General features: G+C 62.8%; 61 protein-coding genes (2 of these 61 running past the window's edge). 28 read left to right on the forward strand and 33 right to left on the reverse strand.

Translation table 11 applies throughout. The features are described from left to right. The 3 genes from LB555_RS17880 to hutH form a co-directional block, all read left to right on the forward strand. Positions 1-693, forward strand: partial view of an aspartate aminotransferase family protein gene (locus LB555_RS17880; RefSeq protein WP_015319084.1) — the 3' portion only. It extends 687 nt beyond the left edge of the window; 693 of the gene's 1,380 nt are visible here — the last part of the coding sequence; its start codon lies off the left edge, out of view; the stop codon is at positions 691-693. A 9-nt stretch (positions 694-702) separates the two neighbouring features. Continuing rightward, positions 703-1,797, forward strand: coding sequence for an alcohol dehydrogenase family protein (locus LB555_RS17885; protein WP_015319085.1), 1,095 nt, complete (start codon positions 703-705; stop codon positions 1,795-1,797). 148 nt (positions 1,798-1,945) lie between these two features. Continuing rightward, the gene (hutH, locus tag LB555_RS17890) at positions 1,946-3,442 is read left to right on the forward strand and encodes a histidine ammonia-lyase (RefSeq protein WP_224683388.1); all 1,497 of its coding nucleotides are present in this window, start codon (positions 1,946-1,948) and stop codon (positions 3,440-3,442) included. An 8-nt stretch (positions 3,443-3,450) separates the two neighbouring features. Here hutH and LB555_RS17895 read toward each other — a convergent pair whose 3' ends face one another. After that, entirely contained in the window at positions 3,451-4,893 is a 1,443-nt protein-coding gene (locus tag LB555_RS17895; protein WP_224683389.1) for an NAD(P)-dependent oxidoreductase, read from the reverse strand. 263 nt (positions 4,894-5,156) lie between these two features. On the opposite strand from LB555_RS17895, the gene LB555_RS17900 reads away from it, so the two are divergent. Further along, entirely contained in the window at positions 5,157-7,010 is a 1,854-nt protein-coding gene (locus LB555_RS17900) for an ABC transporter ATP-binding protein (RefSeq protein WP_015319088.1), read from the forward strand. Beyond that, positions 7,010-8,899, forward strand: coding sequence for an ABC transporter ATP-binding protein (locus LB555_RS17905; RefSeq protein ID WP_224683390.1), 1,890 nt, complete (start codon positions 7,010-7,012; stop codon positions 8,897-8,899). Before LB555_RS17900 ends, LB555_RS17905 begins: the two co-directional genes overlap by 1 nt. A gap of 53 nt (positions 8,900-8,952) precedes the next feature. Here the strand turns inward: LB555_RS17905 and LB555_RS17910 are convergent, their stop codons facing one another. Continuing rightward, on the reverse strand, positions 8,953-9,123 hold the full coding sequence (locus tag LB555_RS17910; protein ID WP_224683391.1) for a hypothetical protein: 171 nt from the start codon (positions 9,121-9,123) through the stop codon (positions 8,953-8,955). After that, positions 9,108-10,397: a DHA2 family efflux MFS transporter permease subunit gene (locus LB555_RS17915; protein ID WP_224683392.1), complete on the reverse strand. Its 1,290-nt coding sequence runs from the start codon at positions 10,395-10,397 to the stop codon at positions 9,108-9,110. The genes LB555_RS17910 and LB555_RS17915 overlap by 16 nt, the downstream gene beginning before the upstream one ends. Positions 10,398-10,677: 280 nt before the next feature. On the opposite strand from LB555_RS17915, the gene LB555_RS17920 reads away from it, so the two are divergent. After that, the gene (locus tag LB555_RS17920) at positions 10,678-11,007 is read left to right on the forward strand and encodes a hypothetical protein (RefSeq protein WP_140617504.1); all 330 of its coding nucleotides are present in this window, start codon (positions 10,678-10,680) and stop codon (positions 11,005-11,007) included. 37 nt (positions 11,008-11,044) lie between these two features. Here the strand turns inward: LB555_RS17920 and LB555_RS17925 are convergent, their stop codons facing one another. The 7 genes from LB555_RS17925 to LB555_RS17955 form a co-directional block, all read right to left on the reverse strand. Further along, positions 11,045-11,827, reverse strand: a complete 783-nt coding sequence (locus LB555_RS17925) for an ABC transporter ATP-binding protein (protein WP_224683393.1) — start codon at positions 11,825-11,827, stop codon at positions 11,045-11,047. Between the two features lie 10 nt (positions 11,828-11,837). Continuing rightward, the gene (locus LB555_RS17930) at positions 11,838-12,701 is read right to left on the reverse strand and encodes an ABC transporter permease (RefSeq protein WP_041163526.1); all 864 of its coding nucleotides are present in this window, start codon (positions 12,699-12,701) and stop codon (positions 11,838-11,840) included. Between the two features lie 28 nt (positions 12,702-12,729). Continuing rightward, on the reverse strand, positions 12,730-13,740 hold the full coding sequence (locus tag LB555_RS17935; RefSeq protein ID WP_140617507.1) for an ABC transporter substrate-binding protein: 1,011 nt from the start codon (positions 13,738-13,740) through the stop codon (positions 12,730-12,732). A gap of 265 nt (positions 13,741-14,005) precedes the next feature. Then, the gene (gene hutC, locus LB555_RS17940; RefSeq protein WP_015319095.1) at positions 14,006-14,737 is read right to left on the reverse strand and encodes a histidine utilization repressor; all 732 of its coding nucleotides are present in this window, start codon (positions 14,735-14,737) and stop codon (positions 14,006-14,008) included. A 1-nt stretch (position 14,738) separates the two neighbouring features. After that, positions 14,739-15,767, reverse strand: a complete 1,029-nt coding sequence (locus LB555_RS17945; protein WP_140791507.1) for a zinc-dependent alcohol dehydrogenase — start codon at positions 15,765-15,767, stop codon at positions 14,739-14,741. Positions 15,768-15,782: 15 nt separating this feature from the next. Then, positions 15,783-17,105 (reverse strand): histidinol dehydrogenase, encoded by a 1,323-nt coding sequence (hisD, locus tag LB555_RS17950; protein ID WP_140617510.1) that lies wholly within the window; start codon positions 17,103-17,105, stop codon positions 15,783-15,785. 79 nt (positions 17,106-17,184) lie between these two features. Further along, the gene (locus LB555_RS17955) at positions 17,185-17,958 is read right to left on the reverse strand and encodes an SDR family NAD(P)-dependent oxidoreductase (RefSeq protein ID WP_224683394.1); all 774 of its coding nucleotides are present in this window, start codon (positions 17,956-17,958) and stop codon (positions 17,185-17,187) included. Positions 17,959-18,261: 303 nt separating this feature from the next. Here LB555_RS17955 and LB555_RS17960 point away from each other — a divergent pair, with 303 nt between their 5' ends. Further along, positions 18,262-19,545 carry an NAD(P)/FAD-dependent oxidoreductase gene (locus LB555_RS17960; protein ID WP_224683395.1) on the forward strand — a complete coding sequence of 428 codons (1,284 nt, stop codon included), beginning with the start codon at positions 18,262-18,264 and terminating at the stop codon, positions 19,543-19,545. A 202-nt stretch (positions 19,546-19,747) separates the two neighbouring features. Here the strand turns inward: LB555_RS17960 and msuE are convergent, their stop codons facing one another. After that, positions 19,748-20,308, reverse strand: a complete 561-nt coding sequence (gene msuE / locus LB555_RS17965) for an FMN reductase (protein ID WP_015319100.1) — start codon at positions 20,306-20,308, stop codon at positions 19,748-19,750. A 707-nt stretch (positions 20,309-21,015) separates the two neighbouring features. On the opposite strand from msuE, the gene LB555_RS17970 reads away from it, so the two are divergent. The 8 genes from LB555_RS17970 (at position 21,016) to LB555_RS18005 (ending at position 26,902) form a co-directional block, all read left to right on the forward strand. Beyond that, complete coding sequence (locus LB555_RS17970) at positions 21,016-21,987, forward strand: SDR family oxidoreductase (RefSeq protein ID WP_140617513.1); 972 nt, start codon at positions 21,016-21,018, stop codon at positions 21,985-21,987. Between the two features lie 10 nt (positions 21,988-21,997). Then, a complete protein-coding gene (locus LB555_RS17975; protein ID WP_140661608.1) occupies positions 21,998-23,710 on the forward strand; it encodes an HAD-IIB family hydrolase in 1,713 nt (570 codons plus the stop codon). A 20-nt stretch (positions 23,711-23,730) separates the two neighbouring features. Further along, the gene (locus LB555_RS17980; RefSeq protein WP_140617515.1) at positions 23,731-23,916 is read left to right on the forward strand and encodes a hypothetical protein; all 186 of its coding nucleotides are present in this window, start codon (positions 23,731-23,733) and stop codon (positions 23,914-23,916) included. Between the two features lie 111 nt (positions 23,917-24,027). Continuing rightward, positions 24,028-24,345: a hypothetical protein gene (locus LB555_RS17985; protein ID WP_015319105.1), complete on the forward strand. Its 318-nt coding sequence runs from the start codon at positions 24,028-24,030 to the stop codon at positions 24,343-24,345. Positions 24,346-24,370: 25 nt separating this feature from the next. Continuing rightward, positions 24,371-24,814, forward strand: a complete 444-nt coding sequence (locus LB555_RS17990) for a PPC domain-containing DNA-binding protein (protein WP_015319106.1) — start codon at positions 24,371-24,373, stop codon at positions 24,812-24,814. A 66-nt stretch (positions 24,815-24,880) separates the two neighbouring features. Then, the gene (locus LB555_RS17995) at positions 24,881-25,882 is read left to right on the forward strand and encodes an ATP-dependent DNA ligase (protein ID WP_224595363.1); all 1,002 of its coding nucleotides are present in this window, start codon (positions 24,881-24,883) and stop codon (positions 25,880-25,882) included. A gap of 157 nt (positions 25,883-26,039) precedes the next feature. After that, the gene (locus LB555_RS18000; RefSeq protein WP_015319108.1) at positions 26,040-26,558 is read left to right on the forward strand and encodes a ferritin-like domain-containing protein; all 519 of its coding nucleotides are present in this window, start codon (positions 26,040-26,042) and stop codon (positions 26,556-26,558) included. Positions 26,559-26,626: 68 nt separating this feature from the next. Continuing rightward, entirely contained in the window at positions 26,627-26,902 is a 276-nt protein-coding gene (locus LB555_RS18005) for a hypothetical protein (RefSeq protein WP_015319109.1), read from the forward strand. Between the two features lie 295 nt (positions 26,903-27,197). Here LB555_RS18005 and LB555_RS18010 read toward each other — a convergent pair whose 3' ends face one another. From LB555_RS18010 to LB555_RS18040, 7 genes are all read right to left on the reverse strand, one after another. After that, complete coding sequence (locus LB555_RS18010; protein WP_224683396.1) at positions 27,198-27,401, reverse strand: hypothetical protein; 204 nt, start codon at positions 27,399-27,401, stop codon at positions 27,198-27,200. Between the two features lie 119 nt (positions 27,402-27,520). Beyond that, the gene (locus LB555_RS18015) at positions 27,521-29,800 is read right to left on the reverse strand and encodes a xanthine dehydrogenase family protein molybdopterin-binding subunit (RefSeq protein WP_224683397.1); all 2,280 of its coding nucleotides are present in this window, start codon (positions 29,798-29,800) and stop codon (positions 27,521-27,523) included. A gap of 2 nt (positions 29,801-29,802) precedes the next feature. Then, positions 29,803-30,825, reverse strand: a complete 1,023-nt coding sequence (locus LB555_RS18020; RefSeq protein WP_015319113.1) for an FAD binding domain-containing protein — start codon at positions 30,823-30,825, stop codon at positions 29,803-29,805. 1 nt (position 30,826) lies between these two features. Then, positions 30,827-31,447: a (2Fe-2S)-binding protein gene (locus tag LB555_RS18025; protein ID WP_015319114.1), complete on the reverse strand. Its 621-nt coding sequence runs from the start codon at positions 31,445-31,447 to the stop codon at positions 30,827-30,829. A gap of 276 nt (positions 31,448-31,723) precedes the next feature. Beyond that, positions 31,724-32,134: a DUF427 domain-containing protein gene (locus LB555_RS18030; RefSeq protein WP_140877846.1), complete on the reverse strand. Its 411-nt coding sequence runs from the start codon at positions 32,132-32,134 to the stop codon at positions 31,724-31,726. A 215-nt stretch (positions 32,135-32,349) separates the two neighbouring features. Beyond that, entirely contained in the window at positions 32,350-32,532 is a 183-nt protein-coding gene (locus tag LB555_RS18035; RefSeq protein ID WP_015319116.1) for a hypothetical protein, read from the reverse strand. Continuing rightward, positions 32,529-32,888 carry a DUF768 domain-containing protein gene (locus tag LB555_RS18040; RefSeq protein ID WP_140661615.1) on the reverse strand — a complete coding sequence of 120 codons (360 nt, stop codon included), beginning with the start codon at positions 32,886-32,888 and terminating at the stop codon, positions 32,529-32,531. Before LB555_RS18040 ends, LB555_RS18035 begins: the two co-directional genes overlap by 4 nt. 149 nt (positions 32,889-33,037) lie before the next feature. Here LB555_RS18040 and LB555_RS18045 point away from each other — a divergent pair, with 149 nt between their 5' ends. The 4 genes from LB555_RS18045 (at position 33,038) to LB555_RS18060 (ending at position 37,463) form a co-directional block, all read left to right on the forward strand. Further along, complete coding sequence (locus tag LB555_RS18045) at positions 33,038-34,108, forward strand: YihY/virulence factor BrkB family protein (RefSeq protein WP_140617522.1); 1,071 nt, start codon at positions 33,038-33,040, stop codon at positions 34,106-34,108. A 424-nt stretch (positions 34,109-34,532) separates the two neighbouring features. Beyond that, positions 34,533-35,585, forward strand: coding sequence for an HlyD family secretion protein (locus LB555_RS18050; RefSeq protein WP_224683398.1), 1,053 nt, complete (start codon positions 34,533-34,535; stop codon positions 35,583-35,585). Continuing rightward, positions 35,582-37,207, forward strand: a complete 1,626-nt coding sequence (locus LB555_RS18055; RefSeq protein ID WP_224683399.1) for a DHA2 family efflux MFS transporter permease subunit — start codon at positions 35,582-35,584, stop codon at positions 37,205-37,207. The genes LB555_RS18050 and LB555_RS18055 overlap by 4 nt, the downstream gene beginning before the upstream one ends. Before the next feature lie 91 nt (positions 37,208-37,298). Next, positions 37,299-37,463, forward strand: a complete 165-nt coding sequence (locus LB555_RS18060; RefSeq protein WP_015319121.1) for a hypothetical protein — start codon at positions 37,299-37,301, stop codon at positions 37,461-37,463. Between the two features lie 57 nt (positions 37,464-37,520). Here LB555_RS18060 and LB555_RS18065 read toward each other — a convergent pair whose 3' ends face one another. The 5 genes from LB555_RS18065 to LB555_RS18085 form a co-directional block, all read right to left on the reverse strand. Beyond that, positions 37,521-37,952: a hypothetical protein gene (locus LB555_RS18065; RefSeq protein WP_015319122.1), complete on the reverse strand. Its 432-nt coding sequence runs from the start codon at positions 37,950-37,952 to the stop codon at positions 37,521-37,523. A gap of 212 nt (positions 37,953-38,164) precedes the next feature. Then, a complete protein-coding gene (locus tag LB555_RS18070) occupies positions 38,165-38,914 on the reverse strand; it encodes a metallophosphoesterase (protein ID WP_224683400.1) in 750 nt (249 codons plus the stop codon). After that, complete coding sequence (locus LB555_RS18075; protein WP_015319124.1) at positions 38,907-39,716, reverse strand: hypothetical protein; 810 nt, start codon at positions 39,714-39,716, stop codon at positions 38,907-38,909. The genes LB555_RS18070 and LB555_RS18075 overlap by 8 nt, the downstream gene beginning before the upstream one ends. A 289-nt stretch (positions 39,717-40,005) precedes the next feature. Continuing rightward, positions 40,006-40,608 (reverse strand): general stress protein, encoded by a 603-nt coding sequence (locus LB555_RS18080; RefSeq protein ID WP_015319125.1) that lies wholly within the window; start codon positions 40,606-40,608, stop codon positions 40,006-40,008. Between the two features lie 21 nt (positions 40,609-40,629). Continuing rightward, the gene (locus tag LB555_RS18085; protein WP_015319126.1) at positions 40,630-41,373 is read right to left on the reverse strand and encodes a DUF4142 domain-containing protein; all 744 of its coding nucleotides are present in this window, start codon (positions 41,371-41,373) and stop codon (positions 40,630-40,632) included. A 218-nt stretch (positions 41,374-41,591) separates the two neighbouring features. On the opposite strand from LB555_RS18085, the gene LB555_RS18090 reads away from it, so the two are divergent. Both LB555_RS18090 and LB555_RS18095 read left to right on the forward strand, forming a co-directional pair. Beyond that, entirely contained in the window at positions 41,592-41,879 is a 288-nt protein-coding gene (locus LB555_RS18090; protein WP_224683401.1) for a DUF982 domain-containing protein, read from the forward strand. Between the two features lie 72 nt (positions 41,880-41,951). Further along, positions 41,952-42,269: a hypothetical protein gene (locus LB555_RS18095; RefSeq protein ID WP_224582907.1), complete on the forward strand. Its 318-nt coding sequence runs from the start codon at positions 41,952-41,954 to the stop codon at positions 42,267-42,269. 29 nt (positions 42,270-42,298) lie between these two features. Here LB555_RS18095 and LB555_RS18100 read toward each other — a convergent pair whose 3' ends face one another. From LB555_RS18100 to LB555_RS18130, 7 genes are all read right to left on the reverse strand, one after another. Then, positions 42,299-42,631, reverse strand: coding sequence for a hypothetical protein (locus LB555_RS18100; protein WP_015319129.1), 333 nt, complete (start codon positions 42,629-42,631; stop codon positions 42,299-42,301). A 2-nt stretch (positions 42,632-42,633) separates the two neighbouring features. Next, entirely contained in the window at positions 42,634-42,993 is a 360-nt protein-coding gene (locus LB555_RS18105; RefSeq protein WP_015319130.1) for a hypothetical protein, read from the reverse strand. Further along, positions 42,993-44,213, reverse strand: a complete 1,221-nt coding sequence (locus LB555_RS18110) for an NRAMP family divalent metal transporter (RefSeq protein ID WP_015319131.1) — start codon at positions 44,211-44,213, stop codon at positions 42,993-42,995. The genes LB555_RS18105 and LB555_RS18110 overlap by 1 nt, the downstream gene beginning before the upstream one ends. Then, positions 44,210-44,509, reverse strand: a complete 300-nt coding sequence (locus LB555_RS18115) for a hypothetical protein (RefSeq protein ID WP_224683402.1) — start codon at positions 44,507-44,509, stop codon at positions 44,210-44,212. Before LB555_RS18115 ends, LB555_RS18110 begins: the two co-directional genes overlap by 4 nt. A gap of 550 nt (positions 44,510-45,059) precedes the next feature. Further along, positions 45,060-45,287, reverse strand: a complete 228-nt coding sequence (locus LB555_RS18120) for a hypothetical protein (protein ID WP_181177812.1) — start codon at positions 45,285-45,287, stop codon at positions 45,060-45,062. 246 nt (positions 45,288-45,533) lie between these two features. Next, the gene (locus tag LB555_RS18125; protein ID WP_015319134.1) at positions 45,534-45,752 is read right to left on the reverse strand and encodes a hypothetical protein; all 219 of its coding nucleotides are present in this window, start codon (positions 45,750-45,752) and stop codon (positions 45,534-45,536) included. Between the two features lie 474 nt (positions 45,753-46,226). Next, entirely contained in the window at positions 46,227-46,493 is a 267-nt protein-coding gene (locus LB555_RS18130; protein WP_224683403.1) for a hypothetical protein, read from the reverse strand. A 352-nt stretch (positions 46,494-46,845) separates the two neighbouring features. Between LB555_RS18130 and LB555_RS18135 the strand changes: the two genes are divergently transcribed. From LB555_RS18135 to LB555_RS18145, 3 genes are all read left to right on the forward strand, one after another. Continuing rightward, complete coding sequence (locus LB555_RS18135) at positions 46,846-47,631, forward strand: SDR family NAD(P)-dependent oxidoreductase (protein ID WP_224683404.1); 786 nt, start codon at positions 46,846-46,848, stop codon at positions 47,629-47,631. A gap of 125 nt (positions 47,632-47,756) precedes the next feature. Beyond that, the gene (locus tag LB555_RS18140) at positions 47,757-48,935 is read left to right on the forward strand and encodes a zinc-dependent alcohol dehydrogenase (RefSeq protein WP_140617532.1); all 1,179 of its coding nucleotides are present in this window, start codon (positions 47,757-47,759) and stop codon (positions 48,933-48,935) included. A 126-nt stretch (positions 48,936-49,061) separates the two neighbouring features. Next, positions 49,062-49,301: a hypothetical protein gene (locus tag LB555_RS18145; protein WP_224683405.1), complete on the forward strand. Its 240-nt coding sequence runs from the start codon at positions 49,062-49,064 to the stop codon at positions 49,299-49,301. 23 nt (positions 49,302-49,324) lie between these two features. Here the strand turns inward: LB555_RS18145 and LB555_RS18150 are convergent, their stop codons facing one another. Both LB555_RS18150 and LB555_RS18155 read right to left on the reverse strand, forming a co-directional pair. Continuing rightward, positions 49,325-49,672 carry a response regulator gene (locus LB555_RS18150; RefSeq protein WP_318013019.1) on the reverse strand — a complete coding sequence of 116 codons (348 nt, stop codon included), beginning with the start codon at positions 49,670-49,672 and terminating at the stop codon, positions 49,325-49,327. 20 nt (positions 49,673-49,692) lie between these two features. Beyond that, positions 49,693-52,803: a CheR family methyltransferase gene (locus LB555_RS18155; RefSeq protein ID WP_224683407.1), complete on the reverse strand. Its 3,111-nt coding sequence runs from the start codon at positions 52,801-52,803 to the stop codon at positions 49,693-49,695. 83 nt (positions 52,804-52,886) lie between these two features. On the opposite strand from LB555_RS18155, the gene LB555_RS18160 reads away from it, so the two are divergent. Continuing rightward, positions 52,887-53,129 (forward strand): hypothetical protein, encoded by a 243-nt coding sequence (locus tag LB555_RS18160; RefSeq protein WP_140617534.1) that lies wholly within the window; start codon positions 52,887-52,889, stop codon positions 53,127-53,129. Between the two features lie 4 nt (positions 53,130-53,133). Continuing rightward, entirely contained in the window at positions 53,134-53,730 is a 597-nt protein-coding gene (locus LB555_RS18165; protein ID WP_015319142.1) for a response regulator, read from the forward strand. A gap of 144 nt (positions 53,731-53,874) precedes the next feature. On the opposite strand, the gene LB555_RS18170 is transcribed toward LB555_RS18165, so the two are convergent. Continuing rightward, positions 53,875-54,147, reverse strand: coding sequence for a hypothetical protein (locus tag LB555_RS18170; protein WP_015319143.1), 273 nt, complete (start codon positions 54,145-54,147; stop codon positions 53,875-53,877). A gap of 215 nt (positions 54,148-54,362) precedes the next feature. Between LB555_RS18170 and LB555_RS18175 the strand changes: the two genes are divergently transcribed. Both LB555_RS18175 and LB555_RS18180 read left to right on the forward strand, forming a co-directional pair. Then, positions 54,363-55,469 (forward strand): NAD-dependent epimerase/dehydratase family protein, encoded by a 1,107-nt coding sequence (locus LB555_RS18175; RefSeq protein WP_015319144.1) that lies wholly within the window; start codon positions 54,363-54,365, stop codon positions 55,467-55,469. Next, positions 55,466-55,596, forward strand: the 5' portion of a protein-coding gene (locus LB555_RS18180; protein WP_224683408.1) for an NAD-dependent epimerase/dehydratase family protein. Its footprint extends 949 nt past the window's final position; only the first 131 of its 1,080 coding nucleotides appear in the window; it begins with the start codon at positions 55,466-55,468; its stop codon lies off the right edge, out of view. The genes LB555_RS18175 and LB555_RS18180 overlap by 4 nt, the downstream gene beginning before the upstream one ends.

Here is a 55,596-nt window from a genome sequence, read left to right on the forward strand (position 1 = left end):
CTCGGCACCGGCGGCATCGTGCCGCCGCCCGCCGGCTATTGGGAAAAGATCCAGGCGGTGCTGAAGAAGTATGACGTGCTCCTGGTCGCCGACGAGGTGGTGACGGGCTTCGGCCGGCTGGGCACCATGTTCGGCTCTGACCATTACGGCATGAAGCCCGACCTTATCACCATCGCCAAGGGCCTGACCTCGGCCTATGCGCCGCTGTCGGGCGTCATCGTGGCCGACAAGATGTGGCAGGTGCTGGTGCAAGGCTCCGACAAGCTCGGCTCGCTCGGCCATGGCTGGACTTATTCGGCGCATCCGATCTGCGTTGCCGCCGGCGTCGCCAATCTTGAACTGATCGATGAGATGGACCTGGTGCGGAATGCTGGCGAGACCGGCGTCTATTTCCGTGCCGAACTGGCCAAGGCCGTCGGGGGTCACAAACATGTCGGCGAGGTGCGTGGCGACGGCATGCTGGCGGCGGTGGAATTCGTCAAAGACCGCGACGACCGTGTCTTCTTCGATGCTTCGCTCAAGATCGGGCCGCAAATTGCCACGGCCCTTGCCGCGAGCGGCGTCATCGGCCGCGCCATGCCGCAGGGCGACATTCTTGGCTTCGCGCCGCCGTTGTGCCTGACCCGCGAGGAAGCCGACATCGTGGTGGCCAAGACCGCCGATGCCGTGAACAGCGTATTTGCAAATCTCTGAGACCGACTCATGAATGCCATAACCAAAACCCTCCCCGCCACCATGGCCGCCGTGCTGCTCACCGGGCACGGCGGACCGGAAAAGCTCGTCTACCGAACCGATGTGAAAGTGCCCGCGCCTGCGTCAGGTGAAGTGCTGGTGAAAGTCACCGCTTGCGGCATGAACAATACCGATGTCTGGGTGCGCCAGGGCGCCTATGGCACGGAAGAGGACGCGGCCGCCGTTTCGACTTGGCGCCGCCAGGGCAACACGCTGACCTTCCCGCGCATCCAGGGCACCGACACTGTCGGCACCATCGTTGCCGTCGGCGAAGGCGTTTCGTCGGATCGAATCGGCGAACGGGTGATGGTCGATTTCTCCATCTACAACCGCGACGACGATTCCCTGGCCGACATCGACTATATGGGCCATGGCCGCGACGGCGGCTATGCCGAGTATCAGACCGTGCCGGCCGAGAACGCGCATGTTGTCGACACTATTTTGAGCGACGTCGAACTCGCCACCTTCTGCTGCGCCTATCTCACCGGCGAACAGATGCTGGAACGGGCTAACCTCAAGGCAGGCGAGCGCGTGCTGGTCACCGGCGCGTCGGGCGGCGTCGGCTCCGGCATCGTGCAACTGGCGCGGGCGCGTGGAGCCATTCCCTTTGCTGTCGTGGGCAAGGGCAAGGAAAAGGCGGTGCTCGACATCGGCGCCGAGGCGGTCGTCACCCGTGGCGTCGCGGACCTGCCGCAAGCCGTGAGCGAGGCGACCGGCGGCCAGCCGATCGATGTGGTCGCCGATCTCGTTGGCGGCGCGATCTTCAACGACCTGCTGCGCATCCTGAGGCCCGAGGGCCGCTACACCACGGCCGGCGCGATCGCAGGTCCGGTCGTCCAGCTCGATCTCAGGACCATGTATCTGAAACAGTTGCAGCTGCACGGATCGAGCCAGGGCACGCGCGCCGATTTCCGCCGCATCGTTCGCTACATCGAACAGGGCAAGATCCGGCCGCTTGTCGGCGGCGTCTACAAACTCTCCGATTTCCACCGCGCACAAGCCGATTTCGTCGCCAAGGATTTCGTCGGCAAGCTGGTGGTGGTGCCCGACGCCGTCGCGAAGTGACCTGCCGAAACCTGCATTTCGCCTGAAGCTCCCCTCGCCTGCTGCTGCCACGATCGGAATGGCTTGCAGACCAGCCGGTAAGCCGCCACAAACGGTGACGCCCGCCGCGCCGTCGGCCCGGGCATACGGTCACGGATACAGGCGAGACATGACAGCCCGAATGATACTGCTCGACGCCAAGCCGCTTGGCATCGAGGATGTCGCCGAGATCGCGCGGCGCAATGCGCGGCTGATGTTGGGCGAGGAGGCGATGCGCCGCATCCGGGCGAGCCGCGCGCTCATCGAGCAGCTGACGCAACTCGGCAAGCCGATGTACGGCGTCACCACCGGCCTCGGCGCCTGCGTCGACACGCCGCTCGCGCAGGCCGATCTGATCGCCTTCCAACACAGCGTGCCGCTCAGCCACAGCATGGGCATCGGCCCGGCCCTTCCCACCGAGGCGGTCCGCGCGCTGATGGCCGCGCGCATTTCGGGAATGGCCGCCGGCGGCACCGGCACTTCCGAACGCGTGGTGATGGGCCTTGTGGCGGCACTCAACGCCGGCGTCCATCCGGTGATCCCGACCTGGGGATCGATCGGAGCGGCGGACCTTGCCCATCTCGGCCACATGGCGCGAGCGCTGCGCGGCGACGGCGAGACGGAGTTCCAGGGCAGGATCATGCCGTCGGCCGAGGCGCTCGCGCTCGCCGGGCTCGAACGGCTCGACCTGCGCGAGAAGGACGGCCATGCCATCATCGTCGCCAACAGCCTGTCGACCGGCGCGGCTTGCCTCTGCCTGGAGGATGTCGCCCACCTCATCGACTGGTCGCTGGCCGCGGTGGCACTCAACCACGAAGCGTTCCGCTCGTCACTCACCGCCATCGATGAAGCTGCGCTGTCGGCGCGACCGGCGTTCGGCCAGCGGGAGATCGGGGCGCGGCTGCGGGCGGAACTCGCTGGAAGCGGGCTCTGGAGGGAGAACGTCGCGCGGCGGCTCCAGGATCCGCTCAGCTATCGTTGCGTGCCGCAGGTGTGGGGCGGCCTGTTGCATGCGTTCGAACAGGCGAAGCTGGCAACGGAGATCGAACTGGCCCATTCCGGCGACAACCCGGTGATCCTACCCGAGGACGGACGCGTCGTCTCGAACGGCAATTTCGACCTCACCGCGATGACGCTGGCCTGGGAGCAGCTCGGCCAGGCGCTTGCGCATTGCGCCGTGGGCACCGCCAATCGCTGCATGAAGCTGATGTCGCCGACGGTGGCGGAACTGCCGCGCTTCCTGTCGGCCAGGGGCGGCAGCCGCCAAGGCTACGCCGAATTGCAGAAACCGCTTGCCGCGCTGGAGGCCGAGATCCGGCATCTGGCCAACCCGATGTCGCTCAGCCCGCTTGCCGTATCGGACGGGATCGAGGACCAGTCGTCGATGGCACCACGGGTGGTGGCCAAGACAGCCGAGATTGTCGAACGCCTGCGCTATCTCGTTGCGATGGAGCTGATCTTCGCGGCGACGGGCGTGGAGTTGCGCGGCGTCGTCGACAGTATGGGCGAAGGACCACGGCGCACCTACGCCGCCGTGCGTGCGCTCGTCAGCCCGCTCGACGACGACCGCGAGATGAGCGCGGACATGACGCGGGTCGCCCGGATGGTGGCTGGTCCCCGAGACTGAGTTCCGGCTTATCGCTGGAAAGGTCCCCTGAGATTGAGGTTCTCGGCCAGAAGGCAGAAGCGGTCGATCAACCGGACAAGGTCCTCGCCCTGCTCGGCGACAACGGCGCCTCGCTCGGCAGGCGAGTTATCGGAGAGAGCCTTCCACAACCGGCCTTGCCGATCGCAGAGATCCGCCAGCTCGGAACATTCGCTAGCGGTCAGTTTCAAGAGCTGGCCGGAGGTCACCAATCCAATGCCTGGAGGCGTGGTTGCTCCAAGGGAAAGATAGGCCGGCGGCACGCTGCCTTTTGCGTTCGTCACCGACTTTCGGCAGATGACATCGAAGATCTGGTCGACGGCCTGCTTGGCGCCGGCGACGCGCGAGGGATGATCCGTATCGGCTGCCGCATGCGGCAGAAGCTCGAGTTTTCCGCTGTGCTTCTCGACGAGGCCCAGATAGGGCAGCATCGGTCCGGAAAGGCGACCGGTCGCGGCATCCTTGAACAGGTCGGCATCGATCGCGGCATGACGCACCCTGCCCGAGGACAAGGCTTCGCCGAGGGCCGCAACGTCGACAAGCTCGCCGCGATCGTAGTTGACCAGCACCGCGCCTTTGTTCACGCGCGACAGGACATCCGCGCCGATGAGCCCGGCATTGGCGTAGCGGCCGGTCTGCGCATCCTGCTTGCCCAGGCCGACATGAACACTCAAGACATCGGCACCATCAGCCGCATCGAGGAGATCCGCCGCATAGACAAAGCCTTCGGCCTCTATCCAGTCCCGATGCCGGGGCCGTGCGTGGATCACCACGCGCATGCCGAAGGCCTGGGCAAGTTTGGCCACCTCCCTGCCGATATTGCCGTAGCCGACGATCGCGATCGTCTTGCCTTCGAGCTTTTCGGTCGGGAAATCGCGCAGCTCCCTGCCGGTGTCGAAGGCGCCGCGCGCCACCCGGTTGTGAAGCAAGTCCACCGGGAGATCCGGCAGCACTTTCAGGATCGCCTTCATCACCATCTGCGCCGTGGCGCGGCTGTTGATGCCGGGCGTATTCATCAGCACGGCCGTACCGCCTTCGCCGCTGCCGCCGCCCCAGGAGTGCGAACCCATATTGCCGGTGCCGGCGCCGATGCGGACGCCGGCGAGCGGAAAGACGGTTTCGGCGGGCAGGAAGGTCGCGGCGGCAATGACGGCATCATAGCGTCCATCGCCGGCGACTTCGATCAGCTCTTCGCGGGTGCTGAGGTCCGGCTGATAGAAGAAATGCACGCGGCCAGATTCGAGAGCGGCCTTGTCGCCAAGCGCAGCCGCATGAAAGCGGCCGCCCTTGGCTTCGATATGCGCACGCACCTCCGACGGGTCGGGCTTTCCGTCGGCGTCGAAGCGCAGGCCGATCAGATCGCAGACCAGCACGGTGTAGGCGCGTTGCGGATCGACCGGTTCAACGGCGCGGGTGTCGGCATTTGCGATCACGTCGATTTCCCTCGTGCAAGAGCGGAGTCCTGCTGGTCCAGCAGGCTTTGAATAATCAGAACCTATCCGCCGGGAACGGCGCGAGATCGATCACCGGCGGCAGACCAGCGGCGAGTTGCGACACGATCTTGCCGGTTTCAGGTACAGTGCGATGCCGCCATTGGCCCCTTGAACGGGCAGGTCGGACGCGCGTAAAATCGCGCTATCTGATTGAGTCTGCTACATTCGTTCGGGCTAATGCTCGGATCGGTCTGGGTATTTCCTTGCACACGGATGCGACCAGCGCGGCCAAGCGCGGCAAATCATTTGCCCATGTGGCGGAGGCCTCCTGGGGCAAGGGCCTCAGCACCTTGCTGCGCATCGTGCGCATGACGCTGCGCCATCCCTGGCAGGTTGCAATCACCCTCATCTCGACATTTATCGCGGCGACGCTGCAGCTTTTCATTCCGCGTCTCCTGGGGCGCGCCATAGACCAGGCGCAAGGGGTGATGGCGGCGGGGGCCGGCACCGCGGCCGAGCAGGCGCTGTGGAATACGGCGCTGACGCTGTTGGTCGTCAGCATCCTGCGAGGCCTCTTCACCATGGCGCAGAATTACTATGGCGAGGCCGTCGGCCACCGGACAGGCTATGAGCTGCGGCTCGCCTTCTACGAGAAGATCCAGCGGCTGAGCTTTTCCTTCCACGACAAGGTCCATACCGGCGATCTCATCACCCTCGGGCTGCTCGACCTCGACGGCGTGCGCATGTTCTTTTCGACCGGTATCCTACGCGTGGTGCTGCTTGGCGTGCTGATCGGTGTCGGCGCCTATCTGTTGATCAGCACCGATCTCGTGCTCGGGTTGTTGAGCCTCAGCTTCGTGCCATTTGTTGCCTGGCGCTCGTCAGTGACGCAGCTCCGACTGCGCAGCACCTGGCTGACGCTGCAGGAGCGACTGTCGGTGCTGAGCCGGGTGATGGACGAGAATCTCGGCGGCATCCGTGTCGTGCGCGCCTTCGCGGCTCAACGGCATGAGCTGGCAAAATTCGACCGTGCCAAACGGGACGCACTGGACCTCGCCAATGAGCGTGTCGACATCCGCGTCTCGAACACCAGCGCCATGAATTTTTCCTTCCTTGCCGCCATGGGCCTGGTGCTGTGGTTCGGCGGCCAGAAGGTGATCGCGGGTCAGATCAGCGTCGGCACGCTGGCCCAGTTCCTCACCTTCATGACCATATTGCAGATGCCGGTGCGCCAGCTCGGCCTGATGGTCAACTCCTTCGCGCGCGCCTCGACCTGCGGCACGCGGCTGTTCGAACTGCTCGACGCTGAGCTCGACATCGAGGACGCGCCCGACGCCAGGGAGCTCGTCATCGCCGAGGGCGTGCTGCGCTTCGACAATGTCGGTTTTCGCTATCAGGGCGCGGGCGAGCGTCCGACGCTTTCCGGCGTTTCCTTCGAAGCAAGGCCCGGCGAGACCGTCGGCATCGTCGGGCCGCCAGGCAGCGGCAAGTCGACCATCGCGCACCTGATCCCGCGCTTCTACGACGTGACCTCGGGCGCGATCACCATCGACGGACAGGACATCCGCAAGGTCACGCTGCAATCGCTGCGCAAGGCGGTCGGCGTCGTGCAGCAGGATGCGTTCCTGTTCACGACCTCGATCGAAAACAACATCGCCTACGGCAATCCCTGGGCGCGCGAGACCCGCATCGGCCAGGCCGCCGAATATGCCCAGCTGCACAATTACATCATCGGGCTTCCGGCCGGCTACACCACGGTCGTGGGGGAACGCGGCGCCTCGCTTTCCGGCGGCCAGCGGCAGCGCCTGACCATCGCGCGCAGCCTGATGTTAAGACCATCGGTGCTGGTCTTCGACGATTCCACGGCCGCGGTCGACGCCGGCACCGAGCAGCGGATCCGGGCGGCGATGAAGCGCTTCGCCAGGGATCGCGTGACGCTCATCATTTCGCATCGGCTGAGTTCGCTGATGCATGCCGACCAGATCCTGTTCGTCGAGCGCGGCCGGATCGTGGAGCGCGGCACGCATGAGGAATTGCTGGCGCTCGGCGGACGCTACCGCGCGCTTTACGACCTGCAGTTGCGGCCGGACGACGATCGGCTCGAGGGAGCCGCCTGATGTCGACGCAGGACGACGAGAAGGAAGATACAAGCCGACGCCCGACCAAGGCCGTCGTCGGCTCGCACCGCGATGAGGAAGAGGTCTTCGGCAAGGCCTACGATCCACGAATCGTCAGGCGCATCTGGAGCTTCGTCAGACCATATCGGGGCCGGATCTTCATCTCGGTCGCGGCGGTGCTGGTGTTCACGCTGACACAGTTGGCGATCCCGCTGGTCATCCGCTACGCCATCGATCACGGCATGGCGCCAGGCAGGCTCGACCGTTCGGTGATGATCACCGCGATCGCCGCTTTTGCCGTGATCATCCTCATCAACTACGCCGCCAGCCATGTCCAGGAGAGCGTCGTCGGCAAGGTGGCGGAGAACGTGCTGTCCGACCTGCGCCGCGCCATGTTCAGCCACCTGCAGCGTGTCTCTCTGGGCTTCATGGACAAGACCGAGGTCGGCCGGCTGATGTCGCGCCTGCAGGGCGACGTCAATTCGATGCAGGAATTCCTCGAGACGTCCGTGATGTCGGTTGGCGACATCGTGCTTCTGTTCGGCATCGTCACCGTCCTGCTGTGGTTGGACTTCCGGCTCGGGCTGCTGACGCTGTCGACCATGCCGGCGCTGTTCATCGTGCGCCTGTTCTGGCTGCCGCGCGCCAAGGTCGCCTTCATGGCCGCGCACGAGACCAACTCCATCGCCAACGGGGCGCTGGCCGAAGGCATCCATGGCGTGCGTACGGTGCAGAGCCTGGAACGCCAGCACGTCAATTTCGATCTCTATGACGAGAAGGTGCTGGCCAATCTCAACGCCCATCTGCGGTCGGCGAGATATGCGCAGGTGATGGTGCCGATCGTCGACACACTGACGGGCATCGCCATGGCGACCGTGATCGTCGTCGGCGGGTCGATGGTGCTGTCGCACAGTCTCGATATCGGCGTGATGGTGGCGTTCCTGTTCTACATCCAGCGCTTCTTCGACCCGATCCGCTCGCTCACCATGCAATACAGCGTCATGCAGCGCGCCATGGCGTCAGGCCAGCGCATTTCCGAAGTGCTCGACGTGCCCGTGGATGTCAGCGACAAGGAAAATGCGGTGGCGCTGTCGCGCGACATGGACGGTTCGGTCGAGTTCCGGAATGTCACCTTCGGCTACCGGCCTAACCAGCCGGTGCTGAAGAACATCTCCTTCCGCGTCTGTCCGGGCGAGACGGTCGCGCTTGTTGGGCCGACCGGATCAGGCAAGTCGAGTTCGATGGCGCTGGTGCACCGCTTCTACGATGTCTGGTCGGGTGAGGTCCTGGTCGGCGGCCATGACGTGCGCGACCTGACGCAGGATTCGCTCGGCGATCAGGTAGCCATGGTGCTGCAGGAGCCGTTCCTGTTCTCCGGCACGGTGCTGGAGAACATCCGCTATCACAAGACCGGCGCCAGCCGCGAAGAGGTGGTCCGCGCCGCACAAGCCGTCGGCGCGCACGACTTCATCGAGCAACTGCCTGACGGCTACGACACCGAACTCGAGCAGCGCGGCGGCAATCTCTCGCTCGGTCAGCGCCAGCTGATCAGCTTCGCGCGGGCGCTGGTGGCCGACGCCAAGATCCTGGTGCTCGACGAAGCCACCGCCAGCATCGATTCCTACACCGAGATGCTGATCCAAAAGGCATTGGTCAAGCTGCTCGAAGGGCGCACCGGGTTGGTCATCGCGCACCGGCTGGCGACCATAAGGGGCGCCGACCGCATCATCGTGCTGCAGAATGGCGATATCGTCGAAAGCGGCAACCATGAACAGTTGATGAAGAGAAAAGGTCTTTACGCCCGCCTCTACAACATGAACTACGCTTCCTTCGACGACATTTCCGAGGAAGCCATGGGAATGGACGCTTCGGTCGGCAAAGCGACCTGAGCCGGTGCCGGCAGGGTGCGAGCCGACGGATTGCCTGATGCCTCCGACACGACCTATTTGCGAGATCCCTTGATGTGGCCGCTAACTTGAACGCCGTCTTCGGCGCGCAGGTACAGGAAGCCCGGAATCGAGAGCAGCGGGATGATCGCGGTCAGCAGGAACACCTGATGAAAGCGTTCCGGCGTCAGGACATGGCTTTCGCCCGCAATCAGGCCCAGCAGCATCGCGGCGATCGAGACACAAGCGACACGCTGAGCTGTTGCAGCACGCCGCCAAGACTGGTGGCGCGGCTGAGCTTGTCGGCCGGCAGATCGGCGTAGGAGAGGGTGTTGGATGTCATGAACTGCGCCGAGCGGACGATGCCGAACAGAAAGACATAGAAACCGATCAGCCAATGCGGCGTATCGGGACCCATCAGGGCGAAGCCCGCCACGGTGGCGGAGCCGACGAGCGCGCTGCCGACCAGCACCACACCGAAGCCAAAGCGCCGCAGCAGCGGCGACAGCAGCGGCCGCATGAGCAGCGCCCCAAAGCTGCCGACGAATGTCAGCGAGCCTGATGTGACCGGGCTCATGCCGAAGCCGACCTGCAGCATCAGCGGCACCAGGAACGGCGCGCCGTTGAGACCGACGCGGCACAGGCCGCCCGCCAGCGTGCCGACCCAGAACGAGCGGAACCGAAACAGCGTCAGGTCGATAGCCGGCGCCACGACGCGGCGCGCATAGCGCCCGAAGGCAAGCAGCAGCAACGCGGCCGCGGCCAACACCAGCACCGTCGCGGACCCGGGAATGACCGGCCGGCCGATATTCTCCAGCCCGAACTGCAGTAGTGCCACGCCAAACCCCACCATCAGGAAGCCCGGGACATCGAAACGCTGCACCGCCTCGCCATGGAAGTCGTCGACGAAGCGCAGCGCGGCAACGATACCAAGGCAGCCGAACGGCACGTTGACATAGAATATCCAGCGCCACGACGCGTAGGTGGTCAGCAGGCCGCCGAGCAGCGGCCCGATGACCGGCCCCATGATGGCCGGCAGGGTCATATAGGTCATGGCGGTGATCAGGCCGCTGCGCGGAAAGCTGCGCAGCAGGATCAGCCGGCCGACCGGCGTCATCATGGCGCCGCCCAGCCCCTGCAGGGCACGCATCGCCAGCAGCATGCCGAAACTGTCGGCCATGCCGCACAGCGCCGAGCCAAGGGTGAAGGTAAAAAGCGCCAGCGCGAACACCCTGCGCGCGCCGAACCTGTCGGCAAACCAGCCGCTGACCGGGATGAACACGGCGAGCGTCAAGATGTAGGTGGTGATCGCAAGGTTCAGACGGACCGGCGTCGTGTCGAGACTTTGCGCTATTGCCGGGATCGCGGTGGTGATGATGGTGGAATCGAGCTGCTCCATCAAAAACGCGATGGCGACGATGATCGGAATGATCAGCCGCAGCCTCGGGTCGCGCTCGGTGGCAAATTGAGGCTGTTCCAATGCTCTGGTCAATTCCGTCATGCAGATGGCTTCTACCGGCCAAAGTGGCTTGTCCCGGTTCAAAGGCAAGATTGCCTTGCCGGCCAGCCGGGCCTGATCGCAGGCCCTCTTGTGATCCGGCAAATCGGCGAGCGGTAGTCATTTCCGCTTCGCTGGAAGTCAACAAATCTTGACCGGCACCACGAGTGCCGCGGACAAACACTGCCCATTTCAGCGAGCGCCGTCCCGATTTCGTGAAGGAACGTGTGCAGCGAGCCGGGCGTTCTTTCCCATATGTCTCGAATGGCAAGGAGACATGCTGATGAGAAAGCGAAGCGTATTCCTCGGCTCCCTCGTGGTGCTGTTGGCCGCGAGCGCCGTCCCGTTTGCCGCTGTGGCCGATGCCGCCGTCACCAGGCACCATTATGTCCGCGTCAACGCCGCCCATAATGACCACGCGCACGCCGCGAACCGCGGACGCGGCCACCGTCACGGTTGGGTCGGCAGGGGCTGGACCGGCGAGAATTCGGCCGACAATAACGACTGGATGGACAGCTACTACAATGGCTACGGCAGCTACCGGGGCCGTGCCGACGACTTCTGTGGAACCATCCAGTGGACGCTCGGCCTGTGCGGTCCCCACGGCCCATGATACCTGTCCGCCGGCGGGCCTACGAAGGTTGCTGGCACTACACCATTTCGGGACGTCTTGACGCCTCGCGAATCGCCTTGTGCACGCCGCGCTGCAAATCCATGAAGGCCGGCGTTTCCATCACTTCTTCCCGGCGCGGGCGTTCGATGTCGACGTTGAAGGTCTGCATGATGCGTCCCGGGCCGATCCCCATGACGACGATGCGGTCCGATAGATAAACGGCCTCCTCCACGTCATGCGTGACGAACAGCACCGTGAGCCGGTGCTCCTCCCAGATCTGGGTCAGCAGTTCCTGCATCTGGTGTCGGGTCAAGGCATCGAGCGCGCCGAAGGGTTCGTCCATCAGCAGCATTTTGGGGCGATAGGAGAGAGCGCGCGCGATGGCGACGCGCTGTTTCATGCCGCCCGACAGTTCGGACGGGAAGCGATCGGCGCTTTGCGTGAGCTTGACGAGATCGAGATGCTCGAGCGCGATCTCGCGGCAGGCGGCGCGATCATAGCCGGCGGCCTTGAGAGCAAACTCGATGTTCTGCCGCGCCGTCAGCCAGGGGAGCAGCGTATAGGACTGGAAGACAACACCACGGTCGAGGCCCGGCTGCAGGATCGGCGCGCCATCGATGCTGAGATCGCCGGCGTCGAAATCCTGGAGTCCAGCGACGATCGACAGCAGCGTGCTCTTGCCGCAGCCCGACGTGCCGACGAGGGAGACGAACTCGTTGTCGGCGAGGTCGAGATTGATGTCCCGCAGCACTTGCGTGCGCCGCTCGCCGGTGCCGAAGCTCTTGTCGAGACCCGCGATGCGCAATGTGGGAACAGTCACCGGCGGTTCCTCATTGCTGGTGGCCTTCCTGCCGAAACAGCACCTTCTCCAGGGCCTTCATGACCTGATCGGTGATGAGGCCAAGCACGCCCAAGAGCAGGATGTAGCCGATGATGGTGTTTGTCTGGAAATAGCGCTGCGACACGGTGATGCGATAGCCGAGGCCGGATGTCGCAGCGACGAGTTCGGCCAGCACCAGCCAGGTCCATGCCCAGCCAAGGCTGATGCGCAGCGTGTCCCAGATGCCCGGCAAGGCGCTGGGAACGACGATGCGCGTCAGGATCTTGCGGTCCGGCAGGCCGAGCGTGCGCCCAAGGCCGATGAAGTCGGCGGGAACCCGTTTCACATTGTCCATGATCATCAGCACCTGCTGGAAGAAAGTGCCGATGAAGATGATCAGGAATTTCTGGGTATCTCCGGTGCCGGCCCACAGGATGGAGAGCGGCACGAAGGCGACAACCGGCATGTAGCGGATGAAATCGACCAGCGGCTCGATGGCCGCCTCCCAGGAACGGAAACTGCCGATCAGCACGCCGATCGGTATGGACAGTGCCGAGGCGAGGAGGAAGCCGATGGAAATGCGGTACATCGAAGCCCTGAGGTCGAGCCACAAGGTGCCGTCGGCGGCGAGCTTGGCGATCTGGGTCGCAACGCTGCCCGGCGACGGCAGGAAGATGGGTTTCACCCATCCCAGCCCGGTCGCTGCCCACCAGGCAAGGCCAAGGCCAACAAAGACGGCCACCGCTATCGCAAGGAAACGCGACCGGGCGATGGGCACGCCGATCCCAGAGGATCGGCGTCGCCTTGCCTGTGTTGCGGCGGGCGCTCGTGCCGGGCGGGCCAAGCCGGTTTTCGCGGGAGGCTCCCCGGACATCCGCGTTACCACCGCGATCCGGATCTCGTCACTGCGCCGCCTTGACGAAGGACGGATCGATCATCTGCTCCGGCGTCACATCGGCCTGCAGAAGCTTGGCGTTCTTGGCGGCCGCTTCGACATCGGCGAATGTCTTGGTGGTAAACTCGCCGGTGAGCGCCGTCTTGTTTTCGGCGAGCGAATAGTAGCGCACCCCGTCGAAAGCGGTGTTGAGATCCTTGACGTCGGAACCGACCGCCTTGGCGATGATGGCGCGGCCGCCGGGGGTGTCGGCGTTATAATCCTTGAGCGCGGCGTCCCAGCTCTTGATCATGGCCAGCACCTGGCCGGGTCGCGATTTGATCACCTCGTCACGCACCACCAGCACGTCGCTGATCAGGCCGGGATCCTCGCCGGCGGTGAACAGCAGCTTGACGTCCTTGTTCTGCGCCATGGCGACAGTGAGGTACGGCTCGTAGGTGACCGCGACCGGCACCTGGCCCGCGATCAGGGCGCCGCCGGCGTCGGCGGCAGGCATCGGAACCGGCTGGATATCGGCGACCGACATGCCGTTCCTGGCGAGCGCGTATTTGAGCAGGATGTCGCTCGTCGTGCCTTCCTCGAAAGCGACCTGCTTGCCCTTGAGATCGGCGATGGAGGTGACATCCTTGCCGGCGACGATGGCGTCGGCGGTCATGGAGACATCGAGCAGCAGCACGATCTTCACCGGCAGACCGGCCGCAACCATGCCCATCGCCGTGTGGGTGGCGATGTTGGCGGCGTCGAGCTGGCCGCTTGCGAGCGCCGCGTTGATGTCCTTGTCCTCGGCAAAGTTGACGATCTGGACGTCCGACAGACCGTTTGTCTTGAACAGTCCCTTGGCCTCGGCGACGTGCCATTGACCATATCCAAGCCAGGGCTCGATGCCTATCTTGAACGATCCAGCTTCAGGTGTCGTCGGGATGGCAGCATCGGCTGCGTGGGCCACCGGGGCGGTGGCGAGCCCGATCGCGGCGGCCATCACGAGCGCGCGAAATTGTCCTGCTAGGTTAAGCGTCATCTTTCGTTCCCCTTGATGATCAGACCGCTTTTTACCCAGGCATCCGGTCTGGTGAGACTGCGGGGTTCTGCTCTTGCGGCACTGTGCCTCGGCGTCTTGCCCGCCACTTCATGGTTGAAGCGCTGACATATTTCAGCGGCAGCGGCAGCGGATGTCAAGGCTGAAATACATACATGCATATACAAGTTGGAGAGACTCAAATTTCAGGTTGATCCAGCTCGGCGGCTTGCATTGGCCCGTCGCCTTCAGCTCGCTCCCGTCGCCTTCAGCTCGCTTTGGAAGGCGAGTAGCGGCTGCCGAGCGAGTAGCGGCTGCCGGCATAGGTCAGCTTGCTGATCGTGGCCACGATGGCCCCCGTCCATGTCCGGCGATGCAGGAGAAGGCAGCAACTGCCGACATCGATGCCGAGATGCTGTGCGGCCTCCTTGTCGGCCGGGATGGCGGAGATGATATGCTCGACCTCGGTCACCGGCGTCTTCTGCATCAGGTAGTCATAGGTCGCTGTCTTGGTGAAGTCCTGCTTGTCGTAGTCGGGGATCAGGCCCGGATTGACGAAACGCTCCTCCAGTTGCACCGGCAAGTCGTTCTCGAAATTGACGACGACGGAGTGATAGATCGAAACCCGCTTCGCAAACTCGAACGAAAGTGCCAGTTCCTTGGTCGGCATCATCGTTTCGAGAACGAGGACTTCGGAGCGGTGGCTGTTGCCGCGCTCGACGATCTCCGCAGCGATATTGTTGATCTCGATCAGCGTCGACTGCGGCCGGGGCGGCGCGATGAATGTTCCCACACCCTGCAGCCGGATCAGGAATCCCGCCGAGGTCAGCTCCCGCAGAGCCCGGTGGACCGTCATCCGCGACACGCCCAGTGACGCCACCAGCTCATTCTCGGACGGCAGCTTGCGGTCCTTGCCCCACCGGCCCGTCCCGATATTGGTCAGGATATAGTCCTTCACCTTCTCGTAGAGGGGGCTTGCCGTGTCGGGCAAATCGATCATTTCAAAAATCCTTTCCGGCAGGTTGCCGCATGCGGATGATTGTTTTCAAGCCATCGCTGCTTCCCGCCAACAGCCGCTCATAGGCGGCTGGGATGTCGTCCAGACCGATCTCGCAATCGACCAGGGCCAGCAGCGGTTCACTCAGCTCACCCAGCATCCGGACAGCGTCTGGCAATTCGTCCGCGAAAGCATGGCATCCGAGCAACGCGATCTCGCGTTCGACAAGAACATTGGGGTCGATGTCGAGGCGGCCATGGAAGATGCCGACCATCGCTATCGCGCCACCAGGATCGAGAACGCCGAGCAACTGGCTGAACGCCGCGATGCTGCCGGTCGCCTCGACGGCCGCCAGCAGCGGGGCGCTGGCGGTCGCGGCTGCAATGGCCTCGCGGTCGAGATCGACGATCGTGGCGCCCGTCACTCGCGCCACGCGGGCGCAGCGCGCCTGGTTGCGGTCGGCGACAAGCACCGTGCCCGCGAAGGTTCGCGAAAGCAACAGCGCGGCAAGACCGCCGATCGGCCCGCAGCCGACGACCAGAACCGAACCTACCGTCTTCGGCAGACGCCGCACCGCGTGCAGCGCGACGGCAAGCGGCTCGGCCATCGCCGCGACGCGCTCGTCAAGGCTCGCATCGATTACATGCAGCAGACGTGCGGGCAACACCGCCTGTTCTGCAAAGCCGCCGTCGCAGATTTCGCCGACGAAGCCCAGCGCAGCGCAGAGATGCCGCTTGCCGGCACGGCATTGCGCGCAGTCTCCGCACCAGAAACGGGAATCGGCGACGACCCTGTCGCCGACGGCAATGGTATCGACGCCCTCGCCCAGCGCGATCACCGTGCCGGTCAACTCGTGGCCCGCCGTCGAGGGCGCCCGGCTTATCCATTGGCCGGTGCGGAAATTGTGCAGGTCCGAACCGCAGATGCCGGCGGCATCGACCCTGAGCTTTACCCAGCCGGCATCGGGAATGCCTGGCGCGGCGATGTCCTCGACGCGCAGGTCGCCCGGTCCATAAAGTCGTGCCGCCTTCATCGCGATCGTCTCCGCTCAGCCGGCGAGATAGCGGTCGCGGATCTCCGAGACCGCGTTTTCGTGCGAGCTGAAGCCCTCGTAGCGGGCGAGCCTGCGGGCATGCTGCGCCAGTTCCGGATACGCGGCCGAGGTGACATAGCCGACCGAAGAGCGCTTGACGAAATCCGTCACCGAAAGCGGCCCGTAGGTTCGCGCCCAGCGGCTGGTCGGCAGCACCGCATTCGGCCCGAGGACGAAGTTGGCAAGGGTCACCGGCGTATGCGGGCCCATGAGGATTTCGGCCGCCTCGGTGATGTGGCCGAGATGCGCGAACGGCTCCTTCGACAGGATTTCCAGATGTTCGGGCGCGTAGTCGTTGATGAAGCGATAGCTTTCCTCCAGCGACGCCGTCAGCACGATGCCGCCGCGCTTTCCGGTCAGCACCGCGCGCGAGAATTCCACACGCTGTTCGGTCATCCGCGACCAGTGGTCGGGAAGTGCAGCAAGGGCTGCCTCGGCGACCTTGCGGCTGTGCGTCACCAGATAGGCTGAAGAATCCGGCCCGTGCTCGGCTTCGATCAGCAGGTCGAGCGCGGCAAGGCCTCCGTCGACGCTGTCGTCGGCAAAGATGATGGCTTCCGACGGTCCGGCCGGGAGGCCCGTATTGATGATCGAGGACAGCACGCTCTTGGCCGCCACCACCCAGGGACTGCCCGGGCCGACGATCTTGAGCGCAGGCTTCACCGTCTCGGTGCCGTAGGCGATGGCGGCAACGGCTTGAGCACCGCCGCATTTGTAGACGGTCCCGACGCCAGCAAGGCGAGCGGCGACCAGCGTCGCCGCGTCCACCGAACCATCCGAGGTTGGCGGCGTCACGATTGCGATCCGCGGCACGCCGGCAATGACAGCCGGAACCGACGTCATCATCGTCACCGACGGAAAGGCGCCCTTGCCGCGCGGCACGTAGAGCGCGACCGATGCGATCGGCGTATACCGGTCGCCGGCATAGGCGCCCGGCCGGATCTCCTTGAGCCACATGGTCTCCGGCTTCTGCTCTTCATGAAAATGCCTGATATTCTCGATGCCGAACCTAATGCTCTCCACGACTTCCTTCTCGACCTTGTCGAAGGCCGCATCGAACTCCGCTTCCGACACTTTCAGTCCGCCTTCCCTCACATTGGCCTTGTCGAACTCCCTGGCGAAGCGGATCAAGGCGGCGTCACCCTCTTCCCTGACGGCCTGGATGATCGGACGGACCTTTTCGACGAAGGCCGACAGATCGCCCTCGGCGCGTTTCAGCAGACCGGCCCGTTGCGTGGCATCGAGGGATGATAGATCGTGGAAGCTGATGTCGGACATGGGTGCTCCTTCTGTTCAGAGCAATGTGCCGGCCAGTCACATTGCGGAAGACTTTGTTCTCGAATCTGCGCGAGCCGCCTCAGATCGATGCGAGGAAACCGCCATCCACCGGAATGGACTGGCCGGTAATGTAGGCTGAGGCATCCGAGGCAAGGAACACGACGACGCCGTGCAGATCGCGCAGATCGCCGAAACGATGCTGCGGGATCTTGGCCAGCATGGATTGTCGCCACGCCTCGTTGGCGTAGAACACCTCCGTCATCGCCGTCCTGAAATAGCCGGGGGCGATGGCGTTGACCCTGATGCCAAGCTGCGCCCATTCCGCTGCCAGCGCCCGGGTCATGCCAAGCAGGCCCGACTTGGACGAGCCGTATGGCACAGCCGTTGGAATGCCGACTTCTGAAGTCAACGAGCAGAGGTTGATGATGGCGCCGGGCCGCCCGGCGTCCCGCATCTGCCGTGCCGCCGCCTGGGCGCAGAAGAACGCCCCTTTGAGATTGGTATCGACGATCCGGTCCCACAGCGGCTCGTCAACGTCGAGCGAGGGCCGGACCTCTTCCACTCCGGCATTGTTGACGAGAATGTCGAAGCCGCCAAGCAGGCGGGCTGCCTCGGCGATGGCCGTGCGGCACTGGTCGACATCCGTCACGTCAAGCGCAATGGCGTGCGCAACCCCGCCGGCCGCGCGGATGGCCGCCGTCGTCTCGTCAAGCGAGTCCAGGCTACGCGCCGTGACCGCGACGTCGGCGCCGGCCGCGCTCAGCGCCCCGGCGATGCTGCGGCCAATGCCACGGCTGGCGCCGGTGACAAGCGCCTTCCTGCCGGAGAGGTCGAAAAGAGAAGCGTCGCGCATGTGATCCTCCTTGGCCGCTCCATAGCCCAGAGACTACCAGATCGACTTACATATACAAGCATATACAAACAAAGCTGATTGCGATAACGAGACGTCAGCCGCCGCACCGGGATCGCGTAGTTGGCTCTTCATACGAGATGCCACGGGCGGCAGCCCTGTCGCAAATGTCGTGACCTCCCGAAAGCAAGCAGAATTGCCTGGCGTACCCGACATGAAAGTCTGGGTCTGCCGCGCGTGCGGGATATCGGCCATTGAAAGCTATCGTGCCCTCGAGCCGGCCGCCTTGTCGTGAGAGCCTCGTCCATGAACGAAAGCAGCCCGCCCCGGAGCCTCTATCGCGATACCGCTGGCGGCACCGGCAACTACCCCTCCCTTGCCGGCGCGCAGCGGGCAAGGGTCGCCATTGTCGGCGCTGGCTTGACCGGCCTGTCGACTGCCTTGCATCTGGCGGAAGCCGGCGACGACGTCTGCGTGCTCGAGGCCTATCAGCCGGGATGGGGAGCCTCGGGCAGGAATGGCGGCCAGGTCAATCCCGGCCTCAAATACGATCCCGACACGATCGAAGCCATGTTCGGCCCCGAGCTGGGGTCGCGGATGATCGACTTCTCCTACGGTGCTCCGGATTTCACCTTCAGCCTCATCAAGCGCCTGTCGATCGATTGCGAGGTCCGGCAGAACGGCACCATACGCGCGGCCATCCGGCCGCAGCCGGCAGCCGCGGTGCGGGCCACGGCCAACCAATGCGAGCGGCGGGGGATGCCGGTCGGCTTGCTTGACGCAAAAGCGATGGCGGCGCGAACCGGCACGGACAGATACATGTTCGGCATGTTCGATGCTCGCGGCGGCGACCTCCATCCCTTGAAATATGCGCTTGGCCTGGCGGCCGCCGCGCGGAAGGCCGGCGCGCGGATATTTGGCGGCAGCGAGGTTCTCTCGCTCAGCAGGCAGGCCGGGCGCTGGCTCCTCGAGACCGCAAACGGATCCGTCAGCGCCGAGAAGGTCCTTGTGGCGACGAACGGCTACACGGGAAACTTGTGGCCTGGCCTGGAGCAGTCGCTGGTTCCGGTGTTCAGCGCCATCGCAGCGACCGAACCGCTGTCGCCCACGGTCGCGGCCGCAATTCTTCCCGAAAGGCCGGTCGTCTACGAAGCCGGCAACATCACCGTCTATTACCGCATCGACGTCCAGAACCGGCTCCTCATGGGCGGACGGGGACCGATGAGGCCCATCGGCGATGCTTCCGCCATCCGCTATCTCACCGACTATGCGCTACGGCTCTGGCCGGCGCTTGCTGGAGCGGGGTGGACACATGGCTGGAACGGCCGGGTCGCGGTCACCAAGGACCATCTTCTACACGTTCACGAGCCGGAAGACGGCGTGCTGATCTGCCTTGGCTACAATGGCCGCGGTGTTGCCATGGCCTCGGCGATGGGCAATGCGCTGGCAAACCGCCTTCGCGGCGACGAGATCACTGCCTTCCCGATGCCGATATCGGGGCTGAAGCCAATCCGGCTCCACCGCTTCTGGCCGCTTGGCGTCAGGGCGGCGATCCTTTCGGGCCGGGTGAAGGACCGGTTCGGCCGATAACGGAAGAGCACGCCGCTATGCTCCGGTCTTGGCATCGGACAATCTTCGGGCGTGGTCGTCCATGCATGCGGAGCATCAGCGCCCGCTGATTGCGACCGGTGCACTGCAGGTAGCCCTGCGGCGCGCAGGCGCGTTCAACGGCCGGGCTTCAGCCAAGCGCCTCAGCGCGCCAGCGGTCGGAGCGGGATATGTTCCGAGCACGCTACTCGGCGGCTATCCTGGCGCGCTGCCGGCCGAAGAGCGCCAGACCGACATCGTCCACGGCGAGGCCAATGCGGGTCTGGATCGCTTCGGATGCCAGCACGCCATCAGCGAAATCTTTCTCCGAGGCGTATATGGCCGTCGGCAGCGCAAAGGCTTCGAAAAAGCCGAACAGCGGCCGCAGCTGATGCTCGACGATCAATGCATGGCGATCGCCGCCGCCGGTCGCCGCCAGCAGCACCGGCTTGCCCCTGAGGGCCGCCGGATCGACGAGATCGAAGAAATGCTTGAACAGCCCGGTATAGCTGCCTTTGTAGGTGGGCGAGCCGACCACCAGGACATCGGCGGTCAGGATCCGCTCGAGGACGGCGCGGGCCTGCTCGTCCAGGTCCCGAGTGGCTTTGGCATTGCCAAGGCTGGGACCGAGATCGACGATGTCATGGGTGCTGGCGGCGAGGCCGTATCGTCCGGCGATCTCCGTCACGATATGGTCCACGAAGCCACGGGTCTTGGAGGGCCGCGTGAAATTGCCGGAGAAGCCGACAATGGCCGGATTGGTCATGATGGATGCCCTGTGATCTTTTCGAACCAGTTTGCCAATGTCCATAGTTTTTATAGACATTGCTGCCGAACAAAAGGAATTCACGGTCGCCGTGGGAGGAAATCGGAAAAGATTTTTCTCCCGGGGAGCCAGATCGCCCGCCTGCATGCCGGATGATGACGTCACCCGATCCAGATGCACTTGGCAGCCGTCGCACGCGAAGGGCGATGCGACCGGTGGCGAAAAGGGGGACCATCACCGTTTGTTCGGAACCTGATCGCCCGGCGGCTGTTTTCCGTTCAGCCAAATACGGAGGAAGCCATGGCACGCGACAGAACCGAATATGAAACGGGCGCACGGAAGTATCCCGCCAGGACCGGCCCGGATCCGAACGATGATTTCTCGGTTGACGCAGCGGGCAACAAGCCGCCGGCAGGCGGAATGGGGCTTACGCGACCGGCGGATCAGACAAATGAAGAGACACACCAGTCAGAAGGACAGAACCCGCCTCGCAAGGCGACGCCCAGCCCCGCAACGGAGAAGACATCCGGCGCGGGCCCGGCGATCTCCGAGCACTCGAAGGACGCGAAGGCTCCAAGGTCGGGCCGCCAACCCGGCGCCTATGTCAAGGACTGACGCGGACGGGGGCGATACCTTCTGACAAGCCATGCGCCGCGCAGACCGCCGGTCTGCCGCGCGTTGAACTTTCTTCAGCCGAGGAGACGACCATGCAGACGAAGTCACAAACGGCCGGTGAAGTCGCCAAGCAGCGCCATATCCAGCGCGGGATCGATGCCAAGGACAAATCGAAGCGCAACGGAAAGGCGGAGCACGCCATGCAGGCAGGCGCGCGCCCCTATCCCGAGCCGCCCTTCCCCAAGCAACATCAGGCGAAACCCGGGCATGAAGCGACGATCGAGCCTGCTCCGCTCTACGATGCACCCTACTATGTCGGATCAAATAAACTCGAAGGGAAGGTGGCTCTCATCACTGGTGGCGATTCGGGTATCGGCCGCGCGGTCGCGGTTTTGTTCGCTCGCGAAGGCGCCGACATCGCAGTCGTCTACCTGGCCGAGGACAGGGATGCCGAGGAGACAAAATCCGCTGTCGAAAAAGAAGGCCGACGCTGCATCCTGTTGAAGGCCGACGTCAGTGAACGCCAGGACTGCCACGATGCCGTGGCGACCACGGTCGAAACATTCGGCCGCATCGACGTGCTGGTCAACAACGCCGCCTTCCAGATCCATTCCAGCGACTTCGGCGACCTGACCGAAGAACATTTCGACACGACGCTGAAGACCAATCTCTATGGCTATTTCCATATGGCGCAGGAAGCCGTGCCCCACATGAAGCCGGGCTCGGCGATCGTCAACACGGGTTCGGTTACCGGCATAGAAGGCTCGAAGCAGCTGGTCGACTATTCGATGACCAAGGGCGGCATCCATGCTTTCACGCGCGCGCTTTCGGGCAACCTCATCGCCAAGGGCATCAGGGTGAACGCGGTCGCGCCTGGCCCGGTTTGGACACCGCTCAATCCGTCCGACAAGGAAGCCGACGACGTCTCGAAATTTGGCGCCGACACGCCGATGAAACGGCCGGCCCAACCGGAGGAACTGGCTCCCGCCTATGTTTTCCTCGCCTCCCCGCACTGTTCGAGTTACATCACCGGCGAGATCCTGCCGATCGTCGGCGGCTACTGAGGTCAGCGCAATGTATTTCATTGCCCTGGCGACCGACTATGACGGGACCCTCGCACATGACGGGACGGTCTCCAACAAGACGCTCGCGGCACTGGAGCGGTTCAAGAAAAGTGGACGTAAACTGCTTCTGGTCACCGGCCGCGAGTTGCCCGACCTCAAGCGCGTGTTTCCCGATGTCGGCCTGTTCGACAAGGTCGTCGCCGAAAACGGCGCCCTGATCTACACACCGGCCAGCGAGGAAGAGCGGGCGATCTCACCATCGCCGGAGCCCGAATTCGTCGCCAGGCTGAAAAAGCAGGGGGTGAAGCCACTTTCCGTGGGACGGTCGATCGTCGCCACCTGGGAACCGCATCAGGCGACCGTGCTCGAGGTCATCAAGAAGATGGGGCTCGAACTCGAAATCATCTTCAACAAGGGCGCGGTGATGATCCTGCCGAGCGGCGTCAACAAGGCCACCGGTCTGGCGGCCGCGCTCGAGGACCTTCACCTGTCGCCGCACAATGTTGTGGGTATCGGCGACGCCGAGAACGATCACGCCTTCCTGAAGGCCTGCGGCTGCAGCGTTGCGGTCGACAATGCCATTCCCGCGGTCAAAAGCACCGCGGACCTGGTTACGCGCGGCGCACGCGGCAAAGGCGTCGAGGAACTGATCGCGAAGCTGATAAAAAGCGACCACGGGATCGTGCCGAAGCGTCATGGCGGGATTGTTCTGGGATCGTCCGGTGGCGATGACATCTATCTGTCGCCGACCGAAAGCGTGCTCATCGCCGGCAGTTCGGGCATCGGCAAATCCACTTTGGCCACCGCACTGACGGAACGCTTCGTCGACAGCCAATTTCAGTTTTGCGTCTTCGACCCGGAGGGTGACTATGACGGCCTCGAGGGCGCCGTTCGGCTGGGGGATGCATCGAGCGCGCCGACAAAGGCGCAGGTGCTCGACCTGATCGCCAAGGCCGACAGCAATGTTGTCGTCAATGGGCTGGCGCTGCGTGTCAACGAACGGCCAGACTTCTTTGCCGACCTGCTGCCTGGCCTTGGCAGTTTCCGCCGCCGCACCGCAAGGCCGCATTGGCTGGTCATCGACGAAGCGCACCATCTTCTTCCGAAGCGGCGCGACGACACCCGCGCCGTGCTCTCCCTGGAACTGCCGGGCACGATCCTGATCACCGTCCATCCCGAGGCGATTTCGACCGACGCCCTGCGCCTGATGACGGCCGTCATCGCCCTTGGCCCGAAGGCGAAGGACGTGGTGAAGACCTTCTGCCATGAGACCGGCATCGAGCCGCCGAAGGACATTCCCACGCCCAAGGGCGATCGGGTTCTGTTCTGGCGGCCGGGGGCGCGCAAAAAACTCACGACGGTCAAGGTCATAGAACCTCGCCAGTCGCTCAAGCGCCACAGCCGTAAATATGCCGAGGGTCAACTCGATGAGACCGGCAGCTTCTATTTCCGCGGTCCCGACGACGCGATGAACCTCAGGGCCCATAATCTGATGATCTTTGCTCAGATGGCCGAAGGCATAGACGACAAGACCTGGGAGTTCCATTTGCGCGCGGGCGACTATTCGAAATGGTTCCGCCACCAGATCAGGGACAAGGACCTCGCCCGCGAAACCGCCGAGGCGGAAAAGGACAGCAAGCTTTCGGCGGACGAGAGCCGCAAACGGGTGCTCGATGCCGTTCGGCGGCGCTACACGGCACCCGCGACGGCGCCAGAGGCGTAACAGCCCGACAGGAGGCGGTCATGAGCGACGACCGGCATGGCAAAGACGACAAAGACGGACGCGGCGAAAATGGACCTGTCTTCTCCGCGCGCCAGGCTTCGCAAGGCGAGATCATCCTGCGAACCCGCACGCGCCGGATCATTTTCGTGGCAGGACTGGTCGGCATCCTGATCCTGGCGGCGGTGGTCAGGTTCGCGATCGGTTGAACCTGCCTTGTTGCAACAGCCCCGCGACAGGGTGTGTCGGGCAAGGCTGACCGCGATTGGAACCCGGGCGCCGACTTGGCGTTCAACCTCCATCGAGAAGGAGAAACGATCATGCCCCGAGGCGATAAATCCAAATACACCGACAAGCAGGAACGCAAGGCCGACCATATTGCCGAAGGCTACGAGAAGCGTGGCGTCTCCGACAAGGAAGCCGAGCGGCGCGCATGGGCGACGGTCAACAAGGACGATGGTGGCGGCAAGAAGGAAGGCGGCTCCGGGCGTGGCAAGCACACAGGTCACCCAGCGGCGCACAAGGGCGGCAAAAGCGGCGGAAAGGCGTCCGCTTCCCGATCGGCCGCCAGCCGGTCCGAATCGGCAAAGAAGGCGGCGGCGACCCGCAAGAGGAACGCCGAACACCACGCCCACTGACCGACCGCGAGGATTGAACGCCGGCATGAAATCGCGACTCGTCAACGAGGCCAATGGCCAACGGACATTTGTCGTGGTGCTCGACCCGGGCGAGGAAGCGTTCGCGGCACTGACCAGCTTCGCGGTCGAGCAGAAGATCGGCAGCGCCTCCCTGACGGCGATCGGCGCGTTCCAACGGGCCACCGTCGGTTGGTTCGACCTGGAGGCGAAGAGCTATCGAAAAATCCCGATCGACGAACAATGCGAGGTCCTGAGCGCGATCGGTGATGTCGCGACGGGCGATGATGGCAAGCCGAGCCTTCATGTCCACGCGGTGCTTGGCTTGAGCGACGGCACGACCAAAGGCGGCCATCTGCTCGAAGGCACCGTTCGGCCGACATTGGAAATCACCGTGGTGGAAGCGCCGGGTCACCTGCGCCGCCGCAAGCGAGCCGAATTCGGCGTGGCTTTGATCGATCTCGGTGCCTGAAGCTGCCGCGGGTGTCGGTTGGCGGGCTTCGCCGCTGGCGCGTGCCCCAGAAAGCGACGAAAGGCAATGACGGACAGCTTTGCCCTACCCCTGAACACGCCCCCCATGGAGGCCAAGGCAGCCGACGCTCTACCGGATAGGGAAGGCTTTTGGCAATACGAGCCCAAATGGGACGGGTTTCGCTGCCTCGCCTTCAAAGGCGACACGGATGTCGACTTGCGCGCCAAATCCGGCAAACCGCTCGGTCGTTACTTCCCGGAGCTCGTCGCCATGCTGCGGCAAGTCGAGGCCCGCAATTTCGTGGTCGATGGCGAGATCGTCATCGAGCTCGAGGGCCAGCTTTCTTTCGACGCGCTGCAGATGCGGCTTCACCCAGCCGAAAGCCGCATCCGCAAGCTGAGCGCGCAAACGCCTGCCCTGCTGATCCTGTTCGACATGCCGGTCGCGCCGGGCGGCACGATCCTGCTCGGCGAGCCGTTGTCGCAACGACGCCGGGCGATCGAGGGCTTCGTTCAGGACTACGCCGAGCCTGGCTTGCGGCTCTCGCCCAGCACGACCGATCCGGCGGCCGCCAGACGCTGGCTCGAGGAAGCCGGTCATGGTTCCACCGACGGCGTGGTCGCCAAATTGCTGGCCGACCCCTACCGTCCAGGGGAACGCGCGATGGTCAAGGTCAAACGGTTGCGTACGGCCGACTGCGTGGTTGGAGGATTCCGCTATCTGACCGGCAGCAAGGAGGTCGGCTCGCTCCTGCTCGGCCTTTACGATGATAGGGGCAAGCTCGACCATGTCGGCTTTACCTCGACCATCGGCAGGGATGACCGGGCTGGCGTCACCCGAAAGCTGGAAAAGCTGCGTGGCGGACCCGGCTTCACCGGCAAGGCGCCGGGCGGGCCTAGCCGCTGGAGCACGCAGCGCAGCGGCGAATGGGAGCCCCTGCGGCCGGAACTGGTGGTCGAGGTCCGCTTCGACCATGTCACCGGCGACAGGTTCCGGCATGGCACCAAACTGTTGCGCTGGCGGCCGGACAAGGCGCCGCGTCAATGCACCATGCAACAGATCCAGTGATGGAGTTCGTGCCGCGGACGCGCTTGCGAAGCCCGGTCGCGATGAGAGCCGACGCAACGGTCGCCTCTTTGCGAGATGGCTGGAACAACCTTCCTCACGGCAAGTTGTGCTCCAGCTACACCGCTGGTGGGCTTCACGACAATTGGAGATGACAATCATGGCGACTGCGAAGAAAGCGGCAACGAAAGGGCTTGAAGCCCTGTTCCTCGACGGGCTGAAGGACATCTACTACGCCGAGAAGAAAATCCTGAAGGCGCTGCCGAAAATGGCAAAAGGCGCCGAATCCGAAGATGTTTCGGCAGCATTCGAGAAACACCTGCAGGAAACCGAGGGCCAGGTCGACCGCCTCGAACAGATCTTCGAACTCCTCGACAAGCCGGCCCGCGGCAAGACCTGTCCGGCCATCGACGGCATCATCGAGGAGGGTTCGGAAATCCTCCAGGAATACAAGGGCGACCCCGCGCTGGATGCTGGGCTAGTCGGAGCGGCGCAGGCCGTCGAACACTACGAGATCGCGCGCTACGGGACGCTGATCGCCTGGGCCGAACAGCTCGGCAAGAGCGACGTGGTCAAACTCCTGAACGAGACTCTCGAGGAGGAGACGGCGACCGACGAGGCACTTTCCAGCCTTGGCGAGGGTGGCGTCAACGAGCGTGCCCTGGAACAGGCCGCCTAGCTGGCGAGCTGTTGCCCCGGGCGCTTCAGGCGATCCGGGGCAAACTCCCCGGATTTCGGAGAACGACAATGGACCCCCGCAAAAGAGAGCAACCCGCAGTTCAGACGGAAGACCCGACGGAGACTGAAGGTCCCACGGTAGAGCAGCAGGACTGGGACGCGCTAGCAGGCGCGAAAATCCTTCCGGATGACGTCGAGGTGGAAGACGAGGCCGACGGCGAATTGCCCGAGGAAGATGACGACAACGCTTACCAGGAAAGCGACGAGGCATTGCCCGACGATGTGGAGGAAGCGGTGCTGTCACGCGATCCTTCAAGGGAAGGCGGCCGCTTCGACGAGGAGTGACCAAACTACGGGCGGATTCCGCTCAGCCGACCGCGTGCATTGGGGGCTCTTCGTTCTCGTCAGGATTGGGTAACGGCGCCTCATCGGGTAATCCTTCCGGCTCCGGTTCGCCGATCGGCTTGGGCTTCCAATTGGGAGCCGGCATGGGTACGTCGCGGTTGGGGTCGGGTTCTCTCGGATCGGGCATCAAATCTGTCTCTCTTTCGGCGAACTGTGCGGGTCGGCTCTGCCCAGCACGGTCGCATGCAGAGCCCGTCCCGAGCGCTCGGGACGGGCACGGAGCCACACAGGTTTGCTAGCGATTCTTGTGGCTTTGCTCGCCAGCTCTCACATGCTGTTCATGGGTTCCGCCACGCGTCGTGCCGGCGCTGTCGCCGCCTTGTTGGCGATGGTTGCCACCGGCCGCCTGTTGCTGACGGCGGTTCTTATCGTCCATGTTCTTGTGGCTCTGCTGGCCTGCTTTCACATGTTGCTCATGGCTACCACCTTGATTGGGCATCTTCTTCTCCTTTGAGTTATGCGAGGCGATCAACCGCCTCAAGGGTCAAAGACGCTGGCGGCCAGGACGTTCCCTCACGTAATATTTCGTGAATCGGACCGCCCATGGGGTAGGCCAGATCAGACGATAAGCTGCTCGATCCTGATCGGAAGATCGCGGATGCGTTTGCCAGTCGCATGGTAGACCGCGCTGGCAACGGCGGCCGCCGTGCCGACATTGCCCAGTTCTCCGAGGCCTTTGACGCCTGCCGGATTGACCTCGTGGTCAATCTCCGGAACCAGAATCACCTGGAGATCCTTGATGTCGGCATTGACCGGCACGAGGTAGTCCTGCAGATCTCGATTGACGTAGCGGGCATAGCGGCTGTCGACCTCGGTCGCCTCATGCAGCGCCTGGCCGATGCCCCAGATCATTCCGCCCATCAGTTGGCTGCGCGCCGTGCGCGTGTTCATGATGCGGCCGGCGGCAAAGGCCCCGACAATGCGCGGCACGCGGATTTCCCTGGTAAGGCGATTGATGCGAACTTCGACGAATTCCGCGCCGAATGCATATTTCACCGAATCCTCGTCCTGCTCGCCGCCGTGAAACTCCGGCTGGCCGGCATAGAGCTTCTTGAGCGCTTCGGGGCTCGCCCCCTTGGGCGCATACTCGGCATACTCCTCGATCGCCCCCACCCGCATGGTTTTCAAGACGTCCTCGACCTTTGCCGAAGCGCCGCCCTTGGCAATGATTTTGCCATCGAGGATATCCAGTTCCTCATGGTGGGCGCCGGCAAGCGCACCACCTTCGCCGGTCGCTGCGGCAAACAGCTTCGTCCTGATCGCGTTGCAGGCCTTGAGCACCGCCGAACAGACGCTTGCCGTGGAGATAGACCCTCCCGACACGGGCGCCGGGGGCAAGGTGCTGTCGCCCATCTCGACGCTCACCCTGTCCATGGCGACACCGAGGCGCTCTGCTGCCATCTGGCCGGCGACCGTGCGCACACCGGTGCCGATTTCATGCGAGCCGCTCTGGACGCGCACATCGCCGTCGACGGTCAGCCATACGCGCGCAGCGCAGGGAGCCGACGAGGTCGGATAGATCGCCGTGGCGCAACCCATGCCGATCAACCAGTCGCCGTCGTGCATCGACCCGACCTTGGCGTCCCGCTTCGTCCAGCCGAATGCGTCCGCCGCCTGATCGTAGCATTGCATCAGCGAGCGGCTCGAGAACGGCTTTCTCCCGATCGGCTCGGCTTTTGGCTCGTTCACCCTTCGGAACTCCACCGGGTCCATGGCCAGGGCCACCGCCATCTCGTCCATGGCGTTCTCCAGCGCATAGACGTAAGGCGTCTCGGGAGGCGAACGCATGTAGCCGGGCGTGTTGCGGTCCGCCTGGACCAGCGACACGTGCGTAAGCACCGCGCCGTAATCATACATGCGGCCGGTCGCCGACGTTCCCCCGACCACGTAGGGATCGGGGCGCGATGTCACCTCCCAGCCCTCATGCGCGAAAGCGGTTATGCGGCCGTCCTTGTCGGCGCCCATGCGGATCCGGTGCCTGGTCTCGGCGCGATAGGTCTGTGTACCAAACGCCTGCATGCGGCTGACCACGCAACGCACCGGCCGGCCGAGACGCCTTGCCGCAACCGCGACGATCGCCGTGCGGGCCGTCATCGGTCCCTTCGAGCCGAATGCGCCGCCGATGTATGGGCTGACAATGCGAACCTTCGCCGGATCGATCTTCAACTGCCTGGCAAGTTCGGCCTTCCAGCCGGTGACGTTCTGGGACGGCTCATGAATGGTGAGTTGATCGCCCTGCCACATTGCCGTCGTCGAAAACAGTTCGATCGGATTGTGGTGCTGCGTCGGTGTCGAATAGCGTGCATCGATCCTGACCGGAGCAGCGGCATAGGCAGTATCGAAATCGCCGACCTTGACGTCTTCCTTGAACATCGGGCTTTTGCCCGCGGCGGCAATGGTCGTTGCTCCAGGGCTGTCGAAGCCCGCACTCGGTTTCTCCTCGGCGTAGTCGGCGCGGATCAGCAGCGCGGCCTCCTCCGCGGCCTCGAAGGTCTCGGCGACCACCAAGGCAATGATCTGCCCATCGTGAAAGACCTTCCGGTCATGCAGCGGCGCGATCGAGGCGGCGGCGGTATTGCCGAATTTCGGCTTGTCCACCGCGTCCATGTCGCCATAGGTCACGATGTCGAGCACGCCCGGCACCGCTCGGGCATTGTCCAGGTGAAGTGCCGTCACCGTGCCCTTGGCGATACTGCTGGTGGCCAGCACGCCATAGGCGACATTGGCCGCCGCGAGGTCCGCCGGATAACTCGCCTGGCCGGTCACCTTCAGCCGCCCGTCGATGCGCGGCAGCGGGGCACCCATGTTCTCCTTGGGCTGCGGAGCGGCTGCGTTCATGATCACACCTTCATGTCACGGGTTTCGAGGAGCGCCCGCACCAGCGTCCGTTTGCCAAGCTCGATCTTGAACGCATTGTGGCCGCGCGGCCTGGCATCGGCGAAAGCCGTCTCCGCGGCCGCCCGCGCCATTGCCTCGTCCAGCATCTTGTCGTGCAGGACCGCTTCCGCTTCCCTCGCCCGCCACGGCACCGTGGCGACGCCGCCAAGGGCTATGCGTGCCTCGCGGACGTTGTTGCCGTCGAGGTCGAGAGCGACCGCCGCGGAAGCCAGGGCGAAGGCATAGGATTCGCGGTCACGAACCTTAAGGTAGCGGGAACGGCGGGTCCAAGGACCCGCGGGCACGTCGATGGCGGTGATGATCTCGTCAGCGGCGAGGCCGGTCTCGACATGCGGCGTATCGCCGGGCAAGCGATGCAGGTTGGCGAACCGGATTTCGCGCGCGCCGCCAGAACCCTCGACATGGAGGTTGGCGTCAAGGGCAATCAGTGCCTGGGCGAAATCACCATGATAGGTGGCGATGCAGGCATCACTGACGCCCAGCACCGCGTGTTGCCTATTGAAACCGTCCATTGCCGCGCAGCCCGAACCCGGCTGGCGCTTGTTGCAGGCCCATGAGATCTCCCTGAAATACTCGCACCGCGTCCGTTGCAGCACGTTGCCGGCAAGGCTGGCCATGTTGCGGAGTTGGCCGCTGGCTGCCAGCCTGAGGCTGTCGGCAATGACCGGATAGTGGAGCTTGACGTCCTTATCGTCAGCCGCCTCGCCCATCCGCACCAGCGCGCCGAAACGAACCCCTTCGGCGGTGACGCGGATTTGCCGAAGCGCCGGCTCGGAGAGACGATTGAGATCGAGCAGGCGGTTCGGCCGGGCAACGTCGAGCTTCATGTAGTCGGCCAGATTGGTGCCGCCAGCGATGAATTGCATGTCTGACTGGGTCGGCGGCCGATCCGGCGCGGCAAAGTTCGAAGCGAGGGCGATAGCCGCCGGGATGTTGGCCGGTTGCTCGAGAACGAAAGGACGCATGTCAGGCTCTCCCGGTTTCGTCGCGAGCCTGCACGATCGCGGCCACGATGTTGGGGTATGCGGCGCACCGGCAGATGTTGCCGCTCATGTATTCCCGGATATCGGCCTCGGAACCGGCGTGGCCTTCGTTGACACAGCCGATGGCCGACAGAATCTGGCCCGGCGTGCAATAGCCGCACTGGAAGGCGTCATGGTCGATAAAGGCCTGCTGCATCGGATGCAGGGCGCCGTCGCGCGAGGCGAGCCCCTCCACGGTCGTCACATCCTTGCCCTGCATCATCACCGCGAAGCTCAGGCAGGAGAGGACCCGTTTTCCGTCGACGAGCACGGTGCATGCACCGCATTGCCCATGGTCGCAGCCCTTTTTCGTCCCGGTCAGCCCAACGTGGTCACGCAAGGCGTCGAGCAGGCTGGTCCTGGTGTCGAGCGAAAGCTCGTAAGCTTGCCTGTTGATACGAAGCGAGGTGACGACCGGCTCCCGGAGCTTGGAACGGGACGCGGCCACTTCCTCCGCCTTGGCCTCAGGAGACAGGAGCGGTGCGACCGCAGCGGCCGAAACCGTGCCCGTCATGAAACGTCTCCGGCTGAGGCTAATTGGCTTTGGGACGAGGGTTTCGGACATGGCTCGCTCCTGGGCTGGCTTTCGCCGCTAACCTTTCACTCCGGGCATTGTTCCGAATGCAGTGCGACAAAACCCTGCCTGATCGCGAAAGAGTGATTTTGCTCCGGCATGGCGGTGAGGCGCGGCTAAACCCGATCGAAGCGGCCGCAACGAGGCTTCTTGGTGGAGGGTGGATCGATGAGGGGAAGGCTCGGACTCGCACCGGTGCCGCTGACCTGGCGGCGGCCACTTGCCGGCATGCCGGCAAGCAAGAAGAACGACGGTCGAGGCGGCATCCTACTCCATGACATGTGGAGTGTGCCGCTTATCCTCCTTCGGATCGACGTCAATACGTGCCCTTTTCGGATCGAAGGCGCCATGACGCGCGATGGCCAGGGCCGCGGTATCCGGCGTCTCATACGCCCACATGAAGTCATCGGCCGAGCCGCCGACAGCATGAACACGCCAATAGCTCGCTGTTCCCTTCAACGGGCACTCGCTGGTGGTGTTGGTCTTCTCGAGGAGGTCGAAATAGATATCCTCGAAGGGGATATAGAAGACCGGCTCATGGCCCTCCTCCCGAAGAATTTTCGCACGGTCGCTTGCGGCGACTATCGCGTCGGAGAACCGGACCGTCACCGTGCCGAGGAATGGTTCTATGCTCATGCCGCCGATAGGGCGCCTGGAAATCGCTTCTGAACCTTGCATCTGAATTCTCCTTGGCCAGCGTCTTGATGGTTGGATGACATTTGTCTTCCACGCGTGAAGTCGAAATGCGCGGCAGTGGATTGAGGTTCCGGTCCCTCCGGAAATCCTGGCGTCCGCAGTCATCAGCCTAGCCGCGCCAGGGGAATGACCGGAGCACCTCATCCGTCAGGCCAGCCACGCAAGCGGCAGCGGCGTATAGCAATAGGAAATCACGTTCATTTGGTCGCTGGGGCAGTTGGCTGATCGCCACCCGTCGTCGACTTCGGTCTGGCGTCCTGGTCGACTGGTGGGTTCTTGGTGACGGTGTCGGTGTTGGCCTTCGTCGGCTCGGTGTTGTTGTCACATGCGGTGAGCGCAAGACCCGTTGCCAGGATCAGAAAGGATAGGAACCTCGTCATCGCCATCTCCTCGGGTTGACACTCGACAAACGAGGTTCCGCGATTTTGGTTGCCGCCGTGGCCACCCCTTCCAAGGGGGAGCCGTTCCCTTCATCGATCGTTTCCGCGATGTATTCAGTAAGATCGCCCACCTCATCCTGGATGTCCTGCGCCGCGATCCCCTCATCTTGCGCATCCGCCACGCACTGATTTGCGAGTTCCTCCGCGGCATCGATGCCGGACATAGGGATAGGCTCGTCAACGACGTGTTCTTCGATCCAATCCGAAATGAAGTGGGCTGTTCGATTGACGATCAGGTCGGCGTCCTCGGACAACTCCGCTTCGCCCCTGAGCTTATCCCTGGTTGTCGTTCTCATCGGACACACCCGTTCACTTGACCAATTTCAAACGCCGATCGGCCGCAAAAGATGCAGGGAAGGAGGAAAATCGTGATCGGCCGCGCATCGGGAACGGGTGTCTTCATCCCGCGTTGTCAGCCACGCTTTGGACATCAGCGAACCCGGTAATGGCTTTGAAACCACAACGAGGCTCTCCGCCGAACGACAAGCAGCCCTCGCTGATCGATGAGGAAGCAGCCGGCCGCGCGGCCTCGACAACGAAGGACAGCAACGCCGCGGCAGGGCGGGAGCCAGGAAGCCGTGGGCGCGACGCCACGTGGCCATCTCAAATCACTGGGCTGGGGTGGAAGGACATCTTCTGGCGACTTTGGGAAGAGTTCAACAAGGACCGGGTTCTGCTGGTGGCTGCCGGCGCGACCTTCTATCTCCTGCTCGCCTTGTTTCCCGCCCTGGCAGCCTTCATCTCGATCTATGGCTTCGTCGCGGACCCGGTCACGGTCGCCGACCATGTCGCTTACCTCCAGGGATTGCTACCGCAGGGCGGGCTCGATCTTATCCGCGATCAGTTGCAGGCCTTGGCCCGCCAGAAAGCAGGCGCTCTCGGCACAGGCTTTTTCATAGGCCTGACAATCGCCCTCTGGAGCGCCAACAGCGGCATGAAGGCGCTCTTCGACGCGATGAACATCGCCTACGAAGAGCGTGAGAAACGCTCGTTCATTACCCTCAATCTGATGTCGATCCTGTTCACGGTCGGAGCCCTGCTCATCGGCATCGTGCTGCTGCTTACGGTGGGTGTTGTCCCGGCGCTGTTGCGCTTTTTCTACCTTGATGCCTGGACAGAAACCGTGGTTGCGGTATCTCGATGGCCCATCCTGGTAGTGTCGATCCTAACCGGCATTTCCTTGCTCTACCGCTTCGGGCCGAGCCGGGAACATGCGAAATGGCGATGGTTGAGCTGGGGAGCGCTTGCGGCAACCGCGGCATGGATCATCGCGTCGTGGCTGTTCTCGTTCTACCTCCAGCATTTTGCCAACTATAACGCGACATACGGCTCGCTCGGTGCCGTGGTCGGCCTGATGATGTGGACATGGATTTCAGTCATCATCCTGATCGCCGGCGCCGCCATCAACGCGGAAATGGAACATCAGACAGCCTGTGACTCGACCACAGGCCCGGCGGTTCCCATGGGTGAGCGCGGCGCGGTCGTCGCCGACACATTGGGCAAGACTGCGGACTGATGAAACTTTCAGGTAGATGTCCCATCGTCACCTGCACGAGCGACAAGGTTCGAGCCACTCTCACCAAGTGCGGCTATCGTCTATAAAACGGGAATGCTGGTACTCAGCGCCCCAGGTTGATGGGAGGGGGGTCCTATTGCCCAATCGGGCAGGCCAAAGAGGATGAGCAGCCACACACCGACTTGCTGAAGGGCGTCGCTGCCCATGGCGCTGGCGGGAAGTCAAAACAGGAACCTTTGCCAAGGCTTTGCCGTTGAAACCGCGTTCGCCATCGCGGACATCACCCTTCAGTCTGCTGAAAGCTAGTTCCGTGGATACGAAGCCTCAGAAAAGCGAGCCGGACCCGTCCGACGACAGGGCTGGACAAAGCAAGCGTCTCGCCAGCCAGCCAAGTTCGCGGCACGACAAATCGGACGATCGGCAAATGGACGACAGGCCGCAGAAATCGAACCTGCTGGGCTTTCCCAGGCGCCATCCCTATTGGACAGCGGCAATTGTCCTCCTGCTTCTGCTTGTTGCGATGGGTGTAGCGATCTGGTGGCTGAATACGCGTCAGTATGAATCCACCGATGATGCCTTCATCGATGCCCGCACGGTAACGGTGAGCGCCGAGATTGCCGGGCGTATCACCGATGTGGCCGTCACCGACAACCAGCCGGTGCGCAAGGGTGACGTTCTCTTGCGCATCGACGACAGCGACTACCGGGCATCGCTCAGCCAAGCGGATGCCGGCGTAGCCGCCGCTCAGGCCGACATCACCAATGTGGCGGCCCAGATCGAGGCGCAAAATGCCAAGATCGACGCCGCCCAGAAGCAGGTGGCGCTGGCCCAGGCAGCGCTCGACTTCGCCAAGGCCGAAGACCAGCGCAATCGCGAATTGCTGACGAAGGGCACGGTGACGCAGCAGCAGGCGCAGCAGGCTGCATCGACCCTTCGACAGGACCAGGCAACCCTGGACAGCGCCGAGGCGGACGTGGCCGCGGCGAAGAGCCAGGTGACAGTGCTGCAGGCACAGACCAAAAGCGGCGAAGCCAAGCTTCACCAGGCACAGGCCAGCCGGGATCAAGCCCGCACGGCACTGACCCGTACCACTATTACAGCCCCTGTCGCCGGCCGCGCGACAAGCATTTCGGCCGCCATCGGCACCTACACCCAGCCGGGTCAGGTGCTCATGATGTTCGTTCCCAACGAAGTCTGGGTAAAGGCGAACTTCAAGGAAACCCAACTCGACAGGATGCGAACCGGACAGCCGGTCGACATCGATATCGACGCCTATCCGGACAAGACCTTTCATGGCCATGTCGACAGCCTGCAGGCCGGCAGCGGCACCGCCTTCAGCCTGCTGCCCGCCGAAAATGCCACCGGCAATTTCGTCAAGGTGGTGCAGCGTGTGCCGGTCAAGATCGTCTTCGAGAACCCGCCCGATGTGCTGCTCGGCCCAGGCCTGTCGGTGGTGCCGACGGTCAAGGTGCGATGAGCCGCGACAACGCCAGCGACCAGGGCGAAAGCCGATCCGCGGCCGGTGAGCGCAATCCCTGGCTCATCGCCATCATTGTCTCCATTGCCACCTTCATGCTGGTGCTCGACACCTCGATCGCCAATGTGGCGCTGCGCAACATCGCCGGCAGCCTGGCTGCCGGCATGGATGAAAGTACCTGGGTCATCACCACCTATCTGGTCGCCAACTCCGTGATCATTCCAATCAGTGGGTGGCTGGCCAGCGTGATCGGCCGCAAGCGCTACTACATGCTTTGCGTCGCGACGTTTACCCTGGCATCGCTGCTGTGCGGGCTGGCGCCCAATCTCGAGATGCTCATCGTCTTCAGGATCCTGCAGGGCCTCGGCGGCGGCGGCATGGCGCCAAGCGAGCAATCCATCCTGGCCGACACCTTTCCGCCTGAAAAGCGCTCGCAGGCATTTGCCCTCTACGGCATCGCCGTCATCGTCGCGCCGACGGTCGGGCCGACCATCGGCGGCTGGCTGACCGACAATTTTTCGTGGCACTGGATCTTCTTCATCAACGTGCCGTTCGGCATCATGTCACTGGCGTTGGTGCAGTGGCTGCTGGTCGAACCGGAGGTACTCGAACGCGAACGCCAGCAGCGGCTGAAAGGAGGTCTCAGGATCGACTGGGTCGGATTCATCCTGGTGGCGACCGCGCTCGGCTGCCTCGAAATCTTTCTCGACGAGGGCCAGCGCAACGACTGGTTCGCGTCGAGCTTCATCACGACTTTCGCCATTATCTCGGCGATCTCCTTCGCCCTGCTGATCCCATGGGAATTCCACCACCGCGATCCGATCGTCGACATGCGCCTGCTGTTCACCCGCCAGTTCGGTACATCCTTCCTGGTGATGATGGCGGTCGGTGCGGTGCTGTTCAGCACCACGCAGCTGATGCCCCAGCTGCAGCAGACCGCCTTCGACTACACGGCGACGCTATCGGGCCTGTCGATGATGCCGGGCGGCATCGCCATGCTGATGCTCATGCCGATTTCGGGATTTGCCGCCGGCATCGTCCAGCCAAAATACCTGATCATGGCGGGCATGGCGGTGGTGGCGATCGGCCTGTGGCATATGACTTCGCTTACGCCCGACGCCAGCTTCAGCTTCTTTGCCTTTGCCCGCATCTTCCTGATGATCGGATTGCCGTTCCTGTTTATCCCGATTTCGACCGCGGCATATGTCGGTCTGGCGCCGCAAAAGACCAACCAGGCCTCGGCCTTGATCAATGTTGCCCGCAATATCGGCGGCAGCATCGGCGTGTCGCTCTCCAACACTGTGATCGCCCAGAACGCACAACTCCATCAGGCGAACCTTGTCGGCCACACCGCGCAATCGTCGCCCGCCTACCAGCAGGTGGTACGGCAGGCGACCGAGCACTTCGTCGCCGAGGGTTCCTCGATGCTCCAGGCCAAGCAGCAGGCCATTGGCTGGATCGGGCAGTTGATCGCCCGCCAGGCTTCACTGCTCGCCTATATCGACGTCTTTCGTTACTGCGCGGTGGCAACGGCGCTGCTGGTTCCTCTCGCCCTTCTGCTGCGGTCTTCGCAAGGAAACCCGACCGGCAATAGCGGGGAGGCGTCTGGACCTCCTGGATGACAGGAACCGATCGCCGGCCGGTCCGCACCGCGAACCGCTCCAAGCGGAACGGATCGTCTTCTTGCCGGTTGTGAAGGAAAGGAGATTTCCCATGTCAGACGGTATCATGTGGCTAATCGTCGTCGCCGGCGGGCCAGCGTTGCTGGTCATACTGATTGCCTATGTCCTGGTAACCCGCCGTAACCGTGGTCCGGTTGAACGCAGGGAAAGCGACCGCGCTACCGACCAGCTCTATCGCGAGGACGATCGGCGATAGCTTGCGCATTGGCGGTGTAGGAGGTCGTCGCGGACATGCAACGACCTCCCCTTGGTCTCACCGCATCAAGCACCGCCTCAGGAACGCAAAGAGCCTGTTCCCGCTGATCGTTGCACGGACCCGAGCCGCGGCCCATCGTGCTTTCATGGTGGCACCGACGTGGCAATCACAGACAATGTCGTGGAGCTGCCAGTCGCTCAATTCGAAGAAGCGCTTCGCCTCGCCGTATGTGTCGTCCCTCAGACCCGATGCACGCAAGATCGGGTCTTCGAAGGCAACCGCGAGTGCCGATCCTTCCCCACGTGCGATGGCCCGTGCTTCAGGACGCAAATGTTCCGTGCCGGTTAGCGCACCGAGGCATCGTTCGGGATTTTGCTCGAGAAGTTCAGCCCAACGCGCGATGCGTTCATTACGTGTCATTACCGAAAACGGCGCCAGCGGCTCAATCCTGGCGACGGTTTGGAGCTGGTCGAGTGTCTGATGTTTCATGGTCGGCTCCTGTCTGAGAGGGAGAAGCACCCACGCCTTCTGAAGAAATTATCGCCCGGCAGGGCTTCGACAAGACGGAGGTTTGACGAATTCGCCGCTGGCGACGAACTCCAAAATAATATCGCGGGCAAACAATCGTGGTCAGCTCGCACTATCGCGCCGCCACTTCCTGGCAGAGCCTTCCAACTGAATGCTCGCACGATGCCGTGGCGTCAGAGTTCCAGCAGGGCATAGGGGCGGCCGTTCGGTTTGGCCACGTGCATGGCGACGTTGTAAACCTTGGCGCCGCCGGGCGTTTGGCCTTCATAGGAGCCGCGATGCGCGTGACCGTGCACAACGGCGCTGACCTTGAACCGATCGATCGTCTCGGCAAGGCGTGAAGAGCCAAGAAACGGAAATATCTCCAGCGGTTCTCCCTCGACAGTCTCAGCGATCGGCGCGTAGTGGAGGACCACGAGCGTCCGCTTCGCCCGTACCTGGCGCATCGCGTTTTCGAGGCGCATTGCCTCGTTGACACTTTCCGAGACCATCGCCTTGATCGCGGGTTCGCCGAAGGAGCCGAGCATGCGCGATCCGAAGCCGCCGACGAACCCTTTCACGCCGACGAAGCCGACCTCCTCGATTTCGACCGCATGGCCATCGAGAAGGTGAACATGCGCCTGGCGCAGGATGTTTGCGACGTCGTCCACCGCGCCGGATTCGTAGTCGTGGTTGCCGAGCACCGCCACCACGGGGATCGAGCAGTTGCGCAGGTCCTCGGCGAGCATCTCCGCCTCACGAGGCTTGCCGAGATTGGTGAGATCTCCCGTCAGGACGAGAATCTCGGCTTCCCTCGATATCTCGCCGAAGAGATCGCGATACGAGGTTCGGGGATCTTCCCTGACATGCAAATCCCCCATGGCAGCAACTCTGAGCGTCCCTGCGTTATCCTTCGGCGCGGCGTTCTCCAGGCGGTCAGGCATCACGAAAATCTCCCACGCCGCCGACGCCGGCGAAGCCCCATTCCTTGACATCGATCTCGTAGTCGGTTTGCGACAGCAGCCGCCCGCGGCAGATCTTCATCCTGGGGGACGGCAATTGCCGTTGCTTGGCGAGGCGGTCGAGGAGTTCATCGAGGAGCCATGCCGGGATGTGATCGCGCTCGCTTGGGTAAATCCATCTGAAGTTGATGAGCTGCATCAGCAGGACCTCCCAATGAACCTCCAGATAGGAAAGCAGCCGGTGCCAATCTATCTGGTCGTGTGCCTTGAGGATCGTGTGGGCGATATCGGCGCCGTCGTGCCGGCCCCTGTCTTGAATGAAGCATTTGGACCAGATGAGTTCGGTCGGCCCGATGATCCGCACACGGCTGCCCAGCAACTCGGTCTGTCTGGCGTGCTCCAGCCATCGATCGCCAACAGGCATCATGCCGTTGGCCGATCCGAAGATGACGTCGAAGAAATGCCTGCCCTTGAACACCTTGCCAAGCCACCGGTCGTCCACGATTTCGACGGCATATCCAAGCTCCTTGAAATGGGCGAGGATCCGCGCGTAGTCACCGGCCTTGCAGAAGATATCGAGATCCTTGGTCTGGCGAGTGACGCCGGTATAGGCGCTTACCGCATAGGTTCCAGCGACCAGAAAGGGAATGTCCGTGGCGGTGAGCTCGCGGACGGCTTCCATGTAGAACACCTCCGCCCCGGCGTGCTTAAGCGTCGGCGCCGCCTTTGCATTGATCAACGGGAGCGAAACCAGGACGTCTTCGCGTGATCGATCGGTGGTCATCAATGATGGCTCCTAGCCGCCAACCGACAAGTCGGCCGCTGGGACAACAACGTCGACCCCTCCATGGTTCCGCCTTGCGGGCGGGGTCAGTTTCGTCATGGAGCGATCTGTTCTGAGCGGCGGAGATTCCGCTGGGGAACATGGCTTCAAACGCGATCGAACCCAGCCCGATGCCCTTGAGATGGATTCGATGGTGCTTAAACGCCGCAAAGCGCCCCAGCATAGCGCGGCAAGATCGATTTCCGCGAACCTCGTCGCTGCGTGCCAGTCAAAGGAACGTGAGCCGCTTTCAGGGTCGATTGATTGCGCGTCCGCCGTCGCGATCGATCTCGCCCGGCACGTATTCGCCTGCATTGGCATCGAAGCCGGTCCAGCCGTCGGCCTCGTACGATCTGCGGCGTTCGGCCAGGTCCACCGATCGGGATTGCCCCAAAATCTGCTCGGCATTCGGCACGAGTTCGTCCTCCACCTTGGCCGTCACCAAGGTACCGCCGCGGCGTACACCTTCCGCATAGACGTGCGCATCGCGCTCGGGCACGCCCGATTCCGTCAGAGCGCCAATGATGCCGCCGGCCGCTCCACCGGCCACGGCACCGGCAACCGCACCGGCGGCGGTGGCGGCGAGCCATCCGGCCGCGACCACCGGGCCAACACCCGGGATGGCCATGACGCCAAGTCCCGTGAGCAACCCCCCGGCGCCGCCGATCACGGCTCCGATTCCGGCACCGCTGCCAGCGTCTTCAGCGGCCTCGGAACGATTTGCATCGTACCAGTCATCCGAGTTGTTGGCGACGATGCTGATGTTGGAATGCGGGACTCCCGTCGCCTCAAGCTCGCCGACCGCATCGGCCGCGTCGTCATAATTATCGAACAGTCCAGTTACGGTTTTCATGTGATTTCTCCTGATCCACGCTCACTTGCTTGCGGCAACCACGTTGCCCTGGTAGTCGACGCCAACGTTGAGGTTTTCGCCTCCCTTGGCCGCCTGGCCGCGCCAGATGCCCTGATCGTCCTTGGTCAGCTTCGACACGTTCGAATATCCGGCGTTCTCGATACGGCTCTTGGCCTGGGCTTCAGTGAAGCTGTTTGCACCAGGAACGAGGGCGGCGGCGTTGGGAGTATTGTCGGTCTTCACCGCCGGCGTTGTCGCTCCCGTAACGGAATCTTGCCCGGCGGCGATCTTTTCGATCGCCTGCTGGTGCATCTTCAGCGTGCCGACCGTTTGCTGGGCAAAAGTCTTGAGCGCGGCGTTGTCACCCCCGCTGGCATAATCCTCGAACAGCTTGACGGCTTCGTCATGCGCCTTGCGCTGCGCGTCGACATAGGCCGGATCAATCGGCCCCTGCGCGTTCTTGAGCTTATCCAGATCGCCCTGATGCTGAGCATCGAGCGCTGAGGGCACCTTCAGTTTTTGTTCGCCGGCGACCGCTTGCAGCTTGGTGTTGGCGGCGCCGTGGTCCCGGATCATCATCTGGGCAAAATCCTTGATGCGCTGGTCCTGGGCCTTGCCCAAGGCAATCTGACTCGAGTCCACTTCGAACTTGCCGCCGACGGCAGCCTTGTCGACAAAATCCTGGGCGCTGTCGGCCGCGAAGGCAGGCATTGCGAGAACCGTGGAAGCAACCGCGAGGGATGCGAGAAGGTGTCGTGTTTTCATCGGCTTTGTCCTTGTCGGTGAGCGAATTTGCGCTGCGTCCTAACAAGCCAAGATGCGCTTTGTTCCGCTCTCCAGGCCCCATGCCGCTAGACCCGGCAGCGCCAGAAAACCATGGGTGGAGACGAGCGGCTCAGGCGTCGTTATTTCAAATTCCAAACGCCAGGTGCACTGGAACAAATCGACTGTCGCGGCGTTAGAGGCCGTCCGCGGAAGGCTCCGTGGAGCAACAGGCGAAGGTCTTGGAGGGGCGGGTGCGTACAGGCCATTTCAGAAAACCGATCGTTATTCAACCTGGCCGCATAGACCGCGACAGAGTTGTGGTCTCTGTGTGCGATGCCGCCGAAGTGCTGCTGCGGGACTGGCCAAAGCCGACGTCGGAAAGGCGTCTTGCCGCGATCAGGGCCTGCCTTGCGGTGATGCGTGGCGAAAAGCCTCCAAGGGTTGCACGACAGGCGTTCATTGTTGCGGCCAAGGACGCCAGGATTCTGCTCGGCGATCAAATCTAGTCGTTGGCGCTATGCGCACCACCGCTGCGGATTTGGCAGAGCCTGGTTCGAACGAGAGAGGTGAGTGCCAAGATGTCAATTCCTACACCGGCCTCTGCCAGAGGCGAGATCCAGGGGGGAGAGACGCAGGACAAAACGCCGGGCTTCGATCCTGCCGTTGCTCCGATGGAGACCGATGCCGAGGCGGCGGACACACAAAATCCGATCCCTACGGAGCCGCCACCTTCCCGCCGGCCGAAATTCGAAAATGACGCCAGCTTCGCCAATGCGATGCGGCCGGTCGAAGGCGAGCCGGAACTACGACCTCGCAGCAACTGGCCGCTGTTGGTCGTTGCAGCCGTCGTTTTGGTAGCGGCCGCGGTTTTTCTGGCGGCGAGCATGCTTCGGTGAAGACGTCTGCGAGAAAGCGCGGCGACGGCCTATTCGCGAAGATCGGGTGCGCTCTTCATGCCCGAAAGTTCGGTCATCGGACACAGCAGCCGCGGCCGCGCCGGGTTAGAAATGTCGAGCTTGTCCCAAGGGATGCGGTATAGGCCATCGCGGCGGCGCAGCCGAAAGAGATCGAGCACGGCCACGCCTATGGCCGAGGTCGAAAGACGCTCGAAAGCGGCGTAGACGCCGACATGGAATTCGGTAACGACAAAATCGTCGCCATCCGGTTCGGCGCGGATTTCCTCGATGTAGCCGATGCTCTTGCCCCGCTGCGAAAGCACGCGTCGCCCAGCCAGATGTTCAAGATTGACGATGGTCATCATCAAGCTCCCGGAATGCGTCCGATGACATGATCGCGCAACCAGTCCTGCCAGGCGAAGATCGTCGTGCGACGCACATCGATATCGAACTCGATGTCGACGCCGATATCCTTCACCTTGTGCCAGGCGATCCGATGCGGCTCGCCGTGGCGCTTGCCACCCAGCTTTGCCGCGAGTTGCGCCATCCATCGCCCCGGCCACGTGCCAAGGCGACGCGCCAAAGTGATGGAGCCGAGTTCGATCGCGACGATCCTTGGGGGCTTGCCCTGCCGCAATTCGGCCACCAGCCCATCGACCTTGCCGATTTTGACCTGGCGGCGGTCGACCACCTGCTTGTCCAGGAGATCACGCAGCAACTCCATCATGTGCCTCCGAATATCTGCAGCGGGATCGTCACCACGGCCAGCACAAAGCCGAGCGCGATGATGAAGATGACCGCGGCATTCGAGAGAATGCCGTTGCGATGCTCGCCGACGTAGCGTTCGTCGTTCAGCAGAAACAGGAATGGAACCACCGTCAACGGCAGGCTGGCCGCCGTCAGCGCCATGGAAAATATAGTGAGCCTCAACGGATCGACACCAAGCATGATCGGGATGGCCGCAAGCAACAACGATACCGTATACACGGCGCTGAAGCCTGGATTGTCGCGCGGCTTGCGGTCCTCGCCCCAGGTCCAGCCGAAACCTTGCGCCACGAGGTAAGCCTGTTGCAGCGCGACTTCGAGTGCAGCGCCGAAGCAGGCAATGGCGAGAGAGGCTACGAACAGGATGAAACCCCAGAAGCCGAATACCGGGATCAGCATCAATGGCATTTGGTGATAGTCGTCGACCTGGTTGATGCCGTGCGTGGCCAGCACGAGAGCGGCCACGATCAACACGCCGATCGAAATGGTGCCGCCGAAGGTCATCCCCAGTCCCGCTATGGCCCGGTTGGCGCCGAGGTAGCTCTTGTCCCACTGGTCCTCGATAGCCCCCGAGGAATAGAACATGAACAGGTAGGGCGATATCGAGGCGCCGAGAATGCTGACCGCCATGAACCAGTAATTGGCGGTATCGTGGGCTGGCAGCGAAGGCACCGCGCCAGCCGCGACCGCCGTCCAATCGGGTTTCAGCATCACGGCCGCGACGACGAAACACAACGTCACCAGGCCCAGCATCGACACGCCTTTCTCGATGAAACCGAACGTGCCTTTCCAGAGCAGCAGCCATGCCAGAAAAGCCACCGGCAGAGCCCACCACTGGAAGCCTATGCCCGTGGCAAGTTCGAGTGCGATGGCAACGCCGCCGATCTCGGCGGAGAGCACCATGAGACTGAGCAGCAAGGTGGCAAGCAACGGCCACACAAAGACGTTGAAACCAAATCTCTCGCGGATGCCGTCGCAGATCGTGTGATGGCTCACCGCGGCGAACCGGCCGGCCATTTCCACCAGAAAGATGATGCAGATGGTGCCGAGGACCACGGCCCAGATCAACTGGAAACCGAAGGTTGCGCCCGCCTGCGCCGCCGTCGCCATCGATCCGACTTCGAGGAAGCCGCCAACGCTGGTAACCACGCCGAGCGATATTTCCACGAGCTTCTTCATGGCTTCGGCGCGAAATATCTGGCATAGGCGGTGGCCAGCGTGCGCGAGCCCCGTCGAAGATCCTGCTTTGCGTTTTGGACCTGCGCTCGATTGTCCGCCTGCAATCCCGCCTCGGCGCGAGCCACCGCGACCGACAGATCCTTGACCGCTGCCGCCAAAGCAGATTGCTCGGCGGGTTCAGCCGTCCCGGCCGATCGGATTTGTGCCTCGGCGTCGGCCAGAGTTTTGCCGGTCGACCGCAGCGTGCCGGCTGTGTATGCGAACGGCGCCGCCCCATCCATCCAGGCATCGAGCATTACCGATACGGTCTGTGCCGCGGAGGCCGCCGTTCGTGATTGCTGCTCGATCTGGTCGGAAGACGAGCATCCCGCCAAGACGCCCGTGAGCAACAGCACGCACATACAACTCAGCCTGGGATAAGGGCCACTAAAGGTCAAAGCCGGCGTTTGGTGCGCCACGAGAATGGTCTCCCCGAGCCGATGGAAGTCGCGGTCGGCGTGAATTGATCTAGAGCGCCCGGTGTGCCCGTCAATCAAACGCCACCGCTCGGACAGGCGCCGACCGCGAGACATAAGGACCAGCGACAGAGGCCGCCGGCCACGAGAACCAATTCAAGCGGAACAAAGCATCGATTGTGGGATTGGAACACGGGAAGGTGGCGACCCGTCCTGATCATCGACGTGATGGACTGCTGCACAGAGGATTCGGCAATGCCTCGTCTCATAGTCTGGATAGCCATCGTGGCAGCCGTCATCATTGCGGCTTGGTTGTGGCTCGGCAGCCATAGAACGAGCAACGATAGCGGCAGCCAGCCCGCGCCCCACGCGATCGACCAGAACGGCTAATTCACCCCTGCTCTGTTGGATCTGCAGGGTTCTCGATCCTGTATTCGTGGACCAGGCCGAGAACCTGATTTCTCACTGTCTCGCGCGCTTCGGGCTGAATGAAAAGCATCAGCCGGTCGACGGTTTCAACGACCGGCCGCGGCAGGTCCGCTACCGCGTCGGTGAGCTCACTGCCATGTTCATACATGTTGTCCGTCAGCTTCTTGTCCAGATCGGAAAGGATACCCATCACCAAGCTCCATAGCTTTGCTCTCCATGCCGATAATGGTCAGTCCTGCGGAGATGTTCCGAGAAGCACGCAACCTATGCGAAGCGCGATGGCAGAGCCAGACCGGGAAAACCAGCAACCAACCAGACCAGGAGCAGAAGGAACATCAGAAACAGTACGGTGGGATGACAGACAACGCGTTGAGCTGAAATGACATGAAAGACGGCGCCGTCGGTGCCCAAGTTGCGGCTGTTGGCTAGCCGTGAATCACTGCTGCCCCGGCATCTCGGTATTCTCCTTGGGATCTTTCTTGACCCCTGCAGCCGGTGAGGTGTCCGCCGGAGCGTTGCCGCCCTGGTTCTGCTCAGGCGCTCGTTTCAGGGGCGAGGTGCGCCACCCCACATCGACGTAGAGAAAGCCGATCAGGAAACCGACGATGATGACAGCGGCTATCACCAGCGAGAGTAGTGCGTTGCGTCGTTCCATCCTGCGGCTCCCTTCGCCTGCCGAACAGCCACTGACGAAAATAGTTCCACAGCCAGGTGGCACCGAGGCCGGGCGCCGGCCGTCACCGCAGCCGCGAAGCAACGCAACGGGATCGAGCTCGGCCGGGTCGCGCCAGCGACGTGCGCCCTTGCTGTTGCGATCATATCGAAACCAGACGCGGCGTCACTTTGCAACTCATGCGCGTCTCACGATTCTCGCCGGCGTCACTACCCGGGCAAGCAACGGCAAAACCCTAACCACCAGATGGCTTCGGTGATGCCGGCTGTGTCGGCTGCGTGCCTTGCTGGTCCCCGCCGGTACTGGACTGCGGTGTCGGATTGGTATCCGTCGTTGGGTTCTTGTCGGCCGGCTGGCTGTTCATCGTATCCGTCTTGGATTTGACGGGGTCGGCATTGTTGTTGCACGCCGCCAAGGCGAGCAACGCCGATGCCGACCAAATCAACCATATCGCTTTCATACTGACTTTTCCTGGATGAGTTCGGGTGAAGCAGCCTGCAAGGGACCTATTCGATCGAACCGGATGGAAAGCCCTTGTTTGACGGCACTTTTAGCCAGCAAATGATCCAGCTCGCTATCGTCGATAGGGCTGCGAACCAGCTGACGAATGGCCTTGCATGCCAATTCGGTCGAGACGAAATCATATCTCCTGCTTCTGGCGGATACATATTGTTCGACCAGCATCCTCACGCGCCTGAGCGCGATTTCATCGGCATATTGCATTTTCGTTTCTCCTGCGCGCCGAACTGCCGAATGTGTGGGTTGTTCCCAGCTGAACTCGAAACACGACCGCCAAGCTCATGAGAAAGCCCGCGCCTCCCGGCCGGGGAACGCGCGGGCTGATCAGGCTGAGGGGAACCCGATCGCGCGGCGCCAAACAAGGGGAGCGACGACGCCGCACGACACCGAACCTGGATCGGCCTCAGTTGTTCCACTTCGCGTCTCGGATGTTTGCGCTTGAACGCGCCCAGGGTTTCGACTGGCATGGCCCTTCGGCAGCCCGGCATTCGATCCGGTCCACGCGGAACAATCAGGGACCCCGCTGGTTCGGCCGGAACGAACTTCGGAGGACATGATGACCAACGCAAAGCTGGCCGTGGTGACGGGCGCATCGAGCGGCATCGGGAGGGAACTTGCCAAACTATGCGCCAAGGACGGCTATACCCTGGTCATAGCCGCCGACGAGCCCGCGGTCCAACAGGCGGCCGAGGCTCTGGCCTCGCATGATGTGACCGTCGAAGCCGTCGAGGCAGATCTGGCATCGGTCGAGGGCGTCGATCAACTCCTTGCGCGGATCGGCGATCGCGACATCGACCTTCTGTTCCTGAACGCGGGACGCGGCCTCGGCGACGGCTTTCTCGACCAGGACTGGCAAAAAGTTCGCCGTGTCATCGACACCAACATTACGGGCACGGTCTACCTGGCGCATGAACTCGGCGCCAGGATGGCACGCCGCGGCCGTGGGCGAATTCTGTTCACCGGATCGATTGCCGGCTTCATGCCCGGCACTTTCCAGGCCGTCTACAACGGCACCAAGGCCTTCATCGATTCCTTCTCGATCGCGCTGCGCCATGAGATGCGGGACACCGGCGTCACAGTCACGGTGCTGATGCCCGGGGCGACGCAGACGCGGTTCTTCGAACGCGCCGAAATGATGGATACCAAGGTCGGCACCGACGAGAAGGACAATCCGGCAGATGTCGCCAGAACCGGTTATGAGGCGATGATGGCGGGAGAGGAACAAGTGATCAGCGGCTGGAAGAACAAGCTGCAGGTCGCCGCCGCGCATATCACTCCGGCAGGTACGCTGGCCGAACAGCACCGCAAAATGGCCGAGCCGGGTTCGGCGTCCAGGGACTGATCTCTTCCCGTCTGCGCACGCAGATCCTTTGCGTATCGCAAGATAATCGTCGGTGACGGCACACTTCGGCTGAATGAAAGCTGCATTTGCCGACACCTCAAATTAGTCAACGCAGGAGCAACACGATGAAAGCCCTCACATGGCACGGCAAAGGCGATATACGCTGCGATCAGGTGCAGGATCCGGCCATCGAGGATGACCGTGACGTCATCATCAAGGTCACCTGCTGCGCCATTTGCGGCTCGGACCTGCATCTGATGGACGGCTACATGCCGACCATGGAATCGGGCGACGTGCTTGGACACGAGACCATGGGAGAGGTCGTGGAGGTCGGCCGCGGTCATTCCAAGTTCAAGAAGGGCGACCGCATCGTGGTGCCGTTCAACATTTCGTGCGGCGAGTGCTGGTTTTGCCAGAAGGGGCTGTTCTCGCTCTGCGACCGGTCCAATCCCAACGCCAAGCAAGCGGCCGAGGTGATGGGACAATCGCCGGCCGGCCTGTTCGGCTATTCGCATCTGGTCGGCGGCTATTGGGGCGGCCAGGCCGAATATCTGCGCGTACCATTCGCCGATGTCGGCCCGATCAAGGTGCCTGAAGGCATGGATGACGAGCAGGTGCTGTTTCTCTCCGACATCTTTCCGACCGGCTACATGGCAGCGGAAAACGCCGGCATCGAGCCCGGCGACACGGTCGCGATCTGGGGCTGCGGTCCGGTCGGCCAGTTCGCCATCCAGAGCGCATGGATGCTCGGCGCCGGTCGCGTCATCGCGATCGACAAGGTTCCGGAACGACTGGCCATGGCTCGCGAACATGGCAAGGCCGAGACACTCGATTTTAGCAATTCAAACATCTACGACGCCCTGATGGCGATGACCGATGGCCGAGGGCCGGATCGCTGCATCGATTGCGTGGGTACCGAAGCCGATGCCGGCGCCAGTGCAGACTCCATGCTCGACAAGGTCAAGGCGGCTGCCTTCCTCGGCACCGACAGGCCACATGTGCTGCGCGAAGCAATCTACTGTTGCCGCAAGGGCGGCACCATTTCGATCCCCGGCGTGTATATCGGCCTCGTCGATCATATCCCCTTTGGCGCCGCGATGAACAAGGGCCTGACGTTCCGTATGGGCCAGACCCACACGCAGCGGTATCTCGAACCGCTTTTGGCCAAGGTCCAGACCGGCGAGATCGACCCGTCCTTCGTGATCACGCACAGGGCCGGCCTTGAAGCCGGGCCCGATCTCTACAAGACGTTTCGCGACAAGCAGGACGGCTGCATCAAGGTGGTCATGCGGCCGCATGGGTGAGCCGTTCATCGGCACGAGAATCGTTTCGTCTTCGCTCGTGCCCTCCGCTTCATGGCGCCGTCGCGGTCGCGGAACTTTCAATCGTGCCGATGATTGAAATCGTTTCGTGCAAGGAAAGGAACCATCATGGCCAAGGAAGATTCTGCCTCGAAACCCGCCGTCCGGTCACCCAACGCCGAGGGCCTGCCGCACCCAAGGAGGGATGCCAGCGACACGGATGCCGGTGCAAAACCGCTGACGCCAAAGACCGCGGGCGCGTCGCGCCCGTCAAGCGTTCCATTGGACAATCCGGCCGCCAACCGAAATGCCGGTCGGCCGCGCCAGGCGAGCACCACGCCCCGGCCCACCGACAAGCCGCTGGATTGATCGCGACAGGCTAGCTCTTTGGATCACGGTTTCTTGGCGCGAAGCGATGCCAGGTCGGCCACGGCAGTGAGGATGGCCGCTTCGCTTGCGGGTTTTGCCACGAATTTGCAGTTTCGGAACCGGGCGGGAAGATCGCCCCGCCCATATCCCGTTACGAACGCGAAAGGAGTGCCGCGGGCCAGCAATATCTCCGCGATCGGCAGGCTCGTTTCGGCGTTCAGTTGAACGTCCAGCAACGCCATGTCGACCTTATCGGCCTCGACCAGCCGAAGTGCTGCGGCAACGGACGAAACAGGCCCGACCACGGGATAGCCCGCCGCACGCAGATCAGACGCGACGTCCTCCGCGATCAGCCACTCGTCCTCAACCACCAGAACGCGCGGTCTGTCGCTCACGGCGCGTCCTTGTGGTTTGCCGAAAAAGCGATCTGGACCTCAAGACCTTCCTTGTGGAAGGAGGTGTCGACCTGGCCCCCGAGCCTGTAGCCGATTTCCCCCTTCAACAGGTTCAGGCCAAAGCCGTTGTTCAACGGCTCCTTGACCGGAGGGCCGTCCTTTTCGCGCCAGCCAAGCGTGAAATTATCGCCGTCCATCGCCCATTTGACACCAATCCTGCCTCGAGGCTTGGACAGGGCGCCATACTTGGCCGCGTTGGTTGCCAGTTCATGGATGGCCATACTGAGGGAAAGCCCCTGTTGCGGGCCGAGTCTAACGTCGTCGCCATCGAGTTCGATCCGTTCGATGCCGAACGGCTCGAGTTCCTGGTGGAGCAGTTCCTTGACCGAAGCTTCTTTCCACCTCTCGCGGGTCAGCAGTCCGTAGGCCCGGGACATGGCATGCAACCGGCCGATCAAGGCCTCCGCGAACTCTTCTTTCGTATCCGAACTGTCCCGCGTCCGGTTGGCGATGCTGGCGATCACCGCCAGCATGTTCTTGACGCGATGGTTGAGCTCCGAGATGAGCACCTGCTGATGCTCTTCCGCCCGCGCCAGGGTGGTGACGTCGACCAGTGTCACCACGACGCCCTGTATCCTGTTGCCCTTGTCCCGATAGGGATTGATGCGGACCATGTGAAACAGGCCCCTGGAATCGCGCGCAAGATGGTGGTTCAGGGTCTCGCCTGTCTCGAACACCTTGTCGATGTGCTGCTTCAACTCGGGATAATCGAGTTGGCTCGACAGATCCGTCAGCGGTCGGCCGACGTCGGAGGGGCGCAGACTGAAGAAGGATGAGGCCGCCGGCGTGAAGGTCCGCACCACAAGACTGCGGTCGAGAAAAATGGTCGCGATGTCGGTGCTTTCGAACAGATTGCGCAGATCGCTGTTGGCGTGATCGAGCTCTTCTATCTTGCTGGTCAACTCCGCGTTGATCGTGTTGAGCTCTTCGTTGAGCGACTGCATCTCTTCCTTGGACGCTTCAAGTTCCTCGTTGGTGGATTGCGCCTCTTCGTTGACGGAGACGAGTTCCTCGTTCGACGATTTCACCTCTTCGAGGGCCGTCTCGTATTCCTCTATGGTGGATTGAAGGCGCTCTCTTGTGTCGCGCAGTTCCCGCTCAAGATCGGCGGTGCTGTCGCTGTCACGGCCGCCCCCGTCCTCATCGGATCGGGCCTGGGTCGGGCCCGACGGCTCGAAGAGGACAAGGTAAAGCGGCTCACCATTGCCCCTCTCGGCCAGGGGTTCGATGGTCAGCCTGATCGGTTGGACGCGTTCGTCGTCTTCCTCGACGGCGAGATTGTCCCGCACAACAGTGCGGCGTGTCGTCGTCGCCTCCCTCAATGCGGCGCGCAGGTCCAGGCGAAGCCCGCGGCGCGCCATCGTCAGCAACTGCCGGCTGGGGATGCCTTGCGGCGCTTCGAGGTATCTTCCGGTCCTCGCCGAATAGTAGACGACGTCGCCTTCGGCGTTGACGAGGACATGCGGCGGCGCGAACCGCTCCAGCACCTGCGCCTCGACAGCCTGGCGCAGCGGATAGCCGACCGTGCCCTTCTTTAAGCCGGCGGTTTCGGCGGGAAAGACGCCGGAATGGACATCCCCGATCAGCGCCGGCAGCCTGATATGTGGCGAGGCATGCTCCCGTGCTTGGAAGAGGCGATGTTTCTTGTCGACGGTGGCGAACAGATTTTCGTGCTGCCCGACGCTTTCGGACGTGCCGAGGAAAAGATAGCCACCCGGCTTCAGCGAATAGTGGAAGACAGGAAGAACGCGGCTTTGAATGGCTGGGCCGAAATAGATCAGCAGATTGCGGCACGAAACCAGATCCATGCGCGAGAAGGGCGGATCGCGGATGACGCTGTGCGGCGAGAAGATGCACAGTTCCCGGATCTCGTTGCTGATGACGTAGCTTTCGCCATCGCCGTTGAAAAACCGCTGTTTGCGCTCCGGGGAAAGACCCTGCATCAAGGCCTCGGGATAGCGTGCGGCGCGCGCCACGGCCAGGGCCGGCTCGTCTATGTCGGTGGCGAATATCTGGACGCGCGGAACGGCTGAAAGCGTTTCCATGTGTTCACGCAGCAGGATGCCGATGGAGAACACCTCCTCGCCGGTGGCGCAGCCGGGAACCCAGACCCTGACCGTATCGGTCGCGGTCTTGCCCTCGAACAGCCGCGGGATGATCTTTTGCTCCAGCAATTCGAAAGCATCGGGATCGCGGAAGAAGTTGGTGACATTGATCAGCAGATCGCGAAACAGGTTCATCACCTCGCGAGGGTCCTTCTTCAGCCAGTCGATATAGCCATTGATGGACTGTATCTGGGCGATCTGCATGCGCCGCTTGATGCGGCGCAGGAATGTCTTGGTTTTATAGCCTGAAAAGTCGTGGCCGGAGTGGCTGCGCAAAATGCCGTATATCTGTTCGCGGACCTTATCTATGTCGGCCGCATGGTCGTCCTCTTCGTTCTTCAGCCCGTCCAGCGTGTCGAAGCCCCTGGCGTAAGCCTCGAGCTTCGCCCCAATCTCCTCGGCGGGCACGGCAACATCGATGAGCCCGCTGGCAATGGCGCTCTGCGGCATGTCGGGGTTGCGCGGACCGTAGCCGTCCGGCGCTTGCGCGACGGTGAGCCCGCCCCGCTCCTTGATCGCCTTCACGCCCAGGGTGCCATCGGAATCACCGCCCGACAGAATCACGCCGACCGAGTATTCGCCCTGGTCGTCGGCCAGTGCGCTGAAGAAGATATCGACAGGTTTGCGCTCCTGGGTAAGCCCATTGGGGCGCCGCAGGTGCAGCACGCCATTCTCGATGACCAGAGTGACGTTTTCCGGCATCACATAGACGTGGTCGGGTTCGACGGCCACGCCGTCCTCGACCACCACGACAGGCATGGCGGTGTAGCGGTCGATGACCTCGTGCAGCAGGCTGTTGCGCTTGGGACTGAGGTGCGTGATGATCACGAACGCCATGCCGGGCCGGTCGGTGATGCCCTTGAAAAGCCCTTCCATTGCGGGAATGCCACCAGCGGACGCACCGATGCCGACGATGGGGAACTTGATTGATCGGGCTGTCACGGCTTGTCCCCCTTTCGCCCGACCGACATGAAGCCTCTCAACGTCGGATCGGACAGGACACAACCATATAGCGCGCAGGGAGGATGGAACAAGTCAGCAAGGATGACGTTGAACCCGATATCCATGGTGGTTCAATGACAAAACGCTCTGCTGGCCTGAAACTCCTGGCGCCAATGGTGCCGGGGGCGCCTGAATTAATCGAAGGTCTCGATGGGCCCATCCCGGATCGCATGCTGGTGCTTGCGAAACGGTTGCAAGCGGCGCTGGATGACAGGAAAGTGGAAGTGCCTTCTTTGCATCCTAAACTCCGTTCGAAGAAAGGATGACGACGTGCGCGATCTGCGGGGGTTGCATCTTCTGATTGTCGAAGACGAATGGTCGATGGCTGGAGATCTTGCGAGGTTTTTCAGCAACATGGGTGCTATCATTCTCGGGCCCGCCGCTACCGTCGAGCAGGCGTCTGAACATACCGATCAAGCCGAAGCTGCAATCCTGGACGTCAATCTCAACGGCCGACGTGTGTTTCCGATCGCCGACAAGTTGATGCGCCGCGGTATCCCCTTCGTATTCTTCAGCGGCGACAACGACATCGCCATCCCCGAGCATCTCCGTTACGCCAGCAATTTGCGGAAATCCTCGGGCAGCAAGGCTGTGTTCAATGCCCTTTTTCCGCCGCAGGCGTCCGAACAAGCGGACATCTCCGTGCCCTCCCCGCCAGACGACGTTTTCACCCTTTTGCCCAAACTGCGCCTCGCGGCGCGTCTTCTGCTGGGAGACGTCAACGCATCGGACCGGCTGGTCGAGAGGACACTCGAGCAAGCGATCCGGGACGTCGACCACCGGCAGCTTGGCCAGTCCACCGAAAACTGGCTCAACGACGTCATGCGAGAAGTGGCCAAAGCCCGCGGCGCAAAGCTGATGCATTGAATTCTCCTGGGCCGAGGCCAAGGCGCTTCCCTTGGGGGCTGCTGGATCACCTTTCTGGATCAGCGCCCGAAGCAATAGGGCAGTCGATTGTTCCAGCGACTTTCGAGATTTTCTGGGGCCCGCTGCATCGGCCGCCAGGCCTTCTTAACCTTTGCGATCGCGCTCGACGAATTTGTTGAAACGGCTGGATTTTCCGTCGCTGGTCTTGGCCTGATAAAGGAAGGCCAGATCGTTCTCGTCGAATATCCGGAAGAACTCGTCCCAATCGATGGGGTCGAATGCTTCCTCGGGCTCGCCAAAGTCGATCCGCAGGATGCCGCCCTCGCCCTTGGTGCGGACCACCGCCGGCCGGCCCTGCCGCTCCTCGGCCCATTTGCGAATTTCGTCGTGATTGGTGGTCGTCTGGGACTGCGACATTGAAATCTCCCTTGATCATCGGCTTCGCCTTTCGGCGTCACGGCGGCTGTCGAGCGCCCTAACAGCATACCGGCGGCAATGTTCCCGCATCGCGGGCCGATGGTGTTGCGCTTGCTTTCAGGCGAAGCCCGCGAAGGGAACTTTGTTGAAGCACAGGGAACAAACCTTTTGCCGAAAAGTTCGGGGCGCCGAGGTCACTTGTCCGAGGAGTCGTCGTGAAACGCATATTGGTTACAGGAGGCTGCGGCTTCATCGGCCGCCACGTCACACAAGAACTCATCGCTCAGGATTATTCAGTTCGCATTCTCGACGCCCTGCTGGAGCAGGTGCATGCGGGTGAAGCGGTCGCCCTTCCCGCAGGTGCCGAACTGATCAAGGGCGACATTCGCGACCGCGAAGCCGTTGCCGAGGCGCTGGAAGGCGTCGACGCCGTCATTCATCTGGCGTCGGAAGTCGGCGTCGGACAATCAATGTACGAGATCGCGCGCTATGTCGGCACCAACGATCTCGGCACGGCGACATTGCTTGAAGCGCTGATCAAGCATCCGGTCGAACGGATCGTCGTCGCCTCCTCGATGAGCGTCTATGGCGAGGGCCTCTATGCCACGCCCGACGGCCGGCGCATCGACAATGCAAGGCGCAAGTCAAGCGACATCAAAAGCGGACAGTGGAATCCGCTGTCGCCGGAAGGCGAACCCCTTTCGCCGCTGCCGACGGATGAAGAAAAGCCGGTCGACCTCGCCTCGATCTACGCGCTGACGAAATACGCCCAGGAACGCGCCGTGCTGATCTTTGGCGAAGCGTACAACATCGATGCGGTCGCGTTGCGCCTGTTCAATGTCTTCGGTGCCGGCCAGGCGCTATCAAATCCCTATACCGGCGTGCTGGCCAATTTCGCTTCACGTCTCGCCAATGGCCAACGGCCGATGATCTTCGAGGATGGCGAACAGAAGCGCGATTTCGTTCATGTGCATGACGTCGCCCGCGCCTTTCGCCTTGCGCTGCAGCAACGTCAGGCAAAGGGCCACGTCATCAACATCGGCAGCGGCCGCGCCTATGCGATCAGCGAAGTCGCGCGATTGCTGGCCGAAGCCATGGGAACCCCGAACCGTTCGCCCGAGCTGCTCGGCAAGGCGCGCTCCGGCGACATTCGCAACTGCTTCGCCGATATCTCCAAGGCTCGTGAGCTGCTCGGCTTCGAACCCGCCCTGCAATTGGAGAACTCTCTCGGGGATTTCGTTTCCTGGGTGCGCAACACGGCCGCCGTCGATCGCGGCGCCGAAATGAAGCGCGAACTCGAAGAGCGCGGGTTGGTGTCATGAGCCCGGGCGCACGCAACCGACGCCAAGCGCCGGTCGCCATCGTCGGCGGCAGCGGCTTCATAGGATCAAACCTGGCCGACAGCCTGTTGTCGGATGGCGAGCCGGTGCTGGTGGTCGACAATCTCAG

It is taken from the genome of Mesorhizobium sp. BR-1-1-10, from assembly GCF_020165595.1.
Taxonomy (GTDB): Bacteria; Pseudomonadota; Alphaproteobacteria; order Rhizobiales; family Rhizobiaceae; genus Mesorhizobium; species Mesorhizobium australicum.

Coding starts and splice junctions, on each gene's coding strand:
- LB555_RS18055 (WP_224683399.1), top strand. CDS start 35,582: ATGAGCCGCGACAACGCCAGCGACCAGGGCGAAAGCCGATCCGCGGCC.
- LB555_RS18130 (WP_224683403.1), bottom strand. CDS start 46,493: ATGCAATATGCCGATGAAATCGCGCTCAGGCGCGTGAGGATGCTGGTC.
- LB555_RS18080 (WP_015319125.1), bottom strand. CDS start 40,608: ATGAAAACCGTAACTGGACTGTTCGATAATTATGACGACGCGGCCGAT.
- LB555_RS18040 (WP_140661615.1), bottom strand. CDS start 32,888: ATGAGAACGACAACCAGGGATAAGCTCAGGGGCGAAGCGGAGTTGTCC.
- hutH (WP_224683388.1), top strand. CDS start 1,946: ATGACAGCCCGAATGATACTGCTCGACGCCAAGCCGCTTGGCATCGAG.
- LB555_RS18010 (WP_224683396.1), bottom strand. CDS start 27,401: ATGCCCAATCAAGGTGGTAGCCATGAGCAACATGTGAAAGCAGGCCAG.
- LB555_RS18135 (WP_224683404.1), top strand. CDS start 46,846: ATGACCAACGCAAAGCTGGCCGTGGTGACGGGCGCATCGAGCGGCATC.
- LB555_RS17885 (WP_015319085.1), top strand. CDS start 703: ATGAATGCCATAACCAAAACCCTCCCCGCCACCATGGCCGCCGTGCTG.
- LB555_RS18120 (WP_181177812.1), bottom strand. CDS start 45,287: ATGGGTATCCTTTCCGATCTGGACAAGAAGCTGACGGACAACATGTAT.
- LB555_RS18160 (WP_140617534.1), top strand. CDS start 52,887: ATGGAACAAGTCAGCAAGGATGACGTTGAACCCGATATCCATGGTGGT.
- LB555_RS18110 (WP_015319131.1), bottom strand. CDS start 44,213: ATGAAGAAGCTCGTGGAAATATCGCTCGGCGTGGTTACCAGCGTTGGC.
- hutC (WP_015319095.1), bottom strand. CDS start 14,737: ATGATCGATTTGCCCGACACGGCAAGCCCCCTCTACGAGAAGGTGAAG.
- LB555_RS17945 (WP_140791507.1), bottom strand. CDS start 15,767: ATGAAGGCGGCACGACTTTATGGACCGGGCGACCTGCGCGTCGAGGAC.
- LB555_RS18170 (WP_015319143.1), bottom strand. CDS start 54,147: ATGTCGCAGTCCCAGACGACCACCAATCACGACGAAATTCGCAAATGG.
- LB555_RS17955 (WP_224683394.1), bottom strand. CDS start 17,958: ATGCGCGACGCTTCTCTTTTCGACCTCTCCGGCAGGAAGGCGCTTGTC.
- LB555_RS18125 (WP_015319134.1), bottom strand. CDS start 45,752: ATGGAACGACGCAACGCACTACTCTCGCTGGTGATAGCCGCTGTCATC.
- LB555_RS18045 (WP_140617522.1), top strand. CDS start 33,038: ATGGCTTTGAAACCACAACGAGGCTCTCCGCCGAACGACAAGCAGCCC.
- LB555_RS17910 (WP_224683391.1), bottom strand. CDS start 9,123: ATGCTGCTGGGCCTGATTGCGGGCGAAAGCCATGTCCTGACGCCGGAA.
- LB555_RS17995 (WP_224595363.1), top strand. CDS start 24,881: ATGACGGACAGCTTTGCCCTACCCCTGAACACGCCCCCCATGGAGGCC.
- LB555_RS18005 (WP_015319109.1), top strand. CDS start 26,627: ATGGACCCCCGCAAAAGAGAGCAACCCGCAGTTCAGACGGAAGACCCG.
- LB555_RS18035 (WP_015319116.1), bottom strand. CDS start 32,532: ATGACGAGGTTCCTATCCTTTCTGATCCTGGCAACGGGTCTTGCGCTC.
- LB555_RS18140 (WP_140617532.1), top strand. CDS start 47,757: ATGAAAGCCCTCACATGGCACGGCAAAGGCGATATACGCTGCGATCAG.
- LB555_RS17915 (WP_224683392.1), bottom strand. CDS start 10,397: ATGACGGAATTGACCAGAGCATTGGAACAGCCTCAATTTGCCACCGAG.
- LB555_RS18085 (WP_015319126.1), bottom strand. CDS start 41,373: ATGAAAACACGACACCTTCTCGCATCCCTCGCGGTTGCTTCCACGGTT.
- LB555_RS17920 (WP_140617504.1), top strand. CDS start 10,678: ATGAGAAAGCGAAGCGTATTCCTCGGCTCCCTCGTGGTGCTGTTGGCC.
- LB555_RS18025 (WP_015319114.1), bottom strand. CDS start 31,447: ATGTCCGAAACCCTCGTCCCAAAGCCAATTAGCCTCAGCCGGAGACGT.
- LB555_RS18000 (WP_015319108.1), top strand. CDS start 26,040: ATGGCGACTGCGAAGAAAGCGGCAACGAAAGGGCTTGAAGCCCTGTTC.
- LB555_RS18015 (WP_224683397.1), bottom strand. CDS start 29,800: ATGAACGCAGCCGCTCCGCAGCCCAAGGAGAACATGGGTGCCCCGCTG.
- LB555_RS17975 (WP_140661608.1), top strand. CDS start 21,998: ATGTATTTCATTGCCCTGGCGACCGACTATGACGGGACCCTCGCACAT.
- msuE (WP_015319100.1), bottom strand. CDS start 20,308: ATGACCAATCCGGCCATTGTCGGCTTCTCCGGCAATTTCACGCGGCCC.
- LB555_RS18115 (WP_224683402.1), bottom strand. CDS start 44,509: ATGCTCGATGCCTGGATGGATGGGGCGGCGCCGTTCGCATACACAGCC.
- LB555_RS17935 (WP_140617507.1), bottom strand. CDS start 13,740: ATGACGCTTAACCTAGCAGGACAATTTCGCGCGCTCGTGATGGCCGCC.
- LB555_RS17930 (WP_041163526.1), bottom strand. CDS start 12,701: ATGTCCGGGGAGCCTCCCGCGAAAACCGGCTTGGCCCGCCCGGCACGA.
- LB555_RS17985 (WP_015319105.1), top strand. CDS start 24,028: ATGCCCCGAGGCGATAAATCCAAATACACCGACAAGCAGGAACGCAAG.
- LB555_RS17970 (WP_140617513.1), top strand. CDS start 21,016: ATGCAGACGAAGTCACAAACGGCCGGTGAAGTCGCCAAGCAGCGCCAT.
- LB555_RS17905 (WP_224683390.1), top strand. CDS start 7,010: ATGTCGACGCAGGACGACGAGAAGGAAGATACAAGCCGACGCCCGACC.
- LB555_RS18020 (WP_015319113.1), bottom strand. CDS start 30,825: ATGCGTCCTTTCGTTCTCGAGCAACCGGCCAACATCCCGGCGGCTATC.
- LB555_RS18095 (WP_224582907.1), top strand. CDS start 41,952: ATGTCAATTCCTACACCGGCCTCTGCCAGAGGCGAGATCCAGGGGGGA.
- LB555_RS18065 (WP_015319122.1), bottom strand. CDS start 37,952: ATGAAACATCAGACACTCGACCAGCTCCAAACCGTCGCCAGGATTGAG.
- LB555_RS18070 (WP_224683400.1), bottom strand. CDS start 38,914: ATGCCTGACCGCCTGGAGAACGCCGCGCCGAAGGATAACGCAGGGACG.
- LB555_RS18075 (WP_015319124.1), bottom strand. CDS start 39,716: ATGACCACCGATCGATCACGCGAAGACGTCCTGGTTTCGCTCCCGTTG.
- LB555_RS18105 (WP_015319130.1), bottom strand. CDS start 42,993: ATGGAGTTGCTGCGTGATCTCCTGGACAAGCAGGTGGTCGACCGCCGC.
- LB555_RS18100 (WP_015319129.1), bottom strand. CDS start 42,631: ATGACCATCGTCAATCTTGAACATCTGGCTGGGCGACGCGTGCTTTCG.
- hisD (WP_140617510.1), bottom strand. CDS start 17,105: ATGTCCGACATCAGCTTCCACGATCTATCATCCCTCGATGCCACGCAA.
- LB555_RS18060 (WP_015319121.1), top strand. CDS start 37,299: ATGTCAGACGGTATCATGTGGCTAATCGTCGTCGCCGGCGGGCCAGCG.
- LB555_RS18145 (WP_224683405.1), top strand. CDS start 49,062: ATGGCCAAGGAAGATTCTGCCTCGAAACCCGCCGTCCGGTCACCCAAC.
- LB555_RS17960 (WP_224683395.1), top strand. CDS start 18,262: ATGAACGAAAGCAGCCCGCCCCGGAGCCTCTATCGCGATACCGCTGGC.
- LB555_RS18050 (WP_224683398.1), top strand. CDS start 34,533: ATGGACGACAGGCCGCAGAAATCGAACCTGCTGGGCTTTCCCAGGCGC.
- LB555_RS18030 (WP_140877846.1), bottom strand. CDS start 32,134: ATGCAAGGTTCAGAAGCGATTTCCAGGCGCCCTATCGGCGGCATGAGC.
- LB555_RS17980 (WP_140617515.1), top strand. CDS start 23,731: ATGAGCGACGACCGGCATGGCAAAGACGACAAAGACGGACGCGGCGAA.
- LB555_RS17990 (WP_015319106.1), top strand. CDS start 24,371: ATGAAATCGCGACTCGTCAACGAGGCCAATGGCCAACGGACATTTGTC.